Here is a 55,792-nt window from a genome sequence, read left to right as displayed (position 1 = left end):
TGGGGCTTAGAAAATCGATTGAAAAATCCGAACCCTACCAACAAAAACGGCCCGAGGGCCGTTTTTTGTTGGTTCGCCAGCTGGTTCACCCAGCGGGCCCGCCGTGCATCAGGCGAAGTTGGCTTCCGCAAACTTCCAGTTCACCAGGCTTGAGAGGAAGGTCTCGACGAACTTGGGGCGCATGTTGCGGTAGTCGATGTAGTACGCGTGTTCCCACACGTCCACGGTCAGCAGCGCCTTGTCGGCGGTGGTCAGCGGCGTGCCGGCCGCGCCGGTGTTGACGATGTCCACGCTGCCGTCAGCCTTCTTCACCAGCCAGGTCCAGCCCGAACCGAAGTTGCCCACGGCGCTCTTCACAAACGCTTCCTTGAAGGCGGCGTAGCTGCCCCACTTGGCGTTGATGGCCGCAGCCAGCGCGCCGGATGGCTCACCGCCACCTTGGGGAGCCATGCAGTTCCAGAAGAACGTGTGGTTCCAGATCTGGGCCGCGTTGTTGTAGATGCCGCCGCTCGACTTCTTGACGATCTCTTCGAGCGTCATGGCTTCAAACTCAGTGCCCTTTTGCAGGTTGTTCAGGTTCACCACGTACGCGTTGTGGTGCTTGCCGTGGTGGTACTCCAGAGTCTCCTGGCTGTAGTTCGGCGCCAGGGCATCGATGGCGTAGGGCAGCGGGGGAAGGGTATGTTCCATGGTGGTGTTTCCTTGTGGTTTGAAATTCCGGGATGCCATCTGCAACGCTTTCTTTCCTGAGCAATGCAGTCGGACACAGCGCGAAGGGGGCATTGTAGGAACATCAGCAGACCTGTGCAGCGTGAGGCCACCCAGAACCGGCCCGCAGCACCACAAACCGCCGCTGTCCTACAGCCACAGCCCATCCGACGGCATCAAGACATCACAGCAGGCGCGGCTGGGCCACCGTCATATCCACCACGCCGTCGGCCAGTGTTGCGCGCAGGGCATCGCCAGGGTGGGCCTGTCGCACGCTGGTCACGGCCTGGCCCTCGGTGTCGGTCAGCAGGGCATAGCCGCGCTGCAGCACCAGGCGCGGGTCCAGCAGATCCAGCCGCAGGGCCGCACGGTCCAGCCGCTCGGCCTGCTGCACCAGGCGCCGCTGCATTTTTTGAGGCAAATCGGCATCCAGCGCTTTCTGTGATTGCGCAAGTTGCTGCAGTTTTAATAGCACTCCGTGGCGCATGCGCTGGGCCAGGCGCGCCAGCTGCATTTGCTCGCGGGCCACCAGGCCCGACGGGCGGCCCAGCCGCGCCGCGGCCTGGTCCAGCCGCTGGTGCCGTGCGTCGAGCTGGCGCTGCACACCGTCGCTGATGCGTCCAGCCAGCAGCCCCAGCGCACCCAGCCACACATCGCGGGGCTGGGCCACCAGCTCCGCGGCGGCGGTGGGCGTGGGCGCCCGCAGGTCGGCGCAGAAGTCGGCGATGGTGAAGTCGGTTTCGTGCCCCACGCCACACACCAGCGGCACCGGGCTTTGCACGATGGTGCGGGCCAGTTGCTCGTCATTGAAGGCCCAGAGGTCTTCGATGGAACCGCCCCCCCGCACCAGCAGGATCACGTCGATGGGCGGATTTTTGGCAAAATCAGCCCCTGGCGCTTGTCCAGCTTGCGCGAGCAGATACACTTTTGATAGCGCAGCCACCAGCGCAGCAGGCGCTGCAGCCCCCTGCACTTGCGCAGGCACCAGCACCACCGGAATGTGGGGCACGCGCCGGCGCAGCGCGGTGACCACATCGTGCAGGGCCGCCGCCCCGGTGGACGTGACCAGGCCAATGCCACGCGGCTGCAAAGGCAACGGGCGCTTTCGGGCGTTGTCAAAAAGTCCTTCAGCGTCCAGTTGGGCCTTCAGGCGCAGAAACTGCTCAAACAGCGCGCCCTGCCCGGCCCGCTGCATGCTTTCCACAATGAACTGAAGATCGCCGCGCGCTTCGTACACCCCCAGACGCCCCCGCACTTCCACCAATTCGCCATCGCGCGGCGAAAAGTCAAGCAGGCCGGCGGCACGGCGAAACATGGCGCAGCGCAATTGGCCGTTGGCGTCCTTGACCGAAAAGTAGCAATGCCCGCTGGATGCGCGCGAGAAGCCCGTGATCTCGCCGCGCACCGCGACAGGATTGAAGCGCGCTTCCAGAGCATCAGCAATGGCGCGGCACAGCGCGCCAACCTCCCACACACGGGGCGCCACTGCTGGGCCTGGGCGCTCAGACATTAGAAACGGCGGGCGTTTGCGCCCCATTGGAAGCCGGAGTACTCCACAGAATCAGGCCAGCGGAGGGACTCGACATCGGCACGTTACAAATGGGCTGCAAAACACGAGCGCACGTGCAAGTTATTGATTTATATGGTTTTTTCACTGCACAATTTTTCATCAATCTGTTGCAAGCACGGCGGGACGCCACTTTGCGGGGTTGCAGAACCGGGTTGCCCACAAAGTTATCCACAGTTTTTGTGGGTGAGCAGACGGGGCAGTGGCGCGCACAGCAACGTAACGGTTTGTGACGAAGTGGGCCCTGCAAGCTGGGCCATAATCGCCGATTGCTTTCATCTGCGCGGAGAGAGATTTGCTGTCCATCATACAAGCCGCAGGCTGGCCCATCTGGCCCCTGATTGCGTGTTCCATCCTGGGAATGGCGCTGGTTTTCGAACGCTTTGTGGCCCTCAAAACGGCCCGTGTCGCCCCCCCCAAACTGCTCGATGAAGCGATCACGGTCTCATCCAAGGCCGTACCCACCCCCGACGTCGTGAACCAGCTGGCGCAAAACTCCGCCCTGGGCGAGGTGCTGGCCAGTGGCCTGCGCACGCTCAACAGCAACCCCCAGTGCAGCGAGACCGACCTGCGCGCCGCCATGGAAGGCGCCGGGCGCGCCGTGGCCCACCGGCTGGAGAAGTACCTGGCGGCCCTGGCTACCATCGCCTCGGCCGCGCCGCTGCTGGGCCTGTTGGGCACGGTGATCGGCATGATCGAGATCTTCGGCTCCCAATCCGGCAGCGGTGGCGTGGGCCAGGCCATGGGTGGCGGCAATCCGGCCCAGCTGGCACATGGCATTTCGGTGGCGCTGTACAACACGGCGTTCGGACTGATCGTGGCCATTCCGGCGCTGATCTTCTGGCGCTACTTCCGCGCCCGGGTGGATGCCTACCTGCTCACCCTGGAATTGGCGTCGGAACAATTCGTCCGCCACATCCTGCGTCTGCGCAAAGCCAAATAAGCTCCATGAACTTCCGCCCCCGCGCCAAGGAAGAGCCGGAGATCAACCTGATCCCGTTCATCGACGTGCTGCTGGTGATCCTCATCTTTTTGATGCTGACCACCACCTACAGCAAGTTCACCGAGCTGCAGCTCACGCTGCCCGTGGCCGATGCCGAGCAGCAGCGCGACCACCCGAAGGAAGTCATCGTGTCCGTGGCCGCCGACGGGCGCTATGCCGTCAACAAGGCGGGGGTGGACGGCAAGAGCGTGGATGCGATTGCGCAGGCCTTGCGCAGTGCCGCCAGCGCGGGCCCGGGCAGCGTGGTCATCATCAGCGCCGATGCGATGGCGCCGCACCAGTCCGTGGTTTCGGTGATGGAGGCCGCGCGCCGGGTGGGCCTCACGCAGATCACGTTTGCCACGCAGTCGTCGGCCGCGGCGCGCAGCACCAGCCGCTGACACGGCATGGCTGCCCCCGGGCCGCAGCCGCCCTCACCCTCTTCGTCAGCCGCAGCACGCGACACCGTTCTACCCCAGGCCACGGGGTTGCAAAAGACCTGGCAAACGCGCGGACCGGTCGCTTTGGCACTGTGGCCGGTCTCGCTGGTGTACCGAACATTGGTAAGCATCCGACGCGCTCTTTATCGCATGGGCATGCTGAAGGCGGAACACCCCGGCCGCCCCGTCATCGTCGTGGGCAATGTGATTGCCGGAGGCGCTGGCAAAACCCCCGTGGTCATTGCCCTTGTCCAGCACCTGCAAGGCCTGGGCCTGCGCCCCGGCGTGGTTTCGCGCGGTTATGGCCGCAGCACCACCGACTGCCGCGCGGTAGCGCCCGACAGCCCGGCCCGCGAGGTGGGCGATGAACCCGCCCTCATCGCGCGCAGCTGTGGCGTGCCCGTGTTTGTTGCGCCCCACCGCATCACCGCCGCCCGCGCCCTGCGGGCTGCTTCCCCCGACACCGACGTGATCGTGTGCGACGACGGCCTGCAACACCTGGCCTTGTCACGCGACCTGGAGGTCTGCATCTTCAACGAACAGGGCGTGGGCAACGGCTTCCTGCTGCCGGCGGGGCCCCTGCGTGAGCCCTGGCCACGCGCAGTGGATTTTGTGCTGCATGCAGGGGGTCTGCCGCCTGGAAGCGACCCCGCCCATGCCTACGGCCTCAAGCGCCGCCTGGCCCCCTACGCCCTGCGTGCGGACGGCACCCGGGTACCGCTGTCTGACCTGCACGGCCAGCCGCTGCACGCCGTGGCGGCCGTGGCACGCCCCCAAGTGTTCTTTGCCATGCTGCAGTCCGAGGCACTGCAACTGGCACACACGGAGGCCTTGCCAGATCACTACGATTTTGATAGCTGGAACCGCAATTCTGACAAGCGCTACACGCTTGTTTGCACAGAAAAAGATGCCGTCAAGCTCTGGCGGTACCATCCGGACGCACTGGCTGTGCCCCTGCAATTGCAGATTGAACCGGCCTTTTTTGCGGCGCTGGATGTGCGCCTGCAGGCCTTGGGCGTCCGCAGGCATTGACGATTCACCGCCCGGGCCGCCGCTATCATCCCAGCCTGCCTGAACGAACCTCCTGGAAAGCGCTGTCATCATGGATCCCAAACTGCTTGAACTGCTGGTCTGCCCCGTCACCAAAGGCCCGCTGACCTACGACCGCGATGCCCAGGAACTGGTCTCCCGCAGCGCCCGCCTGGCCTATCCGGTGCGGGACGGCATCCCGGTGTTGCTCGAAAACGAAGCCCGCACGCTCACCGACGAGGAACTGGAGCAGTGAGCAGCGCAGGCGCAGCCCCCATCGCTCCAGGCGTTGCGGCGGCGGGCAGCCACTTCACGGTGCTGATCCCGGCCCGCATGGCATCCAGCCGCCTGCCCGACAAACCCCTGGCCGATATCGCAGGCCTGCCCATGGTGGTGCGGGTGGCCCAGCGTGCCGCCCAGAGCGCGGCAGCCCGCGTGGTGGTGGCCGCCGATGACCCCCGCATCCTGCAGGCCTGCGCCGCCCATGGCGTGCAAGCGATACTGACCCGCGCTGACCACCCCAGCGGCAGCGACCGCCTGGCCGAGGCCTGCACACAACTGGGCCTGGACGGGGACGACGTGGTCGTCAACGTGCAAGGCGATGAACCCCTGATGGATCCCGGCCTCATCAACGCCGTCGCGGCCTTGTTGCCTGCCCGCCCCGAGGCCAGCATGGGCACCGCAGCCCACGCCATTGCATCCCTGACCGACTACACCAACCCCAATGTGGTGAAAGTGGTGCTCGACGCGCGCGGCTTGGCGCACTACTTCAGCCGGGCGCCCATCCCTTTTGCGCGTGACCATGTGGGTTCGCCCTGGTGGCAAGGCGCTGTACACGCGGCGGCACCCGGCGTGGCCGCCCTGGATGGGTTTGCGCCATTGCGGCATGTCGGCATCTACAGCTATCGCGCAGGCTTCCTTCGGGAATTTCCGACCCTTGCGCCCGCCCCCACCGAGGCGGTGGAAGCGTTGGAGCAACTGCGCGCGCTGTGGCACGGCCACCGCATTGCGGTGCACCTGGCAGAAACCGCCCCGGGCCCGGGTGTGGACACGCCCGAAGACCTGGAGCGGGTGCGCGGCCTTTTTCGCTGAGGTGGCGCCCGGCTGCGTGTGATGCACCTGCCAGCTCCATGCAGCGGCTCTCCACGCCGCGGCACCCTTGCCAAAACCGATGCAGGGTGTAAGTCAGCGCAAGGAGTCACATGCTATCCTCGCCCGCAACGAGAGCACCGCATCCCGGGCGCACAGAACGGCTTCAGGCGCCCTTCGAACGTCCCCGCCAGCGGCGCCAACCGATTTCTAACCTTCGAGGACTTCCATGAGACTGATTCTGTTGGGCGCGCCTGGCGCCGGAAAGGGCACGCAAGCCACATTCATCTGCCAGAAGTACGGCATCCCGCAAATCTCCACTGGCGACATGCTGCGCGCCGCCGTCAAGGCTGGCACGCCTCTGGGCCTGCAAGCCAAGGCCGTGATGGATTCGGGTGCCCTGGTCAGTGACGACATCATCATCGGTCTTGTGAAGGAACGCATCACGCAGCCCGACTGCGCACAGGGTTTCCTGTTCGACGGTTTTCCGCGCACCATTCCCCAGGCAGACGCCATGAAGGCGGCCGGTGTCAAGCTCGACTACGTGCTCGAAATCGATGTGCCTTTTGACGCCATCATCGAACGCATGAGCGGCCGCCGATCGCACCCTGCCAGCGGCCGCACCTACCATGTCAAGTTCAACCCACCCAAGGTGGAAGGCAAGGACGACGTGACGGGCGAAGAACTGATCCAGCGCGAGGACGACAAGGAAGAAACCGTCAAGAAGCGCCTGCAGGTCTACAGCGACCAAACACGCCCGCTGGTGGACTACTACAGCAACTGGGCCAAGGCCGAGCCTGAGGTTGCACCCAAGTACCGCGCCATCAGCGGCACGGGCAGCGTAGACGAAATCACGGCACGCGCGCTGCAGGCACTCGCCAGCTGACGCATGGGGCACACGCCCCCGAAACCAGCGACGCCCAGGCACCCCGGGCGTCGCTTTTTTTATGCGGCGAAGACAACCGCTTCAGGGCTTCCACCTGGAAACCAGGCCATCCTGGTTATTCAGGCTGGGCTGGAGCGCAATCCGTAGGCCTTGCCATCCACAAACAGATACTCCGCCCGCAGCACCGCATCGCCCTTCTCTTCGCGCAGGGTAAAGCCCACCACCGATACCGCCGCGCCGGTTTTGATCTCCTGCACCTGCCAGGCCTGCATGCGGGTCAGGGGCGCCAGTTCGACCTCCCAGCGGCGGTCCTTGCGGTTGGGCAACACAGCCTTGGCCAGCAGGGCCTTGCCGTCCACGGGGGAGGTCTGGGCCGGCACCACGCGCTGGGCCAGATCCACAGGCAGCTTCAGTTCGGCAGGTATCTCCAGTTCCAGCTCGGCATGCGGGTTTTGCCAGCGCACCTTGAGTACCTTACCCTCCAGATAGATGGGACGCTCAGGATCAAAACTGCTCCAACCGTGGTGGGCGTGCACCCCCAGCGGAACGGCGGAGGCGGCCAGGAGCACGTGGCGGCGTTGCAGGTGGGTCATCGATTCTCCCCTTGTCGTGTCGATCAGAGATAGGCAATCCAGCGGCCACAGACCACCACAGCCAGCCAGATCATGGTGGAACCCAGCATCTGCACCCGGGCCAGACCGTCCAGGCGCGCCAGCGAACCCCGCCCATGGAACCACGCGGCGTTGCAGCCTGCAAGCATTAACAGCAGCATCTTCAAGGTGAATGCGCGGCTGGCGAGCAGTTCGGCAGGCTGCGTGGCAAACATCAAGAGGCCCGACGCAGCCACCAGTCCAAAACCACACAACGCCAGCGACAGGCTGAGCCGCGCAAGGTCCTTGACGGGCAATGCCGCCCCGAGACCAAACACCCGCAGCTCCAGCAAGACCAGATTGCCCAGCAGCAAGGCAATGCCCACGATGTGCACCACCTCCAGCGCCGGGTAGGCCCACGCATGGGTCTTGAGGGCAGCAAAAAACATCGGGGTGGCCTTGTTTCTCAGTGCAGCAGTTCCAGCATCAGCGAGATCCTGGCTTTCAAGGGCGAGAGTCCTCTGGAGTCGGGCAACGCATCCCCCGGCTTGGGCAGCACCTGCCCCTCGGAGCAGCGTGTGGACCGCACCACCCGCACACCCACATCCTGTGCACGCAGCAACGCGGCCTCCAGAGCGTGGTGGATGGTGCCATTGCCCGTACAGGCCACCACCAGCCCCTGGACCCCATCACGCACCAGCGCATCCACCATGGCGCCCGATGCGCCAGCGTGGCTGACGAGCACTTCCACGCGGGGCCAGGCAAAGGAGGATGCTCTATTTTTAATAGCATCAAATGCGGATTTACCAAGCGCTGGCGGCCAATCCTGGACAAGGCGAGGAATCCCCTCCTCCACCCAGCCCAAAGGGCCAGCCTCGCCCGAGTTGAACGCATGCACCCGGTAGGGGTGCACCTTATGAACCTGCCGCGCCCCATGGATTTCCCCAGCGGCCACCACCAGCGTGCCCCGTGCACCGGGTGTAACCGCCACGGCAACGGCATCCAGAAGATTCTGCGGGCCGTCGGGCGTGAGCGCTGTCGCTGGGCGCATGGCGCAGGTCAGCACCACGGGTTTCGCCCGGGTATCCAGCACTTCGTGCAGGAACCAAGCCGTCTCCTCCAGCGTGTCGGTTCCGTGGGTAATGACTACACCACGCACCTCCGGATCTTCCAGGTGGTGTGCGCAGCGCAGCGCCAGCGCATGCCACACCTGGCCATCCATGTCCTTGCTGTCGATCTGGGCCACCTGCTCCGCCACCAGCCCACCCTGCGCCGCCTGTTGCAATCCGGGAACGGCCGCAAGCAGTTGCTCAACGCCCACCTGTGCAGCGGTGTAACCAATGTTGTCGCCAGCCTGCGCGGATGTGCCCGCAATGGTTCCCCCGGTGCCCAAAACTACAATTTTTTGCCCACTCACTTGCGTACTCCGAAAAACTGGTGAAAAATACAGTTACTGGATTAAAAAACAGTTGTCCGTCACTGTAGCCGCCTCCACCGGAAACCACCATGCTCGACAACCCGAAACTCACCGCCCGCCAGCAACAGATTCTGGATCTCATCCAGACGGCCATTGCACGCACTGGTGCGCCTCCCACCCGCGCAGAAATCGCGGCCGAACTGGGGTTCAAGTCGGCCAATGCGGCCGAAGAGCATCTGCAGGCATTGGCACGCAAGGGCGTGATCGAACTGGTCAGCGGCACATCCCGTGGCATCCGTCTGCGCAGCGACACGGTGCGCTCCATCAATGCAGCACGTGGCAGCCAGTTCAACCTACCCATTCCCGGGCTTTCACAGCTGGTTCTGCCTTTGGTGGGACGCGTGGCGGCGGGCTCGCCCATTCTCGCGCAGGAACACGTTGACCAGACCTACAGTGTGGAAAACAGCCTTTTCCATCACAAGCCCGATTACCTGCTCAAAGTGCGCGGCATGTCCATGCGCGATGCCGGCATCATGGATGGCGACCTGCTGGCCGTGCAGTCCACCCGTGAAGCCCGCAACGGCCAGATCATCGTGGCCCGCCTGGGAGACGACGTGACGGTCAAGCGCCTGCGTCGCACCGCCACGGCCATCGAATTGCTGCCCGAAAACCCGGATTACCCGGTCATCGTGGTGCAGCCTGGCGAACCGTTCGAGATCGAAGGTCTCGCGGTCGGACTCATCCGCAACACCATGCTGATGTAGCCACAGCGCTCCATCACATTCATTCCCTAGTTAGCTGCCGCACTGCAGGTGGCGGGCGTTTGGTGTACCGATAAAACAGGTACGCCAGCCCTGCGGTGCCGGTTCGATTTGCAATCCTGCCTATGTCCAACCCCCGACCTTCGGAGTTTTCACATGGGAATTGCCTTGACCACCTTTTCTGCACTCTCCACCCCACTGCGCTCACTGACCCGCTGGCTCCATCACGCAAGCCCTCTCAAAATGCAGTCTGCGGCAGACTCATCCACAGCCCATGCCCATCCCGAAGATGCGGCCCGGGGCAGCGGCCACAGTGAGGCAGGCACCCGCAAGCCCCACCAACGCCCCGCGGGCATCCCGCACCAGCGTCCGCTGCGTGGCAATTGGCCTTTTACGGTCAATCCTCAGACACCGCCCACCGAAGCCCCAACTCGACTGGCAACCACCAGCGGCGGAGTATTCACGTCTTCGCCTGCGACCACCCGCAACCCCTGTGGATCACCGTGGTCGGCAGAAGGCTCTGCCAGCAGGACGGCCAAGGTCCTGCGCCGAGCCCCAGCATCGGGCGGCTCGGGCCGGCTGGTGATCGCTGGCCGCATGGCGGATGTGTGCGCTGAGCTGGACCGAATGGCCGCATCAGAGGCAGCGCTGCAAACCTGTTGAGGCGGCGCCATCTCTCACAACGAGCCATTGATGCCCTCTCATTGCGGGGCCTTCCTTAATGGTTTTAAGCAAAATAGTTCGAGGAGCAGCCACCGCACTCCCCATCGCATCCCGCCGCATGTGGGCGAGTCCGTTGCCCCTGCCAGCATCCGGAACCTATTTTCGACCTCCTTGAGGCCATGGCTGAACAAGAATACGCGCTCGTTCTGGCAGGTGGCTCCAACACTCCGTCACGAAAAGTCCAACACCTTTGATGCGCAAGGAGGCCGCCCGGCGTGATGCAGGCCGCTTCACCAAGGCACAATGTCGGGATGAACATTGTGATTCTCGACGACTACCAGGACGCAGTCCGCAAGCTCCACTGCGCATCCCGGCTCGACGCGTACACCGCCAAGGTCTACACCAATACCGTCAAAGGACTGGGCCAGCTTTCGGTTCGCCTCAAGGACGCTGACATCATCGTTCTGGTGCGGGAGCGCACGCAGATCACCCGGCAACTGGTGGAAAAACTGCCCCGCCTCAAGCTCATCGCGCAAACCGGCAAGATCGGCAACCACATCGATGTGGCGGCCTGTACCGAGCGTGGCATTGCGGTGGCAGAAGGCGTAGGTTCCCCCGTAGCTCCCGCTGAGTTGACATGGGCCCTTGTCATGGCGGCAATGCGCAGGCTGCCACAGTACATCTCCAACCTCAAGCACGGCGCGTGGCAACAATCGGGATTGAAGACAGCTTCCATGCCCGCCAACTTTGGCCTTGGCAACGTGCTGCGTGGCAAAACGCTGGGGATCTGGGGGTATGGCCGCATTGGCCAACTGGTGGCGGGCTATGGGCGTGCATTTGGAATGAACGTCCGCATTTGGGGACGCGAAGCCTCACGCGCCCAGGCCCTGACGGATGGCTACCAGGCTGCCACCACGCGCGAAGAGTTTTTCTCGCAATGCGATGTGATCTCGCTGCACCTTCGCTTGAACGATGAAACACGCAGCATCGTTTCTCTCGAAGATCTCTCGTGCATGAAGCCCACCGCGCTTCTGGTCAACACCTCGCGGGCCGAGCTGATTGAACCCGACGCACTGATCGCAGCCTTGAACCGGGGTCGCCCCGGCATGGCCGCAGTCGATGTGTTCGAGAGCGAGCCCATCCTCCAGGGCCACGCCCTCCTCCGGCTGGAGAACTGCATTTGTACACCCCATATCGGCTATGTGGAGCAAGACAGCTACGAGCTTTACTTTGGTGCAGCATTCGACAACGTGGTGAATTTCATCAAAGGCACCCCCACCAACATCGTGAATCCAGGTGCGTTGCAGGTAAGGCGTTGATACAGAAAAATCCCACTGGGCCATTCCGCCATCGGCAAAAAACGTTTCAGGTGGTTGAGTCGTCTCGGTTGCGCTTTGCGCTTTGGTGATCCCCTCTCGTTCAGTCTGTTCTTCGATGCATTCCCGGTTCGGAGTGCTGCGCCAACAAACTGAATAGCTACAGACAAGTGACACTTCCACAAGCAAAAAGGGCTTCCCGAAGGAAGCCCTTTTGTTTTGGCCCCTGCAAGGCACAGAGTGCCTTGCAGGGTGGGACCACTCCAATTACAGAGGGGTCTTCTTGCCGTCCTTGTAGACGTACAGCGTGATCGAGGGGTTCTTCATTTCGCCGTTAGGTTCGAAGGCGATGGCAGAGGTCACACCCTTGAAGTTCGCCTTGGCCAGTTCGTTCACATACACCTTGGGGTCCACCGAGTTGGCGCGCTTCATGGCGTCAACCAGCAGGAACGTGGCATCGTAGGTGTAAGGGCTGTACACCTGGAACTGGTTCGGGTACTTGGCATCGTACTTGGCCTTCCAGGCGGTACCGCCAGGCATCTTGGCCAGCGAGGAACCGCCTTCGGCACAGATCACGTTAGCCAGGGTCTTGGCACCGGCAGCCAGCTTGGCGATTTCAGACGTGCAGACGCCGTCACCACCAAAGTACTTCACATTGCCCATGCCCAGCTGTTCCATCTGGCGCAGCATAGGACCGGCTTGAGGGTCCATACCACCGTAGAACACGGCATCGGGGTTCTTGGACTTGATCGCGGTCAGGATGGCCATGAAGTCAGTGGCCTTGTCGGTCGTGAACTGCTCGTCCACCACCTTCATGCCCTTGGCAACAGCGGTCTTCTTGAACACGTCTGCCACACCTTGGCCGTAAGCGGTACGGTCATCGATGATGGCAACGGTCTTCAGCTTGAGCGTATCCACTGCGTAGAACGCCAGACCAGCGCCCAGCGCGTTGTCGTTGGCGATGATACGGAACGTGGTCTTGTAGCCAGGCTTGGTCAGGTTGGGGTTGGTTGCAGCGCCCGTCACCATTGGAATGCCGCAGTCGTTGTAGACCTTGGAAGCAGGAATGGTGGTACCGGAGTTGAGGTGGCCGACAACGCCAGCGACCTTGGAGTCGCACAGCTTTTGTGCAGCGGCCGTGCCCTGCTTTGGATCGGCAGCGTCGTCTTCGGCTTGAAGTTCGAACTTGATCTTCTTGCCGCCGATGGTGACACCTTGAGCATTCAGCTCTTCAATGGCCATGCGGGCGCCATTTTCGTTGTCCTTGCCGTAGTGGGCTTGGGCGCCAGAAACCGGAGCCACATGGCCGATCTTGACCACCTGCTCTTGTGCAGAGGCCACACCAGCAACAGCCGCGATAGCAGCAACCACGGTCAGTTTCAACTTCAATTGCATATCAAATCTCCAGTAAAGATAAACGCTGAGAATCTTCTTGTGTCTCAACGCAGGCGAACATATCGCAATTTACGGGCCAGATCATTAGGGAACACGATTAAACGCGAGAGAAACCACAGGGGAATACCCTGTCATCCCTTTGGCACAGAGGGTGCGCCACTGGCCAACTCATCCGCCACCGCCTCGTACACAGCGTGCCGGACCACGGATTCAATCTCTTCACGCAGCCGCGGCAGCACCGATCGTGTCTGCTCCTGCACCACCGTGGCGATTGCTTCGCGCAAACGTTGATCCAGCACAACATCCACCCGCTGCATGACCCGGTGCACCATGTACTCCTCCATGCCTTCAGGCAGGGGCCGCGTCAACACCGGTTTTGCAGCCACGGCGGCGAAGGGAGCCATAAGAGGCGCAGGCGCCGCCACAACCGCCGCAGCGGGTGCCCGTTGAGCCACAGCAGGGGACGCTGCGTGCACAGGCACGGGAGCAGCTGCAGGCCGTGGGGCGACCACAGCAGGCGGACGGGCACTGGGCAATGGCGGACTCAATGGACGGGCCGCCGGCTGCGACGCTGTTGCAAGGGGCCGCGCACTCGACAAGGCGGACGGAGACATGACCGTCGTGCGCAATGGTGCGCCCGTTGCAGGCTGCAGGGGCACGGAGTCCGGCACCTGCACCACTTCGGTGAGGGTGGGAATAAAACGTGGAGGGGTTTTGGAAGGAGGCAGTGCCATCAGCCAGCTTTCAGCACAAGGTCGTGGCGGGTGATGGCGTAGCCGCGCGATGCATAGTGGCGCCAGCGCGCCCGGGCCTCGCCACGATCCACTTCATCCTGTGCACTCACCACCTCCACCAGTCGGTCAAACCGGCCAAATCCTTCGGGCACTTCCGTATGCAGGTTCAGCAGCACTTCGTGGTGCGGGGCAGACCGCGCATCGGCAGTCAGCAACACCGGCGACGCGTGGACCAGTTCTTCATCGGCATCGCCCAGGCAATGGGCCACAAAGTCCTGCGGTGCCAGGGCCCAGAGCATGCGATCCAGCACCGCCAGCGTGTCGGGCGGCGCCGCAATCACCAGCCGGGCCCCGCTGCGCTGCACCTTGCGGGCGAAGCGGCATGCATAGGCCAGCTTGTCCGGCGCATTGAAGTGAAACGCAACCTCGGTCATCGTGCGCTCAGGCAGCCTTGGTGCGCACGGAGCGTTTTGCCGCCGCAGGCTTGGAAACCGGCTTGGCACTGGCCTGCCCCAGAAGATAGTGCACAAGAAGTCCCACGGGCCGCCCCGTGGCTCCCTTGGCGGCACCCCCCTTCCAGGCCGTGCCGGCAATATCCAGGTGCGCCCATGGCAGGTCACCCACATACTTTTGCAGGAACTTTGCGGCAGTAATGGAGCCCCCCGCACGCCCGGCCACATTGCCCATGTCCGCGAAATTGCTCTTGAGACCGTCGGCATAGTCGTCGTCCAGCGGCATGCGCCAGCAAGGGTCTTGCGCAGACTCGCCAGCCTCCTGCAGCGCTGATGCAAGGGGATCATTATTGGCAAACAGCCCACTGCGCACGCCACCCAGCGCAATCACGCAGGCGCCGGTCAACGTGGCAATGTCCACCACGGCGGCAGGCTTGAAGCGGGCGGCGTAGGTGAGCGCGTCGCACAACACCAGGCGGCCTTCGGCGTCGGTGTTCAGGATTTCGATGGTCTGCCCGCTCATGCTGGTGACCACGTCACCCGGCTTGACGGCACGGCCATCGGGCATGTTCTCGCAGGCGGGGATCAGCCCCACCACATTGACAGAGGGCTGCAGCTCGCCCAATGCGCGGAACGTTCCCAGCACGCTGGCAGCACCGCACATGTCGAACTTCATTTCGTCCATCTCCGGGGCAGGCTTGATCGAGATGCCCCCGGTGTCGAAGGTAATGCCCTTGCCCACCAGCACGATCGGCGCCTGCTCCTTGGCCGCGCCGTTGTAGCGCAATTCAATGAATCGCAGGGGTTCCTCGGAACCCCGTGCCACGGCAAGGAAGGCGCCCATGCCCAACCGGGCCACTTCGGCCGGGCCATGCACCTTGCACTGGATACGGGGCAGCTTGGCCAGGGTCTTGGCCGCATCGGCGAGCAGGCTGGGGGTAGCGTGGTTGGCAGGGCGATTGCCCCATTCACGTGCAAACTCCACCCCAGCCACCAGGGCCACACCAGCGTCGAAGTCTTCGCGCACATCCGGTGCGCTATGGACCCCCACCACGCAGCGGCTCAAGCTGCGCGCTTCGACCTTGGTCTTTGTGGTGGTGTAGACATAGCTCACTTCGGCCACAGCTTGTACAGCGGCGCTGACGGATGCGGCTTGCACGACGCCAGCAAAACACAGCACCACCCGCTTGGTTTGCGGCGCCTTGATGGCACCGCCAACCGCCTGCAGCGCCTGGCGCGTGGCGCGGGCAGACCCGTCGCCCAGGCCCACCAGCACCACGCGACGGGCGGCAACGGCAGGCACCTGGTACAGCTGCAGGTGCTTGCCCGCCTTGGTGGCCAGATCTCCGTTCTTGAGCGCCAACGCCGCCAGGGCAGACAGTGCATCCTTGCCAGGCTTGAAGCCCTCAGGCAGCAGAACGACCAACAGGTCGCATTTTTCCGAAGCTGCCGCAGCAAGGTCAAGGGTCTTGAGATCAAAGTTCATAATCGGTGTTTTCCTTTTGAGCGTGCTATGCACTTTGACATGCACGCAAAAGTGCATAGCGCGCTCTTCACCAATGTTATTCGATTCATCCATCCGCAAGGAGCTGGCGCGCAGCTTCGGCGCGACGCTCGTGGTGCTGGTGACCGTGGTCATGACCATGATGCTCATCCGCACCCTGGGACAGGCATCCAAGGGCAGCGTGAGCCCTTCCGATGTGATGCTGGTCATGGGCTTCACCGTCCTTGGGCAGTTGCCCACCATCCTGAGCCTGAGCCTCTTCATCGCCGTGGTTGGCACGCTGTCGCGCATGTACCGCGACAGTGAAATGGTCATCTGGTTTGCCAGTGGCCGTGGCCTCATCAGCCTGCTGCGGCCGCTGCTTCGCTTTGCCTGGCCCGTGATGGTGATCATTGCCGTGCTGTCGCTGCTGGTCTGGCCCTGGGCCAACTCCCAGATCCAGGAACTCAAGACGCGCTATGAACAGCGCAGCGACATCGATCGCATCGCGCCCGGCGAATTCCAGGAATCCTCCAACGGCAGCCGGGTGTTCTTCATTGACAAGGACAGCCCTGACACGCAAGCCGGCAACAACATCTTCATCGCCGCCACCGACGGCGCCCGCGAATCCGTGACCTCTGCACGCAGCGCCCGGCTCGAGACACGGGGCGGCGAACGCATGGCGGTGCTGAGCGAAGGCCAGCGGCTGGAGACCTCACGCGACAAGCCCGGCGTCAAGATCAGCGAGTTCGTCGAATACGGCACCCGCATTGGCTCCGCACCCGCAGGCTCGGCGGAAGAACTCTCCGTCAAGACCCGCGCCACGCACGAGTTGCTGATGCAACCCTTGCCCGCCTACCGTGCCGAGCTGGGCTGGCGCCTGGGGCTGGCGCTGGCCGCCATCAACTTTGTGGTGCTGGGCCTGGCCGTGGCCAGCGTCAACCCGCGCGCTGCACGCAGCACCAGCCTGGTCTTCGCGCTTTTTGCCTTCATCGTGTACTACAACCTCATGACGCTGGGGCAAAGCTGGGTGGGCGCGGGCCGGCTGGGCCTGGTGAGCTTCATGGTGCTGCTGCATGGCGGCATGCTGACGATGTCGCTGCTGATCCTGGCTGCGCGCCACAACCACTGGACCGTGCGGCGACTCTGGCAGCCCAGGCCGACCAGGAGCCCTGCATGAAAACCATCCGCCGCCTGATCCACCGCGAAGCCCTGTTTGCCGTCGCCTTTGTCACCGCCGGATTTCTGGCGCTGTTCTTCTTTTTCGACCTGGTGGACGAACTGCGCTGGGTGGGCCGCACCGGCGCCGAGGGTTACCAGCTCTCGCACGCGTTCCTGTTCGTGGTGCTGAGCATTCCCAGCCACCTGTACGAGCTGCTGCCCATTACCGTGCTTATCGGCACCATCTTCGTGATGGCGCGGCTCGCCCAAAGCTCCGAGTTCACCATCATGCGCACCAGCGGCATGGGCCCCTGGCGCGCGTTGCGCACCCTGGTGGCACTGGGCAGTTTTTTTGTGCTGCTGACCTTCGCGGTCGGCGACTACATTGCACCGCTCACAGACCGCACGGCCCAGCTGGTCAAGGTGCGATACCTGGGGCGCCTGACCACGGGCGCCACCGGTGCCTGGCTCAAGGAACGCCAGGACGATCACTCCTATGCCGTGAACGTGCGCGCCCTTACGCCCAATGGCGGCATGCTGGACGTGCGCATCTTTGAATTCGATGCCAAGGGCCGGCTGGCATCGCAGACGCGTGCTGCGACAGGCCAGTTTGGGTCAGAAGGGGCATGGAACCTGGAGAATGTAAAGCGCAGCCGGTTTGAACAACGCGGCAGCGACGAGGCGCGTGTGGAGCACCTGGACGCCCCCACCCTGCAATGGCCCACCCGCATCAGCGCCGACATGGTGGCCGCCTCGCTGCTCAAGCCGGACCGCATGGCCACCATTGATCTGTTCCAGTACATCCGCCACCTCGACGCCAATGGCCAGTCCGCCCAGCGGTATGAGATAGAGTTCTGGCGCAAGGTGTTTTACCCGCTCAGTTGCCTGGTGATGGTGGTGCTGGCCCTGCCCTTTGCCTACCTGCATTTCCGCTCGGGCGGCATTGCGGGCTATGTGTTTGGCGGGGTCATGGCGGGCATCAGCTTCTTCCTGCTGAACAACGTGTTTGGCTACGCAGGCAATCTGCAGAACTGGTCGCCCTGGCTCACCGCTGCAGCGCCAGGGCTCATCTATTCGGTGCTGTCGCTGGCGGCGTTTGGCTGGCTGGTGCTCCGCCGGTAAAAATTTTTTAAGCCTTTTTGGCCTCTACCGCTTATGCAGCAAGCGCAAGCAGCTATCATTTTGTTCGCACACGGCTCTCGTGATCCACTCTGGCGCGTGCCGCTGGAGGCCGTTGCGGCGCGCATCGCAGCGCAACAGCCCGGTCGGCCGGTCCTTTGCGCCTACCTGGAGCTGTGCGCCCCCTCACTGGCTGACGCCACCCGCCAGCTCGCAGCCCAAGGCGCCACCCAAGTCACGGTGGTGCCCATGTTCCTGGGCACTGGCAAACATGCCCGTGAAGACCTGCCCCTGCTGGTGCAGGAACTGCGTGCCACCCACCCCGACGTTCAGTTCCATGTGCAGACCGCCATCGGCGAAGACCCGCGCATGACCGCCCTGATGGCAGAAATTGCCTGCGAGCCCCCTCAAAATTGACGGTTCTGTCGAAATCCCTTAGATGCTTGCAGCATAATGATGCAACCCTTTAGGCGATATCAGATATGAACTTGCACCAATTTCGCTTCGTTCAAGAGGCCGCACGCCGCAACCTCAACCTGACCGAAGCCGCCAAGGCCCTGCATACGTCGCAGCCGGGCGTCTCCAAAGCCATCATCGAGCTGGAAGAAGAACTGGGCGTGGACATTTTTGCCCGCCACGGCAAACGCCTCAAGCGCATCACCGAGCCCGGCCAGCATGTGCTCAAAAGCATCGAAGTCATCATGCGCGAGGTCGGTAACTTGAAGCGCATTGGCGAACAGTTCAGCGCGCAAGACAGCGGCACCCTCAGCATCGCCACCACCCACACCCAGGCCCGGTATGTGCTGCCCGTGCCCGTAGCCCGGCTGCGCGAGGCCTACCCCAAGGTCAACATCAGCCTGCACCAGGCCACGCCGCACGAGGTGGCACGCATGGTGATCGATGAAGTGGCAGAAATCGGCATGGCCACCGAATCGCTGGCTGACTACCCTGAACTCGTGACCCTGCCCTGCTACGAATGGCAGCACGTGCTGGTAGTGCCCAACGACCACCCGCTGGCGCAAAAGGAACGTATCGGCCTTGATGACCTCGCACATGAGGCGCTCATTACCTACCACCCCTCCTTCACCGGCCGGGGCAAGATCGACCAGGCCTTTGCCGCCCGCAAGCTGCAGCCGCGCATCGTGCTCGAAGCCATCGACTCCGACGTGATCAAGACCTATGTGCGCCTGGGCCTGGGCATCGGCATCGTGGCCGAAATGGCAATGCGCGACGACCCGGTGGGCGACCTGGCCGTGCGCCCCGTGGGGCACCTCTTCGGCCAGAGCGTGGCCCGTGTTGCTTTCAAGCGCAGCGCCTACCTGCGCAACTTCGTCTACAAGTTTGCCGAACTGCTGAGCGACCGCCTGAGCCGCGACCTCATCGCCCGCGCCATGACCGGGCACGTCAACGACTACGAGTTGTGACCGCTCCACCATCCAGCTGATTGCAGAACACCCTGATTTCCACGTTGTTGCGCCATGACCCAAGCTAACGCCGCCTCCATTGCTGCCACCGCACGCACACCCGCCTTCCCCAGCAAACTGCCCAATGTAGGCACCACCATCTTCACGGTGATGTCGGCCCTGGCCACCGAGCACCAGGCCGTCAACCTGGGCCAGGGCTTCCCGGACTTTGAATGCGCCCCCGAGCTGGTGAACGCCGTCACCGCCGCCATGCAGGCCGGCCACAACCAGTACCCGCCCATGCCCGGCATCCCCGCGCTGCGCGAGGCCGTAGCCCACAAGATCGAAGCGCTGCACGACCGGGCCTACCACCCCAACACCGAGATCACCGTCACGGCCGGCGCCACGCAGGCCATCATCACCGCCATCCTGGCCATCGTGCACCCGGGCGACGAGGTGATCGTGCTCGACCCCTGCTACGACAGCTACGTGCCCAACATCGAGCTGGCCGGTGGCAAAGCCGTACGCGTTCCACTCACGCCCGGCACCTTCCGCCCCGACTTCGCCAAGATCAGCGCCGCGATCACGCCGCGCACCCGCGCCATCCTCATCAACAGCCCGCACAACCCCAGCGCCACCATCTGGACGGCCGAGGAAATGCGCCAGCTCGAAGACCTGCTGGCCCCCACCGACATCCTGCTCATCAGCGACGAGGTGTATGAGCACATGGTGTTCGACGGTGCCGAGCACCAGAGCGCCGCGCGCTTTCCGGGGCTGGCCGCGCGCACCTTCATCGTGTCGAGCTTTGGCAAGACCTTCCACGTCACGGGCTGGAAGGTGGGCACCGTGGCCGCGCCCGCAGCACTGACGGCCGAGTTCCGCAAGGTGCACCAGTTCAACGTATTCACGGTGAACACGCCCATGCAGCACGGCCTGGCCGCCTACCTGCAAGACCCCACGCCCTACCTGCAGCTGCCCGCGTTCTACCAAGCCAAGCGCGACCTGTTCCGCCAGGGCCTTGCGGGCTCGCGCTTCAAGCTGCTGCCCAGCACCGGCAGCTACTTCCAGTGCGTGGATATCTCGGCCATCAGCGATTTGAACGAGGCCGATTTCTGCCAGTGGCTTACCCGCGAGGTGGGCGTGGCGGCGATTCCGTTGTCGGCGTTTTATGGTGACGGGTTTGACCAGCGTGTGGTGAGGTTCTGCTTCGCCAAGAAAGACGAAACGCTGCGTGCCGCACTGGAGCGGCTGCGCACGCTGTGATCCACAGGGCCTTTGAAGGCCCTACCGTGTCTGCCTTGCCAGCCACACACCTGCAGCCGCCAGCGCCATCCCCACCAGCGCCCAGCCGCTGAGCGTCTCGCCAAACATCGCCCAGGCGATCAGCGCGGTGGTGGGCGGGGTTAGGTAAAACAGGCTGGCCACGTTCACTGCCCCGCCCCGGCGGATGAGCAGGTTCAGCAGGCTCACGGCGCCCAGCGACAGTACCAACACGAGCCAGCCCAGCGCAAACACAAACTCTCCGGTCCACGATATGGCCATGGATTCGGTGGCGTAGGCGACCACGGCCATGGCGGCGGCACAGGGCAGGTACTGGATCACCGAGCCGGTTCGCAAGTCGAACGAGGGACAAAACCGCTTCTGGTACAGCGTGCCAGCGGTGATGCCCAGCAGCGCGACCACAGCGGGCAACAGCATGCCCCACAAAGCACCCGCAGGCACGGTAGCCACCTTGCCGGCCACTACCAGCGCCACACCCGTAAAGCCCAGGGCCAGGCCCGCCCACTGCGCGGCCCGCACCTTTTCACCGAGCAGGGCACCCGCCACCAAAGCGGTTAGCAGTGGCTGCAGCCCCACCACCAGCGCCGTGATGCCCGACGGCAGCCCGTGGCCGATGGCGATGAACACCCCGCCCAGGTACACGCCGTGCACCAGCAGGCCCGACACCCCGATGTGCAACCAGGCCCTGCCCGATAGCGGCCAGGGTGCACGCGCCACGGCCACTACCGCGAGCATGAGCACGATGACGATGGCAAACCGCAGCGCAAGAAAAGTCAGCGGCTCCACATACGGCAGCCCCAGCTTGGCGCCGATAAAGCCCGTGCTCCAGAGCGCCACAAAAAGCAGAGGGACCAGCGAATCGAGCGGACTGGAAGCGCTGGGACGGAGCGGAGTGGCCTGGGTCATGGAGGAAAGAAGCGAATGCAGGATGGGGATGATCGCAGCTTGCGAGCGTCTGTGCTCCAGGCCGGCATATGCGCTCTCGTGACGCGCGATGGACAGGGGCAGATCTCAGCGCGTGCCGCACCTCGGCAAGGTGCGCAGCCGCAAAGACACCAGGCGCCAGCGCAAAACCAGCAGGCCAGTGGTCAGTTCAGAGAAAAATATGGATAAAAATGGCCTCTAGCGCTTTATTGATAAGCGCTAGTAGCTATAAATTCAATAGCAACTCCCAGCACCCCCTTTCTGTTGGCCCGGCCCTGGTGCCTGCGCGTCTTGATGCGTTCTTGATACCCCGCCCCGCACTCTTGCGCTCATCTTGATACGGTGGTTCCTAGCATCGGTCCATGTCTCAAGGAGGACGATATGGACTGGATTTTTTTGGCGGCGGGAGGCCTGCTCTGGCTGGCCGTCTACGGGCTGACCCAGGGCTGCGCACTGCTGCAGCGCCAAGCGCAAGGGGGGCGGTCATGACCAGCGGCTGGATGATTCTGGCGGCCGTACTGGCTGCGGCCCTCTTGGTGTACCTGGTCGCCGTGCTGCTGCGGCCGGAGGACTTTTCATGAGCACCGGTGCCTGGCTGCAACTGGCAGTTTTTTTGGCCCTGCTGCTGGCGCTGGCGTGGCCGCTGGCACGCACTATCGACGCCGTGATGGCCGGCCGCTTTGCGCTGGTGCGGCGGCTTGAGGGGCCGCTGTTCCGTCTCGCGGGCGTGCGGCCCGATGAAGAAACCGGCTGGCTGCGCTACGCGCTGGGGCTGCTGGTGTTCAACGGCCTGGGCGTGCTGGCGGTGTATGCGCTGCAGCGCTGGCAGGCCGTGCTGCCGCTGAACCCGCAGGGCATGCCTGCAGTGGCACCGGACTCGGCCTTCAACACCGCCATCAGTTTTGTCACCAACACCAACTGGCAAGGCTATGGCGGCGAAAGCACCATGAGCTACCTCACGCAGATGCTGGCGCTGACGGTGCAAAACTTCCTGTCTGCCGCGACAGGCCTGGTCGTCGTCATTGCGCTGGTGCGCGGGTTTGCGCGGCATTCAGCGCAGAGCATCGGCAACGTGTGGGCCGACCTGACCCGTGCCACGCTGTGGGTGCTGCTGCCCCTGTCGCTGGTGCTGGCCGTGGCGTTTGCAGGCCAGGGCGTGATTCAGAACCTGTCGCCTTACACCGAGGTGCAGACGCTGGAGCCTGTGCACTACGACGCCCCCAAGCTCGATGGCGCAGGCCAGCCCGTGCTGGACGCCCAGGGCGTCCCGGTCACCGAGCCCGCTACACAAACCACGCAAACGCTGGCCATGGGCCCCGTGGCCTCGCAATTGGCCATCAAGATGCTGGGCACCAATGGAGGCGGCTTCTTCAACGCCAACTCCGCCCACCCGTTCGAGAACCCGTCGGCGACCAGCAACCTGCTGCAGATGCTGGCGATCTTCCTCATCCCCGCCGCACTGTGCCTGGTGTTTGGCCGCATGGTGGGCGATGAGCGCCAGGGCTGGACGATTCTGGCCACGATGAGCCTGCTCTTCGTGGTCGCAGTAGTAGCAGCCACCGCCTTCGAGCAGCAAGGCAACCCGCTGCTGGCATCGCTGGGTGTGGACCAGGCTGCCAGCGCCCTGCAGGCAGGCGGCAACATGGAAGGCAAAGAGACGCGCTTTGGCATCGCCACCTCGGCGCTATTCGCCGTCATCACCACGGCCGCCAGCTGCGGCGCAGTGATTGCCATGCACGACAGCTTCACCCCGCTGGGCGGCATGGTCCCCCTGGTGCTGATGCAGATGGGCGAGGTGGTGTTTGGCGGCGTGGGCTCGGGCCTGTACGGCATGCTGGTGTTCGCCATCATGGCGGTGTTCATTGCCGGGCTGATGATTGGCCGCACACCCGAGTACCTGGGCAAGAAGATCGAGACGCATGAGATGAAGCTCGTTGCCATCGCCATCCTCGTTACGCCCCTGCTGGTGCTGCTGGGCACGGCCGTGGCGGTGATGAGCGAGGCGGGCCGCGCAGGCCTCTCCAACCCTGGCGCGCACGGCTTCAGCCAGGTGCTGTATGCGCTGTCTTCCGCCGCCAACAACAACGGCAGCGCCTTCGCTGGCCTGTCGGCCAACACCCCCTTCTACAACGTGCTGCTGGCCGTGGCTATGTGGCTGGGCCGCTTCGGCGTGATCGTGCCCGTGCTGGCCATGGCTGGGTCCCTCGCCGCCAAGAAGCGCGCCACCGCCACCGATGGCACCTTGCCCACCCACGGCCCGCTGTTTGTGGCGCTGCTGGCGGGCGTGGTGCTGCTGGTGGGGTTGCTGAACTATGTGCCCGCCCTCGCGCTGGGCCCGGTGGTAGAGCATCTCGTGCTCACACCCCGTTAAGAAATGGCTGGGAGATTGTGATGACTCGCAAGACATTGACCCTGTTCGACCCTGCCCTGGTGCGCCCCGCGCTGCTGGAGGCTTTCAAGAAGCTGGACCCGCGCGTGCAATGGCGCAACCCGGTGATGTTTGTGGTGTACGTGGGCAGCGCCTTCACCACCGCGCTGGCCGCCAGCAAACCCGAGGGCTTCACCGCTGCCGTGGCGCTGTGGCTGTGGTTCACCGTGCTGTTTGCCAACTTTGCCGAGGCCATGGCCGAAGGCCGCAGCAAGGCCCAGGCGGCCTCGCTGCGCGGCCTGAAGAAGCAGACCTGGGCCAAGAAACTCGATGGTCAGTTTGACCGGGCCACCCCACGCACCGCCATGACCTGGCTGCCGCTGGAGGCCGACAACCTGCGCAAGGGCGACGTGGTGTTGATTGAGGCGGGCGACACCATCCCTGCCGACGGCGAGGTGATCGATGGCGTGGCCTCGGTGGACGAGAGCGCCATCACGGGCGAGTCGGCCCCCGTGATCCGCGAATCGGGCGGCGACTTCTCGGCCGTCACCGGCGGCACCCGCGTGCTGTCGGACTGGATCGTGGTGCGCGTGGCCGTGAACCCTGGCGAGACCTTTGTGGACCGCATGATCGCCATGGTGGAAAACGCCAAGCGCCACAAGACGCCCAACGAGATTGCACTGACCATCCTGCTGGTGGCGCTGACCATCGTGTTCCTGGGCGTGGTGGTCACGCTGCTGCCCTTTTCGATGTTCAGCGTGCAGGCCAGCGGCGCGGGCAAGCCTGTGAGCCTGGTGGTGCTGGTGGCCCTGCTGGTGTGCCTGATCCCCACCACCATTGCAGGCTTGCTCAGTGCGATTGGCGTGGCGGGCATGAGCCGCATGATGCAGGCCAATGTGATCGCCACCTCGGGCCGCGCGGTGGAGGCTGCGGGCGATGTGGACGTGCTGCTGCTGGACAAGACAGGCACCATCACCCTGGGCAACCGGCAGGCCAGCCAGTTCGTGTCTGCCCCCGGCGTGACCGATGCCGCATTGGCTGATGCCGCACAGCTCGCATCGCTGGCCGACGAAACGCCCGAGGGCCGCAGCATCGTGGTGCTGGCCAAGCACAAGTTCAACCTGCGCGAGCGCGACCTCTCCAGCCTGCAGGCCGTGTTTGTGCCGTTCACTGCCCAAACGCGCATGAGCGGGGTGGACCTACCCGGCCCGCGCTTGCTGCGCAAGGGTGCAGCCGATGCCATCCGCAAGCATGTGGAGGCACTGGGCGGGCGCTTTCCTACCGCCGTGCAGACGGCGGTGGACGATGTATCGCGCCGCGGCAGCACCCCGCTGGTGGTGGCCGATGGCGCCCACGTGCTGGGCGTGGTGGAGCTCAAAGACGTGGTCAAGGGCGGCATCAAGGAGCGCTTTGCCGAGCTGCGCCGCATGGGCATCAAGACCGTGATGGTGACGGGCGACAACCGCCTGACGGCCGCCGCCATCGCGGCCGAAGCGGGTGTGGACGACTTCCTGGCCGAGGCCACGCCCGAGGCCAAGCTGCAGCTCATCCGCAGCTACCAGGCCGCAGGCCAGCTGGTGGCCATGACCGGCGACGGCACCAACGACGCGCCCGCCCTCGCCCAGGCCGACGTGGCCGTGGCCATGAACACCGGCACCCAGGCCGCCAAGGAGGCCGGCAACATGGTGGACCTGGACAGCAACCCCACCAAGCTCATCGAGATCGTGGAGACCGGCAAGCAGATGCTGATGACGCGCGGCTCACTCACCACGTTCAGCATTGCCAACGACATCGCCAAGTACTTCGCGATCATCCCGGCGGCGTTCGTCACCACCTACCCGCAGCTGTCGGCGCTGAACTTCATGCACCTGGCGAGCCCCTCGTCGGCCATCCTGTCTGCCGTGGTGTTCAACGCGCTGATCATCATCTTCCTGATCCCGCTGGCCTTGAAGGGCGTGGCCTACCGCGCCGTGGGTGCCGCCGCGCTGCTGCGCCGCAACCTGGCTATCTATGGGCTGGGGGGCATGGTGGTGCCGTTCATTGGCATCAAGTTGATTGACATGGTGTTCGCGGCAGCCGGGTTGATCTGAACCAGGACCTCCCCCTGTGTCGCTTCGCGCCTTCCCCCTCCTCTCGCTTCGCTGCGGGGCGGCCCTTGCTCGGTGTCCCCTCGCCTGAGCAGCGCCAGTCTGATGCGCAGCTCCCGGAATTTCATTGAAAGGAAAATCGTATGCCTATCCGTATCCCCCGCGACGACGTGCCCGCCAGCCCAGGCGGCCTGCTGCGCCCTGCCCTCACGCTGTTTGTCGTGCTGTCCATCGTCACCGGCCTGCTCTACCCGCTGGCCGTGACCGGCGTGGCACAAACGGCCTTCCCGCACCAAGCCAACGGCAGCCTCATCACGCAAGGTGGCAAGGCGGTGGGCTCGGAGCTGATCGGCCAGTCGTTCACCGAGCCCGGCCACTTCTGGGGCCGCCCTTCGGCCACGGCACCCATGCCGTACAACGCATCGGCCTCGGGTGGCTCCAACCTGGGCCCCACCAACCCGGCGCTGGCCGAAGCCGTGAAGGCACGCATCGACGCCCTGCGCGCCGCCGACCCCGGCAACACCCGCCCCGTGCCCGTGGACTTGGTCACTACATCGGCCAGCGGGCTGGACCCCCACATCAGCCCGGCAGCCGCCGACTACCAGGCAGAGCGCGTGGCCCGAGCCAGGGGCCTGCCCCTGGCGCAAGTGCAAGCCCTGGTGCAGCAGCACACCAACAACCCCTGGTTGGGCCTGCTGGGCGAGCCGCGTGTGAATGTACTGGCCTTGAACCTCGCACTCGAATCGCTACCAAAACAGTAGCTGTCTGCGCTTAATAGACAAGCGCCAGATGCCGATTTGACTCATATTTGGTGGATACACTGTGCCCATGCAGGATCGCCCCGACCCCGACGCGCTGCTGCAGCGCATCCAGCAAGAGCAGGCCCAGCAGCAGCGCGGGCGACTCAAGGTGTTTTTTGGCGCCTGTGCGGGGGTGGGCAAGACCTTTGCCATGCTGTCTGCCGCCCGGGCAGCGCAAGTGCCGGGCCTGCCCGTCACCATTGGCGTGGTCGAGACGCATGGCCGCGCCGACACCGAGGCGCTGACCGCGCACCTGCCGCGCCTGCCGCTGCGCGCCCGGCCCTACAAAGACCGCACCCTGCCCGAGTTTGACCTGGACGCCGCCCTGGCCTGGGGCGCTGCGCACCCAGAGGGCCTGGTGCTGCTGGACGAACTGGCCCACAGCAATGTGGCTGGGTCGCGCCACCCCAAGCGCTGGCAAGACGCTGAAGAGCTGCTGGCTGCAGGCATCGACGTGTGGTCCACCATGAACGTGCAGCACCTGGAGAGCCTGAACGACATCGTGAGCGGCATCACCGGCATCCGCGTGTGGGAGACGGTGCCCGACCAGTTTTTTGACGCAGCCGATGAGGTGGTGGTGGTCGACCTGCCGCCCGACGAGCTGCTGGCGCGCCTCAAAGCCGGCAAGGTCTACCTGCCCCAGCAGGCCGAGCGTGCTGCCACCCACTTTTTCCGCAAAGGCAACCTGCTGGCCCTGCGTGAGCTGGCCCTGCGCCGCACCGCCGACCGGGTGGACGACGAAATGCGCGCCTACCGCCGCGCCAGCACCACCACGCCAGAGGCCGTGTGGCCCAACCGAGAGGCCCTGCTGGCCTGCGTGAGCACGGGCGACAACGCCGAAAAAGTGGTGCGCAGCTGCGCCCGCCTGGCCGCCCAGCTCGACCTGCCATGGCACGCCGTGCATGTGGAAACGCCCGAGCAGCAAGGCCAGTCGGCCACCCTGCACCCGCAGGTGGAGCGCACGCTGAAGATCGCCCAGCAACTGGGCGCCACCGCCTGCGCCGTGCTGCCTGCCGCGCAGCCCGCCCAGGCCCTGGTGCGCTATGCGCGCGAACACAACCTGGTGCGCGTGGTGATGGGCCGCAGCACGCGCCGCTGGCCGTGGCAAGCCACACTGGCGGAGCAGGTCGGCCAACTCGCGAGCGACCTCGACCTGCTGCAGGTCGGCACGCTGGTGGGCCGAACAGGCAGCACAACCCCGGCAGACAACGCCAAGCCCATCGCTAGCACCACCCCGTCCGCCACGCGCCCGCCCTTCTGGCCCGGCTACATCGCCGCAGCCCTGGCCTGCTGCATTGCCGCCGTCGTGGCCACCCCGCTGGCCAACGTGCTGGAGCTGACCAACATCGTCATGCTGTTTTTGCTGGTGGTGGTGGGTGTGGCGCTGCGTTTTGGTCGCGGCCCGGCCATCATGGCGGCGTTCCTGGGCGTGGGGTTCTTTGATTTCTTCTTTGTGCCGCCCCGCTTCAACTTTGCGGTGAGCGACGCGCAGTACGTCGTCACCTTCGCCGTGATGCTGGTGGTGGCCCTGGTGGTGGGCCAGCTCACCGCCGGGCTCAAGGTGCAGGCCGAGGCCGCCACCGACCGCGAACACCGCGTGCGCAGCCTGTACGACATGGCACGGGACCTGTCTGCCGCCCTGCTGCCCGAACAGGTGGCCGAGATTGGCGCACGTTTCATCACGGGGGAGTTCAGCGCAGGCAGCACGCTGGTGGTGGCCGACGATGACAACCGCCTGCAGGTTCTGCTCGGAGGCACCGCCCCCGTGGACATGGCCGTGGCGCAATGGGCATTTGAGCGCGGCGAGCCCGCAGGCCGGGGCACGGACACCTTGCACTCCAGCCCCACGCTGGTGCTGCCGCTCAAGGCGCCGATGCGCATCCGTGGCGTGCTGGTGGTGGCGATGCCGCAAGGCCAGGTGCCGGGCGTAGAACCGCGCCGCCTGCTGCAGACCTGCGCCTCGCTGCTCGCCATTTCGCTCGAACGCATCCACTACATCGACGTGGCGCAAAAGAGCACCGTACAGATCGAGTCCGAGCGGCTGCGCAACTCGCTGCTCTCGGCCATCTCGCACGACCTGCGCACGCCGCTGGCTTCGCTGGTCGGCCTGGCCGAATCGCTGGCCATGGTGCAACCGCCCCTGCCCGCGCACCAGCAGGAGCTGACCGGCGCCATCCAGCAATCCGCCCAGCGCATGAGCGCACTGGTCAACAACCTGCTGGACATGGCCCGACTGGAGGCTGGGGCCGTACAACTCAACAAAGCCTGGCAGCCGCTGGAAGAAGTGGTGGGCAGTGCCCTGGCCGCCAGTGCCCCCGCCATCGCTGCGCACCGGGTCGAAGTGACTCTGCCCGACGACCTGCCGCTGCTGCAGATCGATGCCGTGCTGATGGAGCGGGTGCTGGTCAACCTGCTGGAAAACGCCGCCAAGTACACCCCCGCAGACACCACCATCCACATCAGCGCGCAGCCCCAAAGCGACGCGGTGGCCCTGACCATCACCGACGAAGGCCCGGGCCTGCCCAAAGGCCGCGAAGAGTTGCTGTTTGAAAAATTCGAACGTGGCGCTCGCGAAAGCGCCACGCCCGGCGTCGGCCTGGGCCTGGCCATCTGCCGCGCCATCGTAGAGGCGCATGGTGGCAGCATCCGGGGCGATACGATCCACAACGCGCAGGGCCAGCCTACAGGTGCGCGCTTTACGCTGCTGCTGCCACGCGGCACGCCGCCCACCGACCTGGGCGATGATGCCTACGCCTGATTCCGTTTCCAAATCATTCGTGTCTAGGCGCGAAGCCGCAGACAGTGCTGTAGCACGGCAAGGCGAAGCAACAACGACACGGATGATTTGGAAACGGAATGACACCCTAGCATCCATGCCATGATCGATCTGCCCACCCACATCCTCATCGTCGAAGACGAAGCCGATATCCGCCGCTTTGTGCGACTGACGCTGGAGACCGAAGGCCACACCGTGCACGAGGCCGCGACCCTGCAGCGCGGCCTGATCGAGGCTGGCACGCGCCGCCCCGACCTGGTGGTGCTGGACCTGGGCCTGCCCGATGGGGATGGCGTCGATTTGATCCGCGACCTGCGCACCTGGTCGGCCATGCCCATCATCGTGCTCTCGGCCCGCAGCGCGGAGGCCAGCAAGATCGCGGCGCTGGACGCGGGGGCTGACGACTACCTGGTCAAGCCCTTTGGTTCGGGCGAACTGATGGCCCGCGTGCGCGCGCAGCTGCGCCGCAGCCAGCGGCTCTCCAGCGCAGAGGCAACACCCGTGATCCAGTTCGGCGACATCACCGTGGACCTGGCCCGCCGCACCGTGGAGCGCCACACGGAAGGGCATGGCAGCGAGGCCCTGCACCTCACGCCCATCGAATACAAGCTGCTCACGCACCTGGCGTCCCAGCCCGACCGCGTGATCACCCACCAGCAACTGCTCAAGGCCGTGTGGGGGCCGGGCCACGCGGAGGACACCCACTACGTGCGCGTGCACCTGGCCAACCTGCGCAAGAAGGTGGAACTCAATGCCTCCATGCCCCGGCACCTGGTGACCGAGGCGGGAATCGGCTATCGGTTTGTGCCGTAGGCCTGAAAGACCTGTTTTCTCTCAGGGTGCGCAGCGCAGGGCCCGCTCGCCAATCGCCTTCAGCCGGTCCTTCAACGCCTGTGGGGCCAGCACCTCAAAATCCAGGTCCAACACCACCAGCCAATACACCAGCGTATCGAGCGAATGGGCGCCGCATTCCAGCACACAGCGCTCGGCATCCAAGGCCTTGAGGACACCGACCGACGGGGGAATGCGGTGCACCGCTTCTGACAACGGCGCATGCAACACAATGCGCGCCTGCTCCGCATAAGGGGCCACCGCCAGCGAGCGTGAAACATACGCCTTCAAATCCCCACCGTCCGGTGACACCCGGGGCGCGAAATGGGCGCCCACCGTGGGCACCCCCACGATGCGGTCTATGCGGAAGGTGCGCCAGTCCTCCCGCACCCGGTCCCACGCCACCAGGTACCAGCGGTGGCCGGTATGGGCCAGGCCCTGGGGTTCCACGCTGCGTTCAGCGCTGCGGCCCCGGCTGTCGCCGTAGGTGAACGCCAGGCGCAGCTGGTCTCGGCAGGCCGATGCGAGTGTGGCCAGCAGCGAGGCATCCACTACCGGCCCGACACGGTCCATGGGCAGGATGGTGGAGCGCAGTGCGTCCACCTGCTGCCGCAGCCGTGCGGGCATGGCCTGCTCCAGCTTGACCAGCGCCCGCAGCGCCGGTTCTTCAATGCCGCCCACCGCACCCGCTGTGGCGGTGCGCAGCGCAATCGACACGGCCAGGGCCTCGCCGTCGTCCAGCAGCAAGGGCGGCAGCGCCTGCCCGGCCCGGAAGGCGTAGCCACCCGCCACACCGCTGCTGGCATGCACGGGGTAGCCCAGCTGGCGCAGGCGGTCGATGTCCCGCCGCAGGGTGCGCGGATGCACCTCCAGGCGCTCGGCCAGTTCCGGCCCCATCCAGTGGTTGCGCGTCTGCAACAAGGAAAGCAGCCGCAACAGGCGGGTGGATGACGTGAGCATGGCGTGACTGTACTGCGCATTGAGGGCCAAAACTGTCCGCAATGATTCTTACAGTGGCACCACCTTTTTTTCCACAACCCCAAGGAGCTTTTTATGTCCATCGTCCTCTACTGGCACCCCATGTCCAGCGCCAGCCCTATCGCCTGCGCCCTTGTCGAACTGGGTGTGCCCCACGAACGCGTGAAGGTCGACATCCGCACCGGCGAACAGCACCGCCCGGAGTACCTGGCCCTCAACCCCAACGGCAAGGTCCCCACCCTGACCGTGGACGGTGCCCCCATGTTCGAGACCCTGGCCATCCACCTGTGGCTGGGCCATCGCTTTGGCATTGAACGCGGGCTGTGGCCCGCAGCGGGCACGCCCGAGGCGCTGCAGGCCCTGTCGTGGTGTGCCTGGTCGTATGTGACCTACGGCGCGGTGCTGGTGCGCCTGCACGTGGCCACACAGGGCGAGGAGTCGCTGCGCAGCGCCGTGCATGCACAGGCGGCCACAGCAGGCCTGAACGATTTGCTGGCGGTGCTGGACGCGCGTCTGGCCAAGCAGCCCTGGATGCTGGGGGCCGACTACTCGCTGGTGGACCTGGTGGTGGGGTCGGTGCTGGGCTACAGCGTGTACTTGGGCGCGCCGGTGAATGCGCACCCGCACGTGAAGGACTGGCTGGCGCGGGTGCAGGCACGCCCTGCGATGCAGATCGAGAGCTGATGCTGCGCCCCGGCCGCGAGGGCGCCGGGGCGCTAGAGCAGCACGATGTCGTACTGCTCCTGCCCCATCGCACTCTCGGCCTGTAGCGAGATCGGCTTGCCTATGAAGTCCGACAGCCCCGCGAGGTGCTGGCTCTCTTCGTCCAGAAACAGCTCCACCACCCGTGCCGACGCCACCACCCGGAATTCGCGCGGGTTGAACTGGCGCGCTTCGCGCAGGATCTCGCGCAGGACGTCGTAGCACACGCTGCGCGCGGTCTTGACGCTGCCCTTGCCCTGGCAGGCCTCGCAGGGTTCGCACAGCATGTGGGCCAGGGATTCGCGGGTGCGCTTGCGCGTCATTTCCACCAGCCCCAGCTGCGAGAAGCCACCCGCCATGGTCTTCACGCGGTCGCGGGCGAGCTGTTTTTTGAACTCCGCCAGCACGGCCTGCTGGTGGTCGTCGCGCACCATGTCGATGAAGTCCACGATGATGATGCCGCCCAGGTTCCGCAGGCGCAGCTGGCGCGCAATGGCTTGCGCGGCCTCGAGGTTGGTCTTGAAGATGGTGTCGTCGAAATTGCGGGCGCCCACATAGCCGCCGGTGTTCACGTCGATGGTGGTGAGCGCCTCGGTCTGGTCCACGATTAGGTAACCGCCCGACTTCAGATCGACGCGGCGCCCCAGGGCCTTGGCCACTTCTTCGTCAATGGAGTACAGGTCAAAAATCGGACGTTCGCCCTTGTAGTGCTGCAGCTTGCCGGCGGCGGCGGGCATGAACTCCACGCCAAACGCCCGCAGCCGCTGGAACTGCTCCATCGAGTCGAGCCGGATGGTCTGCGTGTGGTCGCCCACCAGGTCGCGCAGCACGCGCTGCAGCAGGTCCAGGTCCTGGTGCAGCAGCGACATGGCCGGCAGCTTGAGCGATGCCTCCTTGATGCGCGCCCAGGTCTTGCGCAGGTAGGCGATGTCTTCGGCCAGTTCTTCGTCGGTAGAGTCTTCGCCATTGGTGCGCAGGATGAACCCGCCGCCACCGCCCGTGGATTTGTCGCCCACCAGCGCCTGCAGGCGCGCACGCAGCGCATCGCGCTCTGCGGGCGGAATCTTCTGCGACACGCCCACATGGTCGTCCTGCGGCAAAAACACCAGCAGGCGCCCGGCCACGCTGATCTGTGTGGAAAGGCGCGCGCCCTTGGTGCCAATCGGGTCCTTGATGACCTGCACCATGAGCGACTGGCCTTCGAACACCTGCTTTTCAATCGGCACCTGCGGCTCGTTCTTGCGGGCGAATGCGGGCGGCTCGCCATCGGGCTGGCGCTGCCACACATCGGCCACATGCAAAAAGGCCGCGCGCTCCAGGCCGATGTCGATGAAGGCCGACTGCATGCCGGGCAGCACCCGCGAGACCTTGCCCAGGTAAACATTGCCCACCAGGCCGCGCTCCAGCGTGCGCTCGATGTGCAGCTCCTGCACGGCGCCGTGCTCCACCACGGCCACCCGGGTTTCCTGGGGGGACCAGTTGATCAGGATGTCTTGTTGCATGGCGTTGTTGTTGTCTTTTGTTAGCGTCGCTTAGATGGCAAAGCCCGAAGCGCGCAGCAGTTGCGCAGTCTCGTACATGGGCAGCCCCATGATGCCCGAATAGCTGCCCGCCAGGTGCTCCACATACGCCGCCGCCCGCCCCTGGATGCCATAGGCCCCGGCCTTGCCCAGTGGCTCGCCCGTGGCTACATAGGCGTCGATCTGCGCGGGTGTCATGGGGGCAAAGGTCACGCGTGACACCGACAGTGCCGCCAGCCGTTTGCCGCCCACCTGCAACGCCACGGCAGTGAGCACGCGGTGCTCATGCCCCGCCAGTTCGGCCAGCATGCGCACGGCATGCGGCGCGTCATCGGGCTTGCCGTAGATCGTGCGGCCCAGGGCCACGGTGGTGTCAGAGCACAGGATCGGTGCATCGGGCAAACCCCGCCGCGCGCGCCGGGCCACGGCGGCATCGAGCTTGAGGCCGGTCACACGTTCCACATAGGCCGTGGGCGCTTCACCGGGCAGCACCACCTCAATGGCCTCGGCGTCTTCGGCCTCGTCGCCGTCCACATTGGGCAGCAGCAGTTCGTGGCGCACACCCAGTTGCTCGAGCAACTGGCGCCGGCGCGGGCTTTGGGAAGCAAGGTAGATGAAGTCGGGCATGAACGGATTCTGAATCTAAATCGGCTGAGGGAGCCTCTGCACGCATCGAGCGGCAAGTGTGCGCTGCGGTTCGGGATGGGCTGCTAGGCGCAAAACGCAGCAATAGCCGGTGCTATTGCGAGTATTTGCAACAACGCAGACCGCCCGGGTCCGCAGATGCACACGGCGCGGTGATGCGTTCAGAGGCTCCCTGACGCTTATCCATCAAGCGCTAGCAGCTATAAAAAATATAGTACTTCACCCACACCCCGATCCAGGCCTCATTCGCGGTGGTAGGGGTGCCCGGCGTTCACCGACCAGGCGCGGTACAGCTGCTCGATGAGCAGCACCCGCACCATGGCGTGCGGCAAAGTCAGGTCCGAGAGGCGTATGCGCTCGTGCGCACCCTGGCGAAAGGCCGGGTCCAGCCCGTCAGGGCCGCCGATGACCAGGGCCACATCGTCGCCCCCCAGCTGCCAGCCCTTCAGGCGCTCGGCCAGGGCCTTGGTGGTGAGATTGGTGCCGCGCTCGTCCAGCGCCACCACGCGCGTGCCCCGGGGGATGGCGGCTTCAATGCGCTCGCGCTCGGCGGCATACAGCGTCTCCAGCGTCTTGGAGCCGCGCGGTTCGGTCTTGACGGCTTTGAGTTCGACTTTGAGCTCCGGCGGAAACCGCTTGGCGTAGTCGTCGTACGCCGTCTGCGCCCAGTCGGGCACGCGCTGGCCCACGGCCACGATCAGCAGCTTCATGGAAACTCAGGCGCGGTGCGCGGGTACGGTGGGTCGTCGATGGGCCGAGGCAGCAATCACTTGCGGCCTGGCGCCCTCTTGGTTGCGGGCTTGGCAGCTGCGCCGCCGCGAGTAGCGGCGGGCTTGGCACCGGTCTTGGCGGCAGCAGCGGTCTTGCTGCGGGGGGCCGATGGCTTGACGACCACGGTCTTGATCGGTGCCTTGGTGGCTGCGGGCTTCTTGGCGGCAGTGGTTGGCTTTGCGGGCGCCTTGGCCGGCGCGGCCTTGGCACTGCTGCTTTTTGCGGGGGTCTTGGCTGGGGCCTTGGTGATGGCTTTGGCAGGTGCTTTTGCTGTTGTCTTGGCTGCAGGTTTCGCAGCAGATTTAGCAGGTGCGGCAGCGGACTTGGCAGCTGTTTTAGCTACGGCCTTGACCGTGGCCTTGCCCGACCGGGCCGGCACCGCTGGTGCGGCTGCCTTTTTGGCGGGCGCCTTGCCTGCAGCCTTAGCGTCGGACTTGGCAGCCTTCTGGGCCGACTTCTTTTCGGCCAATTCGGTGGCGGCACTGGAAACCGGCTTGGCGGCGCCCAGCTTCAGACGCACTGGCGTGTCGCCCCACAGCTCTTCCAGACGGTAGTACTGGCGGATGGCGGGCTGCATGATGTGCGCAACGGCGGCGCCACAGTCCACGATGATCCATTCGCCGTTGTCTTCGCCTTCGATGCGCGGCTTGGTGAAGCCCGCTTCTTTCACCGCGTCGCGCACGCTGGCAGCCAAGGCCTTGGTCTGGCGGTTGGAGGTGCCCGATGCCACGATCACCCGTTCAAACAGCGGCGAGAGATGCTCGGTGTTGAAGACCTGGATGTCTTGCGCCTTGACGTCCTCCAGGCCATCGACGATGGCGCGCTGGAGTTTGGTGACGTCTTTTTTGGCGGCGGTTTCCGATTTGGTGGAGGTGGTCATCAGGCGGTGAATAGAGAGGAAATGGAATCAATATAGCGTGCAACGCAGCGCGCAACCAGTAGGGCTGCGCCTTGGGTGTTGCGCTGGTGTTGCGCAGGGGCGCTGCGGCAGTTTGAGGTGTTTTTGGCCTCTTGCGCTGGTGTGAAAAGCGCGGGCAGCTATTGAAATTATAGCTTTTGCGCTTGTCAAGGCTTTCAAACCGCTGCAGCAGCCTCGCCAGCCAGCCAGTCGCGTCGCACTAGAAAGCGTTGCGTGAGGTCGGCTTCAGCAGTGTCCGCAGCATCCGAGCGCTGGTACGACCAAGCCACCAGCGGCGGCATAGACAACAAAATCGACTCGGTGCGCCCCCCCGACTGCAGGCCAAAGTGGGTGCCCCGGTCCCACACCAGGTTGAACTCGACATAGCGGCCCCGGCGGTAGAGCTGAAAGTCGCGCTCACGTTCGCCAAACGGCAGGTTCTGGCGCTTTTCCACGATGGGCAGGTAGGCCTTGAGGAAGGCATCACCCACCGACTGCGTCATGGCCAGGCTCTGGTCGAAACCCAGTTCCGAGAAGTCGTCGTAGAACACCCCGCCCACACCGCGCTGCTCGCTGCGGTGCTTGAGGTAAAAGTATTCGTCGCACCACTGCTTGAAGCGCGGGTACTTGTCGTCGCCAAACGGCGCCAGCGCGTCACGGCAGGTTTGGTGAAAGTGCACCGCATCTTCTTCAAACCCGTAGTACGGCGTGAGGTCCATGCCCCCGCCAAACCAGCAGGTGGGTGTCTGACCCGGGTGGCCTGCCGCGATCATGCGGACGTTCATGTGCACGGTGGGCACGTACGGGTTGCGCGGATGGAAGACCAGCGACACGCCCATGGCCTCGAACGGTGCACCCGCCAGCTCGGGCCGGTGCTGCGTGGCCGAGGGCGGCAGCTGCGGGCCACGCACATGGCTGAAACCGCAGCCCGCGCGCTCGAACACCCGGCCACCTTCCAGGATCTTGGTGATGCCGTCGCCTTGCAGCGGCTCACCAGGGGGTTTGCTCCAGGCATCGGCCAAAAAACGCGCGCCGCCCTCGCCTTCCACGGCTTCGAGCGCATCGGTAATGCGCGTCTGCAGGCCCTGCAAATAGCTGCGTACGGTCGCCACGGTCGTGGCCGGATTCAATCCAGGTGGTTGCATTTCAGTTATCCATTGCCATCGGCGCCATGCGCTGCCGGTAAAACTGGCGCGGCCCAGGCCAGGGACGCCAAGCAAGGGCCGCCCCGCCGCGAGGGCGTCATCCCCCTGTGGGGGAAGGCGCCGCAGGCGACTCAGGGGGGAGCTATTTCACCGCGCGGAAGCCAATGTCGCGGCGGTATTGCGCGCCATCGAACTGGATACCACGCGCCACGTCGTAGGCACGCTGCTGCGCCTGCTTAACGCTGTCGGCCAGCACCGTCACGCACAACACGCGGCCACCGGTCACGCTGACCACACCGTCTTTCAGCTGCGTGCCCGCATGGAACACCACGGCATCGTCCGCCTCGGCTGGCAGGCCGGTGATGGGGTCACCCTTGCGCGGGTTCTCCGGGTAGCCATGGGCGGCCATGACCACGCCCAGTGCGGTGCGGCGGTCCCATTGCAGTTCCATCTGGTCGAGCTTGCCGTCGGCCGCTGCGGCCATCACGTCGCTGAAATCACTTTTCAGGCGCATCAGTATGGGCTGCGTCTCGGGGTCGCCCATGCGGCAGTTGAATTCGAGCGTCTTGGGCTGGCCCTTGGCGTCGATCATGAGGCCGGCATACAGGAAACCGGTGTAGGGAATGCCGTCCTTTTCCATGCCACGGATGGTGGGCAGGATGATCTCGCGCATCGCGCGGGCATGCACATCGGCCGTGACCACCGGTGCTGGCGAATACGCACCCATGCCGCCGGTGTTGGGGCCTTCGTCGCCGTCTTTGAGGCGCTTGTGGTCCTGGCTGGTGGCCAGCGCCAGCACGTTCTTGCCGTCGCACAGCACGATGAAGGAGGCTTCCTCGCCTTCGAGGAATTCCTCGATCACCACGCGCGCGCCGCCTTCGTTGTGCGTCACGCCGTACCTGTTGTCCACCAGCATGAAGTCCACAGCATCATGGGCCTCCTGCAGCGTCATGGCCACGACCACGCCCTTGCCAGCCGCGAGGCCGTCGGCCTTGATGACGATGGGCGCGCCCAGCCGGTCCACGAAGGCGTGGGCCGCAGCGGGGTCGGTGAAGGTGTCGTAGTCGGCCGTGGGGATGCCATGGCGGCGCATGAAGGCCTTGGAGAAGGCCTTGGAGCTTTCGAGCTGTGCGGCGGCCTTGGTGGGCCCGAAGATGCGCAGGCCATTGGCTCGGAACTCATCGACCACGCCGGCGGCCAGCGGCGCCTCGGGGCCCACCACGGTCAGCGCGATCTTCTCGGCCTGCGCCCACACGCGCAGTTCGCGCACGTCGGTGATGGCCACGTTGTCGAGCTTGGGGTTCAGCGCCGTGCCACCGTTGCCGGGCGCCACATACACCTTGGTCACCTTGGGGGACTGGCTCAGTTTCCACGCCATCGCGTGTTCACGGCCGCCGCCACCAATCACAAGTACTTTCATAGGAGCCTTTGGTGAACCCGGCCCGCAGCGCGGGGCTGCTTGGCGGGGTTCGGGGAAATATCAGTCGGAAAACAAGTCAGCGCAAGAAAAAAGCGGCGATCCACAGGCGCAAGGTCACAGGGCAGCGTTGTGGTAGACCTCCTGGGTGTCGTCCAGGTCCTCCAGCACATCCAGCAGCCGCTGCATGCGCGCCGCGTCGTCGCCCGTCAGTTCGATGGTGTTTTCAGGCCGCATGGTCACGCCCGCCACTTCGGGCGTGAGGCCTGCGGCTTCCAGGGCATTCTTCACGGCTTCGAAGTCGGCCGGGGCGGTCAACACCTCCACTGCGCCGTCGTCGTCGGTCACCACGTCTTCAGCGCCGGCCTCCAGCGCCACTTCCATCACCTTGTCTTCACTCGTGCCTGGGGCAAAAATCAGCTGGCCACAGTGCTTGAACTGGAACACCACCGAGCCTTCGGTGCCCATGTTGCCACCGTGTTTGCTGAACGCGTGTCGTACTTCGGCCACGGTGCGCACGCGGTTGTCGGTCATGGTATCGATCATGATGGCTGCGCCACCAATGCCATAGCCTTCGTAGCGGATTTCTTCGTAGGTCAGGCCTTCGGCGTTGCCCGTGGCCTTGTCGATGTTGTATTTGATGCGGTCGGCGGGCATGTTGGCCGCCTTGGCCTTATCCACCGCCAGGCGCAGGCGGGGGTTGGCAGACAGGTCGCCGCCACCAGAACGGGCGGCCACGGTGATTTCGCGAATGATGCGGGTCCAGATCTTGCCGCGTTTTTCATCCTGCCGCCCCTTGCGGTGCTGGATATTCGCCCATTTGCTGTGTCCTGCCACGGGAAGTCCTTCTGTACTTGGTGTATTGATTTAATCTACTCAGTGGATTTTACTTTTTGCTGAACCCAGGGAACCTCTGCACGCTTCGCGCGGAAAGTGGGCGCCGCGGATCGGGATGGGCTGCCAGGCACAAAGCGCAGCAATAGCCACAGCTATTGCGAGCATTTGTAACGCAGCAGGCCGCCCGAGACCGCAGATGCACACGGCGCGCGACGCGTGCAGAGGCTCCCTCACCCCGAGGAAACCCGAAATGGCCGAACCCCTGCTGATTGCCAAGCACGACACCATCGAATGCCACCTGCTTCCAGGCCTGGCCAACCGCCACGGGCTCATCACCGGTGCAACCGGCACCGGCAAGACCGTGACCCTGCAGACCCTGGCCGAGAACTTCTCGCGCATTGGCGTGCCGGTGTTCATGGCCGATGTGAAGGGCGACCTCACGGGCGCCAGCCAGCCGGGCAAGATCGGCGACAAGCTGGCTGCCGTGCTCAAAGAGCGTGGCCTGGACCTGCCCGCCCCCCTGGCCTGCCCCACCACACTGTGGGACGTGTTTGGCGAACAGGGCCACCCGGTGCGCGCCACGGTGTCCGACATGGGCCCGCTGCTGCTGGGCCGCATGCTCAACCTGAACGAGACCCAGCTGGGTGTGCTCAACCTGGTGTTCAAGATCGCCGACGACAACGGCATGCTGCTGCTGGACCTCAAAGACCTGCGCGCCATGCTGCAGTACGTGGGCGACAACGCCAAAGAGTTCACCACCGAGTACGGCAACGTGAGCGCCGCCAGCGTGGGCGCCATCCAGCGCGGGCTGCTGCAGATCGAGCAGCAGGGCGGCACGCAGTTCTTCGGCGAGCCCATGCTCAACATCCAGGACTTCATGCAGACGGTGGACGGTCATGGCGTGGTCAACATCCTGGCGGCCGACAAGCTCATGAATTCGCCGCGCCTGTACGCCACGTTCTTGCTGTGGATGCTGTCGGAGCTGTTCGAGCAACTGCCCGAGATTGGCGATCCCGAGCAGCCCAAACTGGTGTTCTTCTTCGACGAGGCCCACCTGTTGTTCAACGAGGCGCCCAAGGTGCTGGTGGAGCGCATCGAACTCGTGGTGCGCCTGGTGCGCTCCAAGGGCGTCGGGGTTTACTTCGTGACGCAGAACCCGCTCGATATCCCCGATAGCGTGCTGGCCCAGCTGGGCAACCGTGTGCAGCATGCGCTGCGGGCCTTCACCCCGCGCGACCAGAAGGCCGTCAAAGCGACGGCAACCACCATGCGGCAAAAGCCGGGCCTCGATATCGAAACCGCCATCACCGAGCTGGCCGTGGGCGAGGCGCTGGTGAGCTTTCTGGATGCCAAGGGCCGTCCGAGCATCACCGAGCGCGTCTTCGTGCTGCCGCCCGGCAGCCAGCTCGGCCCCATCACACCGCAACAGCGCCAGGTGCTGGTGGCCAACTCGCTGGTCGCGGGCGTGTATGAAAAGGTGGTGGACCGCGAATCGGCCTACGAAAAGCTCAAGGGCCGCGCGGCCGAAGCCAGTGCGCAAGCGCCGGCTAGTGGCAAAGGAGCACCCACCGACACGGAAGACAGCGGCGGCGGCCTGATGGGCGGGCTCAACGACGTGCTGTTTGGCACCACCGGCCCGCGTGGTGGCAAACGCGACGGCCTGGCCCAGACCATGGCCAAGTCGGCGGTGCGCACCATGGGCACCACCATCGGCAAGGAAATCCTGCGCGGGGTGCTGGGCAGCATCTTCGGCGGCAGCAAGCGGCGTTGAACCCGGCAGGGGCGCAGATTCCCGCCCCTGCCTTGCATCCCCAGCGCGGCCCCATCGCCGGACCGTCAGCTATTGGTGGTGCCGCTGGCAATCCACGCGTGACAATCTGAAGACATCGTCCAAAGTGTCATCAATCAGTCACATTACTGCCGTGAAATCGCCACATAACAACAAAAGGAGGGACGATGAAACGCATCGAAAACATTCTGCTGTGGTGGGGAAGCAAGGTTGTGCTGCTGGCGATTGGCGTGTGGGTGGCCGCCATCGTCGGGATCTTTGCGGGTGCCTGGCGCTTGCGCTGGCCCTGGATCCTGTATTTTTTTGCCACGGTCGTCGTCACGGCCCTGGTGATCCAGTGGACCCGCGCGGTGCGCCAGCGCACCATCCGCGAAGCCCCCCTGCCCCGCTTTCTGCAGCGCAAGCTGCGTGAAACCTACCCGCACCTGAGCACGCGCGATTGCGAGCTGGTCGAACGCGGCCTGCGCCAGTTCTTCATGGCCTGCCTGCGCGGCAACAAGCAGTTTGTGGCCATGCCCTCCAAGGCGGTCGATGTGCTGTGGCATGAGTTCATCCTGCACACCCAGGCCTACAAAGCCTGGTGCCACAACGCCCTGGGCTTCTTCTTGCACCACACCCCGGCCGAGGCGCTGGGCAAAAAGGCGCGCCACAACGACGGCCTGCGCCGCTGCTGGTACTGGGTGTGCAAGGAGGAATCCATCGACCCCAAGGCCCCCAGCCGCCTGCCCCTGCTGTTTGCGCTGGATGCCAAGTTCGCCATTGCGGGCGGCTTCACCTACGTGCCCGACTGTTCCGACATCGCCCGCAAGAGCGACGCGGGTGGTAGCGGTGGCGACAGCTACTGCGGCACCAGCTTCTCGGACGGCAGCTACAGCGGCAGCTCGGGCGACTTCGGCGGCGCCGAGAGTTCGGATGGCGGTGGTGGCGACGGCGGCGGAGATGGAGGGGGCGATGGCGGCGGCTGCGGTGGGGGCGGCGGCGATTGAGCGACATCCGCTCCGGCGGAATACCGCGTAGCCACGGCGACCCCGGTAGTTACTCCTTTTTTTATAGCTTGAAGCGCTTACCAGACAAGCGCCAGCGGCCAAAAATACCCAAAGTCACCCAGGCGACGACCCCGGGTGGGCCAGCGGGTCTACAGTGACAGCCCATGAACACCACCCCCACCTGCTTCACCCTCAGCATCACCCACCATGTCGCCCACCTGGTGCTGAACCGCCCCGAGGCCATGAACACCATGCACCCCACCTTCTGGCGAGAGCTGGACGAGGTGCTGGCCCAGCTGAACAAATCGGGCGAGGCGCGGGCGCTGGTTATCAGCAGCACCGGCAAACATTTCAGCGCGGGCATGGCGCTGGAGACCTTCGGCGGTGCCATCACCATGGACGACCAGAGCCCCGAGGGCCGCGCCGCCATCTTTGACCTGCTGACCGACATGCAGGCCACCTTCACTCGCATCGAAAGCCTGCGCATCCCCGTCATCATGGCCATCCAGGGCGGCTGCATTGGCGGCGCGGTGGACATGGTCACCGCCGCCTGCGTGCGCTACGCCACGGCCGACGCGTTCTTCTGCATCCAGGAGATCAACATCGGCATGGTGGCCGACGTGGGCACGCTGCAGCGCCTGCCCAAGCTCATCCCGCTGGGTGTGGTCAAGGAGCTGGCCTACACCGGCCGCCGCCTGAGCGCCGCCAGGGCCCTGGGCTACGGCCTGGTCAACGAAGTGTTCGAGACCCAAGAAGCGATGCTCGCCGCTGCCTTGCAATGCGCACAAGAGATCGCCAGCAAGCCGCCCGTGGCCATCTGGGGCACCAAACAGGCCGTGAACTACGCGCGCGACCATTCGGTGGAAGACAGCCTGCGCCAGATGGGCTGGCTGCAGGGCGCCATCTGGAGCAACCAGCATGTGCGCGAGTCCGTCACGGCCATGAAACAAAAGCGCGCGGGCGACTTCCCGGCGCTCACGCCGCTGCAGCGGTTCAGCGAGCTGGGCTAAGAACGTGTTCACGATCTCGCAGGGGTCGCATTGGAGCGCAATCGGGATGAGTGGATGCTTCGGATGCGCCGCATGGGCTCATGCCCATGCAAGCAGCCGGGGCTTCCAATCGCCCGATTTCGCTCCAACCCTTCGGGCAGCGGTCTTGGCGGGCGGTCTGCGGCGTTGCGGCGCTTGCCAATAGCCGAGCTATTGGCTGCGCACCGCGCCTAGCATCCCATCCCGCCAAGGCCGCTGCGCGACTCCTGGGAGATCGTGAACACGTTCTAAGGGGCTCGGCCCGCGAGGCGGGCCTGGGCATGGCAGGGCACCTGCGCTGATGCGCGCGCGCCAAACCATCAAAATTCATAGCTACCCACGCTTTCAGGACAAGCGCTGGCGGCCATTTTTACTCAAAACTCCATGCTGACGGGCTATCATGTAGCCGCCCAGGGGTGGGCCGTCGCCGCCCCGCTTTCGCCCTGATGGAGGATGCCGCCATGACACTGCCCAGTGTGACCCCGCCTACCTACGACGACGTGGCTGCCGCCGCGCACCGGCTCAAGGGCATGGCGCACCACACGCCGGTGCTGCGCTCCACCACCGCCGACGAACTGCTCGGCGCGCAGCTGTTCTTCAAATGCGAGAACCTGCAGCGCACTGGCGCCTTCAAGTTCCGGGGCGCCTTCAACACCCTGGCACAGTTCACCGATGAGCAGCGCGAGCGCGGCGTGCTGGCCTTTTCGGCCGGCAACCACGCACAGGCCATCGCGCTGTCGGCCCGCATGCTGGACATGCCCGCCGTCATCGTCATGCCTGCCGATGCGCCCGCCTCCAAGATGGCGGCCACACGGGCCTATGGCGCCCAGGTCGTCACCTACGACCGCTACACCGAAGACCGCGAAGCCATCAGCCGCCACCTGGCGCTGGAGCGCGGCATGACGCTGGTGCCGCCGTTCGACCACCCGCACGTCATTGCAGGCCAGGGCACCGCCGCCAAGGAACTGTTTGAAGAAGTGCCCGACCTGGACTACCTGTTCGTCTGCGTGGGCGGCGGCGGCCTGCTGGCCGGAAGCCTGCTGGCCGCGCAGGCCCTGGCGCCCCAGTGCCGCGTGGTGGGCGTCGAGCCCGAAACCGGCAACGACGCCCAGCAGTCGCTGCGCGCCGGGCACATCGTCCGCATCCCCACACCCCACACCATCGCCGACGGCGCGCAAACCCAGGCCCTGGGCGAACTCACCTACCCCATCATCCGCGACCATGCCGAAGACATCGTCAGCGTGAGCGACGAACAGCTGATGCAATCCCTGCGCTTCTTCGCCGAGCGCATGAAGATCGTGGTGGAACCCACCGGCGCCCTGGCCTATGCAGGCGCGCAAGCCTTCTCGGGCGCGGACAACGGCGGCAAGTTGCTGCACGGCGAACGCGTGGGCATCCTCATCAGCGGGGGCAACGTCGATCTGGCGCGCTATGCGCGGTTTCTGGCAGATTAGGACCTGACCCTGCTGTTTTTGCCTGCTGCTTTGCCATCCAAGGGGCCAGGCGATGGCCCTTGTATGTCGCAGCTTTCTCCGGGGTCGATTTGTTGGGTTATCCCCACATCGTCACCTTCCAAAGGAGCATGCAGTGCCGTCCTGCAGTGCAGGCCTTCCTGACAGGCGGCCCAGTCAACCTATCCCGGCCTCTCGCCCCCCAAAAAAGGCCATGCGAGCCGTTTTTCCCGGGGAGGCACGCGAATTGATGCTGCAGCAACACAGGGAAAACTTCAGCGAGACGACCTGCGCGTACAACAGTTAGACACAATCTTTAGCCACAGCGTTACCGAGTGGCAACACTCCTTCAACGGCTCCCCACGTGAAATGGCGCGACCCACCGAGTCACCACGGAGTCCGCCATGCCCCCACCAACCGCCCGCGACCTGTGTGCAACCACACTGTGCCGCCTGATCGCCACCACCCTCGCACTCGGCCTGGCCGCGTGCGGTGGCGCTGACAATGACGGCAGCTTTGCCACCGCGGCCGCCCCCCTCGCTCATAAGCAAGCGCAGACAGAAGCCCCCCCAGGGTGCACCCCCACCGCCCCAGCAACACGCACGCTCAGCCCCGACAAAGACCATGACACCCTGTGCTGGGGAAATGTGGGTTGGAACGAGCCCACCCTGGACGGTGCAGCGCTGCAGCAAAACCTGGATTTCTACCCCGCAACCGGCTCGGCCTCAGCGACAACCGCGCCGCTCATCGTGTGGGCCCACCCCAACGGCCGCACAAAGGCACTTGATGCCACCCTGCGGGACACACTGCTAAAACCAGCGCTGCTCGGGGGCTACGCATTTGCGTCCTTGGAATTCCGCCATCCCGTAGTCAACGCACCCACGCAGCCCAACAGCCCTGTCCCCCACACTGATATTGCCCAGGCCTTGAACTACCTCGTGGCCCATGCATCGGCGCTGCAAGTCGACCCACGCAACATCTTTCTGGTGGGCCAGTCACGCGGCACGCTCGGTGTATGGACGGCCTTGCAACCGCACCTCACCTCCCCCCGCGTGCGCGCAGTGTTTGGGGTCAACGCGCAAACGAGTTACGACGGCAACGACTTCGCGCAGTGGTTTCTCGTCGAACCCGCACGGGACGACTTTCTGCGCGCGTTCAACCGCAAGAACCCCAACGCCGACCGCTACGGCAGCGCCGTGCGCGACGTCACCCGCAATGCCCCGGCTGTGCATCTGCGCTATGACAGCCCCGTGGTAGGCCGGCAGCTCACCCTGGCTGAGATGCAGCAGCAAGACGCCCTGCACTACCCCGACTTTGGCCCTGCGCTATGCAAGGCCTACACGCAAGCCCAGGCCAAGGCCTGCAGTTACGACGCTGACTCTCGCTACCACGACCGTCCCGACCTCGCCTACGAAGGTTACGTGCGCTTTTTTGATCGCCACCGAGCACCTTAAGCCGCGTCCCCACCAAGAAAAATACAAATTCAAGCCAGGGAGGAGACCAGCCACCACGACGACACCAAACCACACACCCCCTCACCTATCCATCATTCAATGAACCCATTCATTCCATGAAACTCACCCATCACGCCCTGTGGGGCATCCTTCTCGCGAGTCTGCTGCAAGGCTGCGGCGGTGGCTCCGCCAGTACCAGCACCACGCAGTCCACCACCAACACCATCCACGCCAGCACCATTGGCGAAGACGACGGCAACGGCCTTGCCCCGCTGGATACGTCCCTGGTGCGAACACGCCACGCTGGTGGCGCAGCCATCAATCTGGTGGCATTCACCTCCGACAGCAGCGACATGCCCACCATCGACCTGGCCAAGCGCATGCAAAAGTGGAGCCCTACCAGCAAGACCGGCGCATGGGGCTCTGCTCCCTATGAGCGCCTTGACCTGGATGTCAACGGCTGGGTACAAAGCCTGCCAGCCAACCCCGACGAGGCGGGCTACGCCAGTGTCAGCTCTGCCATCCTGGACAACAAAAGCGCCAAGTCCCGCCTGACAGGTATCTACCATGTCTACTACGAAGGAGAGGGCGACTTCTACATTGCAGGTGCTTCGGCCAGGGACTTCAAGAAGGTGGAACCAGGCCACGCCACCTTCAACATGCTGGACGACGCCGGGCTGAGTGAAAACCTGTTCATCAACATCTCCAAGGTCACCCCCGGCAACCATCTGCGCAATATCCGCATCCTCGCACCAGGAGGAATCTGTGGAAACAACCGATTCAAATGGGTTGCGGACAGCAGTGCCTGCGTGGGCACAAGCTACAAGTCACTGGTGGAGCTGTCGCAGACCCAAATATGGTTTCCCAATTTCCTGGGCGACCTCAGCGGCTACCGTGCCTTGCGTTTCATGGACTGGTTCAAGACCAACAGCTCCCCCCTTGCGACATGGGAAACGCGACCACTCAAAGCCCACTACACCTGGAACACGGACTACGGCGTTCCTGTGGGCATGGCCGTGAACCTGGCCAATACCCTGCAAGCCGATGCCTGGCTCAACATCCCCTTCCACGCCAGCGACGACTATGCGCGGCGCCTCGCCCAGCTCGTGAAGCAGAGCCTCAACCCGGCCGCCAAATTCATCGTGGAATACGGCAATGAACCGTGGAACAACGGCTACGGCTTCTCGCAAAACTACCAGTGGCTCGCGGGTCAGGGCAGCGAAAAATTCAACGGTGAAGGCAGCGTGCACGACCGCGTCATCAACTACTACGCACTGCGCTCCAGCCAGCTGTGCCAGATCATCAAGCAAGAGTTTGGTGCGCAGTCGTCCCGCGTGCAATGCGTGGTCAATCAGCAGATCTCCGTGATAGACCCCGACCTGCCCCTGCTGCGCTGCCCCCTGGCCGTGAAACACGGGCACATTGCAGGCGGCTGTGCCAGCGCCATCGACGCTGTGGCCGTGGCCCCCTATGTGGGCGGCTATCTGGGCGACGGTGAGCACATTGCGGCCGTGGAGACATGGACGCATGAATCCGACGGCGGACTCAGCACCCTCTTCAAGGAACTGCGCGCCAAAGACGCAAATGGCAACTCCATTGCCGACACCCCGCTCAAGTCCCCCGAAATCCCGCATGGCGCCATAGACCAGGTGACCAGCTGGATCAACGGACAAAAGGCTATCGTCTCCGACAAGAATTTCAAAAAACCCCTGTTCGCCTACGAAGGGGGGCAACACCTTGCCGTGGTCACCACGGCCAACGCAGCCGTCACTCAGCTGTTTACCAACGCCAACCGCGACGCACGCATGGGCGATGTGTACCGCGATCTGATGGGCGTGTGGACCAATGCCAACGGCACCGCCCCAGGGCAGGTCTTCACCTACTTCAACAACGTCTACAAGCCCGGCTCCGACGGCGCATGGGGCCTGCGCGAAGCTGCGTTTGACAACGCAGCCAGCAACCCCAAATGGGTTGCCGTTCAGCCCTACCGCGAAAACATTGCCTGCTGGTGGGCCCAGTGCGCCCCATGACGCTGCATTACTCGTAACGCACGCCCCAGAACGCACACCCTCGACATCCGCGAGGGTGTGCGCAAGCACCATGCACCGAGAGCGCCGCGCCAGTAACGCCGCCCGGCCCACCACATGGCCATGGGAGTGCAACAGCAAGTGGCACGGTCGGGGCTCCCTTCGCACAGGAATAGACAGGGAAACGGGCCCTGGAATACTTTCCGAGGCCCCTGCGGCCCCCTCCCCTCAAGGGGGCGACACCGGTGGCCTGGCAAAGCCAGCTCCACAGCTCCCCGAAGCCTCAAGGCCTGTTTCTACGGACCGGGGAAGAAGGGAGGTCAAAATACGGTCAACACCCTTCATTCATCCCGTAGACCAGAGGCCGCGCCATGAGCACCGCTCCCCAAAGCAATGTCACCGTCATCACCCACCCCCTCGTGCAGCACAAGCTCACGCTGATGCGCCGAAAGGACGCCAGCACCAACAGCTTTCGCCGCCTGCTGGGCGAGCTCTCGACCCTGATGGCTTACGAAGTGACGCGCGACATGCCGCTGCAGGACTTCGAGATCGAAACCCCGCTGGAGACCATGACCGGCAAGGTCATCGACGGCAAGAAGCTGGTGCTGGTCTCCATCCTGCGCGCGGGCAACGGCTTTCTGGACGGCATGCTCAACGTGGTGCCAGGCGCCCGCGTCGGCCACATCGGCCTGTACCGCGACCCGGCCACACTGCAGCCCGTGGAGTACTACTTCAAGATGCCGTCCGAAATGGACGAGCGCGACATCATCGTGGTAGACCCCATGCTGGCCACCGGCAACTCGGCCGCCGCCTGCGTGGACCGCTTGAAGAAGCTCAACCCCCGCTCCATCAAGTTCGTCTGCCTGCTCGCCGCGCCCAAGGGCATTGCCACGCTGCAAAAGGCCCACCCCGACGTACCGATCTTCACCGCCGCCATCGACCGCGAGCTCAACGACCACGGCTATATCCTGCCGGGCCTGGGGGATGCGGGGGACCGGATTTTTGGCACCAAATAAGCGCATGGCACTGTTGCATGCCCCAGCCACCATCGTGCCTTTGGGCGCTGTGGTGGCCCTTTTTTTGATGGAGACAACCGCAGCGCCGCGATTTTTTTACCACTTGGTGGCTTTCCTCTGGCAGACTTGCCTGCGGCCCGCTCCCCTGGCGCTGCGCACGACTGGCGCACAAATTGCATGAGGACCGGACCTCTCCTCCTCATTCGATTGCCTGAAGGACCCCCACCATGACCACTCGCCGCATCTTCACCGGACGCCTGCTCTGCACCTCCATGGCCTTGTCTGCCGCCATGGCGATGGCACCCTCTTTGGCCACAGCACAGTCCAAGATCAAGGTTGCGGCGATCTACACGGTGCCTTTTGAACAGCAATGGGTCAGCCGCATCCACAAGGCGCTCAAGGCGGCCGAAGTACGCGGCGAGATCGAATACAAGGCCAGTGAAAACGTCAGCAACGCCGACTACGAACGCGTGATGCGCGAGTACGCCACGGGCGGCAACCAGCTCATCGTGGGCGAGGCCTTTGCTGTGGAAGCCGCCGCCCGCAAGGTGGCCAAGGACTTCCCCAAGACATCGTTCCTGCTCGGCTCCTCGGGCAAGCCGCAGGCGCCCAACTTCAGCGTGTTCGACAACTACATCCAGGAGCCTGCTTACCTCAGCGGCATGATCGCGGGCGGCATGACCAAGACGAACAAGATCGGCATGGTGGGCGGTTTCCCCATTCCTGAGGTCAACCGCCTGATGCACGCCTTCATGGCGGGTGCCAAGGAAACGAATCCCAAGGTCGAGTTCACCATCACCTTCATCAACAGCTGGTTTGACCCGCCCAAGGCCAAGGAGGCGACGTTTGCCATGATCGACAAGGGCGCCGACGTGCTCTACGCCGAGCGTTTTGGTGTGAGCGATGCGGCCAAGGAAAAGGGCAAACTCGCCATTGGCAACGTGATCAACACGCAGGACAAGTACCCCGACACCGTCGTCGCCTCGGCCCTGTGGCATATGGAGCCCAGCATCGACCGTGCGCTCAAGCTGGTCAAGGAAGGCAAGTTCACCCCCGAGGACTACGGCCCGTATTCGATGATGAAGCACAAGGGCTCGGAACTCGCCCCACTGGGCACGTTCGAGAAGAAGATCCCCGCCGACATCGTCGCCAAGGTCAAGGTCAAGGAATCTGACATCCTGGCGGGCAAGTTCACCGTGAAGGTGGATGACAGCCAGCCCAAGTCCACGGCCAAGTAGACACCGCACCCTCGCGGGCGCAGCCCGCTTCGTGTCTAAGAACCTGTTCTAAAGGCCACCCCTGCAACGCGGTGGCCTGTTTGCTTGTATCTCCTCACACCCTTCTGTCTGAACCACAAGGCACCACACCATGCACACGCCCCGTACCACCAAGCCTACTCTGACAACCCGGTGCACCCGCCTGCTGGGCGCCCTGGCCCTGGCCGCCGTGGTCGCGGGCTGTGCCGCCACCTCGCCTGGCAAAACAGCCGTGCGGCTGGATGACACACCGCGCATCGCCGTCATCTCGGCCTTTGCGCCCGAACTGACGGTGCTGCTGCCCAAGGTGCAACAACCCGCCAAGCACAGCGTCAACGGCGTGGAGTTCACCACCGGCACGCTCGAAGGCAAGCCCGTGGTCGTGTTTCTGTCGGGCATCAGCATGACCAACGCAGCCATGAACACGCAGCTGGTGCTGGACCGCTTCCATGTGAGCCACATTGTCTTTTCCGGCATCGCCGGTGGCGTGAACCCCAGCCTGCACATTGGCGACGTGACCGTGCCCGCGCAGTGGGGCCAGTACATGGAATGGCTGATGGCGCGTGAAGACAAGCCCGGGCAGTACAGCGCCCCAGCGTGGATGAAAAGCGAGCTGACGATGCCCGCCTTCGGCATGATGCACCCGCGCCCCGTCGAAGTGCGGTCGGCAGCCAAGCCCGGCATCACCAAACAGTTCTGGTTTGAAGCCGACCCGAAGATGCTGGCCACCGCACGCAGCCTTCAGAACGTAGGCCTGGAGCATTGCCTGGCGAGCACCTGCCTGAAGCAACGCCCGCAACTCGTGGTGGGCGGCAGCGGCGTGTCGGGCCAGGCATTTGTGGACAACAAGGCCTTCCGCGAATACGCGTTCAAGACCTTCGAGGCCAACGTGCTCGACATGGAAACCGCCGCTACCGCCATGGTGGCGCACAGCAATGGCGTGCCGTACATCGCTTTTCGCTCGCTGAGTGACCTGGCGGGTGGTGGTGACGGCGAGAATGAAATGGGCACCTTCATGGGCCTGGCAGCTGCCAATTCGGCGAAGGTGCTGCAGGCGTTTCTGGCGGCCTGGAAGTGAGTTCACTTCAACCGCACTGTTCGCTGCGCGCCCTGAGCCCCTTCCCCCTCGTGAGGAAGGGGTTGGGTAGAGGGGGAAGCTGGAAACCGGCGCTGTGCTTGATGCGTAAGCCGCGCCCCTCTCCCCCCGCCCTCTCCCGCGAGGGGAGAGGGGGCGACAGCCAACTGCAGTTAGCGCGCGGCACCGTGGAGGACTGACATGGCACCCGTACTGCGCCTCACAAACATCACCAAGCGCTTTGGCAAGCTGGTCGCCAACGACGGCATCAGCTTGACCCTGGCGCGTGGCGAGGTGCTGGCCCTGCTGGGCGAGAACGGCGCAGGCAAGTCCACGCTGATGTCCATCCTGTTCGGGCACTACGTAGCCGACGAAGGACACATCGAAGTCTTCGGCCAACCCCTGCCGCCCGGCCAGCCGCGCGCAGCGCTGGCGGCGGGCATTGGCATGGTGCACCAGCACTTCACACTGGCCGACAACCTCACGGTGCTGGACAACGTGCTGCTGGGTACCGAGCCGCTGTGGCAGCCGTTCTCGCGCCGCAGCAGCGCACGGGCCAAGCTGCTGGCCGTGGCGCAGCAGTTTGGTTTGCCCGTGGATGCCGATGCCCGCGTGGGCGGCCTCTCGGTGGGCGAACGCCAGCGGGTCGAAATCCTGAAAGCGCTGTACCGGGGCGCGCGCATCCTCATCCTCGACGAACCCACTGCGGTGCTCACCCCGCAGGAGAGCGAGGCCTTGTTCGACACCCTGGCGCAGATGGTGGCGCAGGGCCTGTCCATCATCTTCATCAGCCACAAGCTGGGCGAAGTGCTGCGCGTGTCGCACCGCGTGGCCGTGCTACGCCAGGGCAAGCTGGTGGCCGAGGCGCCCGCGCAGGGCACCACCCAAGGGCAACTGGCGCAGTGGATGGTGGGCCATGCCATCGAAGCCCCTGCGCGGCGCCCGGCCCGGGTGGTGGGTGCTGCCGTCTGCAGCCTGCACAACGTGAGCACCGCACCCACCGGCCGTGACCGGTTGCAGAACGTGTCGCTCACCCTCCACGCAGGCGAAATCGTGGCCATCGCGGGCGTCAGCGGCAATGGCCAGGTCGCGCTGGCCGATGTGCTGTGTGGCGTGCGCGCCGCCACTGCGGGCCAGGCCACGCTGCGCGGCGCGCCCTTGCAAGCCCGGCCCGCGTGGTTGGTGAACCAGGGCGTGGCCCGCATCCCTGAAGACCGGCACGCTGTGGGCGTGGTGGGCGATTTGCCGGTGTGGGAAAACGCCGTGTCGGAACGCCTGCGCAGCCACTGGTTTGCGCACCCATGGTTCAAGGCCTTCTGGGTCAAGCGCCGTGCAGCCCGACAACACGCGCAGCACGTGGCCGAGACCTTTGATGTGCGTGGCGGCGGGCTCGACACGCCAGCCCGGTCGCTTTCGGGCGGCAACATGCAAAAGCTCATCCTTGGCCGGGCACTGCTGCCGCCTGAGGATGAGGCGGGCCACAGTGCTACTGCGCCCCAACTCATCGTCGCGCACCAGCCCACTTGGGGGCTGGATATCGGTGCCGTGATGTTTGTGCAGCAGCAGCTCATCAACGCGCGCGACGGCGGCGCGGCCGTGCTGCTGATTTCGGATGACCTCGATGAAGTATTGGCCCTGGGCGACCGCGTGGCGGTGATGCACGATGGGCAGCTGAGCGAGGCGCGGCCTGCGGATACTTGGACGCGCGAGGCGGTTGGGCTGGCGATGGCAGGCGCCATGCACTGACCCAACGTACAAGAACAAAATCACCATGCGACTCGAAAAACGCAATCACACCTCTCCCGCAGCCTATGTGCTGGCACCGGTGGGCGCCGTGGTTTTCACGCTGCTCATCAGCGGCCTGCTGGTGATGTGGGCCGGAGCGCCGGTGGGGCAGACCTATGCGCTGCTGCTGCAAGGTGCATTTGGCTCGGTGTTTGCGCTGACCGAAACACTGACCCGCGCCACGCCGCTGATCCTAACGGGACTGGCGGCGGCCGTGGCGTTCCGCGCGCGGCTGTTCAATATTGGGGCGGAGGGGCAGCTTTACGCCGGTGCTCTGGCTGCCGTGGCCGTGGGCGGCATGCATGGCGGCACGGGATTGGAATGGTCGCCTTACCTACTCTTCCCGCTCATGATGCTGGCGGCAGCGCTGGCCGGGGCGGCCTTGCTGCTGGGCCCGGCACTGATGAAGGCGCGGCTGGGGGTGGACGAGGTGGTCACCACGCTGCTGCTCAACTTCATCATGCTGCTGCTCGTCTCGGCCCTGCTCGACGGGCCGATGAAAGACCCGCTCTCCATGGGCTGGCCGCAGAGTGTGGCACTGCAAAGCGACATGGAACTGGGCAAGTTGGTACCCCAGACGCGCCTGCACACGGGCCTGCTGTGGGCCATCTCTCTGGCCGTGATGCTGTGGGCGCTGCTGGCACGCACAGTGCCGGGTTTTGACATCCGCGCCGCCGGTGCCAATGCGCGGGCTGCCGCGTTTGCCGGTGTGCCCATCACCCGCACCGTCGTGCTGGTGGCCCTGCTCTCGGGCGGGCTGGCGGGGCTGGCGGGTGCCATCGAGGTGGCGGGCCGCACCAGCTATGTGACGCTGGACATGTCGCCGGGCTACGGCTACAGCGGCATCGTGATTGCCATGCTGGCGGGGCTGCACCCGTTGGGCGTGATCGCAGCGGGCACCTTTGTGGCGGGCGTGCTGGTGGGGGCCGACAGCATGAGCCGCGCGGTGGGCGTGCCCACCTACATTGCGGATGTGATCGTGGCGACCTCGTTGATTGCGGTGCTGGTGGCTGGCTTGCTCACGCAGTACCGCATTCGCTGGAAGTGACACCGCCATGAACAATCACTCAAACCAAAATTTCAAGCAAAATTGGCCTCTAGCGCTTATCCATAAAGCGCCAGCAGCTATCAAAACAGAAGTAAATCACTCAGAGGCGAGCGCATGACCGAACTGCTCGACATCCTCGCCAACCCCGCCTTCTGGATCGCCACCCTGCGCGTGGCCACGCCGCTCATCCTGGGCACGCTGGGCGTGCTGCTGTGCGAACGCGCGGGCGTGCTCAATCTGGGCATTGAAGGGATCATGGTCGCGGGCGCCTTCACCGGCTGGCTGGCGGTGTACGCAGGCTACGGGCTGTGGACGGGGGTGCTGGTGGCGGCGCTGACCGGGGCGGTGTTCGGGCTGCTGCACGCGTGGCTCACGGTGGGGCTGGCGCTGTCGCAGCATGTGTCAGGCCTGGGGATCACGCTGCTGGCCACAGCGGTCAGTTACTACGGCTACCGCGTGAGTTTTCCGAAGGTGAACACGCCGCCCACCATCGAACCGTTTGCGCCCATGGAGTGGCTGGGCATTCCTATCCTGTCTGCGCAGACGCCGCTCACGCTGTTGGCCCTGTTGCTGGTGCCGCTGCTGGCCTGGGTGTTGATGCGCACACCGCTGGGTCTGGCCGTGCGCATGGTGGGCGAGAACCCGCAGGCGGCCGAGGGCCAGGGCATCTCGGTGGCGGCCACGCGCACGGGCGCCATCGTGGCGGGCTCGGCGCTGATGGGCGTCGCAGGGTCGTTCCTCACGCTGTCGGCGTTCAACGCGTTCTTCTTCAACATGGTGAACGGGCGCGGCTGGATCTGCGTGGCGCTGGTGGTGTTTGCCTCGTGGCGGCCGGGCAAGGCGCTGCTGGGGGCCCTGCTCTTCGCGTTCTTCGATGCGCTCCAGCTGCGGCTGCAGCAGGCGGGCGACGCGTGGCTGCCGTACCAGGTGTATTTGATGCTGCCGTACCTGCTCTCCATCCTGGCGCTGGTGTTGGTGGCGCGCAAGGCGGCGTATCCGCAGGCGCTGATGAAGCCCTATCGCAAGGGGGAGCGATGAAGCGCGCACTCAACCCCGTCGCGCGCTGGCTGGTGGGTGCGCTGCTGGCCTGTGCCGGCCAGGCCCACGCGCTGGGCATGGATCTGCCGTATCAATCCTTCGCCACTGCGCCCGATGTGGACTGGATCAAGGTCTGCGGCCAATGGCCCGCGCCCGTGCAGGCTGGCGAAGGCGGTGGCATGTACCGCATCGTGCACGCCACGCGCCATGCGCAGTCTTTTCTGTACCTGCAATGGATCGTGCGCGACAGCAGTGACAGCGCCTCGGAGGTACATACCGAAGGCTTTGATGCCATCAACAACGACCATGCCGAAATCACGCTAAGCCAGATGAACTGCCAGCCAACACGCCGGGGCATCCGCTTTACCGCGCGGGCGGAATCAGGGCACGACAACAGCGTGTTTCGCATCACCATCGATGCCGGGCACAAGCCGGGCGAGCTGCGCTTTCGCACCAGCCAGAGGCGCTGATGCGTTGGACGCGTATTTCAGGCGGCGGGTGCCCCCATGGGCGTGCACAGCTCCACCAGCGCGCCATTGAGGTCCGCCACATAGGCCACGGTCTGGCCCCAGGGCATCTGCTCGGGGGCCTGTACCAGCCGAGCACCAGCGTCCACCGCACGCTGCAAGGCGGCGGCTACATCGGCGGTGGTGAAGGCGATCTC

The 55,792-nt window shown here is 64.7% G+C and carries 52 protein-coding genes (1 of these 52 only partly in view); 33 read left to right on the top strand and 19 right to left on the bottom strand.

What is annotated here, in order from left to right; all coding sequences use genetic code 11:
- Positions 1–108 precede the first annotated feature (108 nt).
- Positions 109–690, bottom strand: a complete 582-nt coding sequence (locus ARADN35_RS0102980) for a superoxide dismutase (RefSeq protein WP_010458819.1) — start codon at positions 688–690, stop codon at positions 109–111.
- Positions 691–892: 202 nt separating this feature from the next.
- Entirely contained in the window at positions 893–2,218 is a 1,326-nt protein-coding gene (xseA, locus tag ARADN35_RS0102975) for an exodeoxyribonuclease VII large subunit (RefSeq protein WP_029413056.1), read from the bottom strand.
- A 352-nt stretch (positions 2,219–2,570) separates the two neighbouring features.
- On the opposite strand from xseA, the gene ARADN35_RS0102970 reads away from it, so the two are divergent.
- From ARADN35_RS0102970 to adk, 6 genes are all read left to right on the top strand, one after another.
- On the top strand, positions 2,571–3,218 hold the full coding sequence (locus tag ARADN35_RS0102970) for a MotA/TolQ/ExbB proton channel family protein (RefSeq protein ID WP_010458816.1): 648 nt from the start codon (positions 2,571–2,573) through the stop codon (positions 3,216–3,218).
- 5 nt (positions 3,219–3,223) lie between these two features.
- Entirely contained in the window at positions 3,224–3,658 is a 435-nt protein-coding gene (locus ARADN35_RS0102965) for an ExbD/TolR family protein (protein WP_010458814.1), read from the top strand.
- Positions 3,659–3,664: 6 nt separating this feature from the next.
- Positions 3,665–4,729, top strand: a complete 1,065-nt coding sequence (gene lpxK, locus ARADN35_RS25710) for a tetraacyldisaccharide 4'-kinase (protein ID WP_081474553.1) — start codon at positions 3,665–3,667, stop codon at positions 4,727–4,729.
- 70 nt (positions 4,730–4,799) lie between these two features.
- A complete protein-coding gene (locus ARADN35_RS0102955) occupies positions 4,800–4,982 on the top strand; it encodes a Trm112 family protein (protein ID WP_010458810.1) in 183 nt (60 codons plus the stop codon).
- A complete protein-coding gene (gene kdsB / locus ARADN35_RS0102950; protein WP_010458808.1) occupies positions 4,979–5,818 on the top strand; it encodes a 3-deoxy-manno-octulosonate cytidylyltransferase in 840 nt (279 codons plus the stop codon). Before ARADN35_RS0102955 ends, kdsB begins: the two co-directional genes overlap by 4 nt.
- A gap of 226 nt (positions 5,819–6,044) precedes the next feature.
- Positions 6,045–6,701 (top strand): adenylate kinase, encoded by a 657-nt coding sequence (adk, locus tag ARADN35_RS0102945; protein ID WP_010458805.1) that lies wholly within the window; start codon positions 6,045–6,047, stop codon positions 6,699–6,701.
- Positions 6,702–6,820: 119 nt separating this feature from the next.
- On the opposite strand, the gene ARADN35_RS0102940 is transcribed toward adk, so the two are convergent.
- Genes ARADN35_RS0102940 through ARADN35_RS0102930 form a run of 3 tightly spaced genes read right to left on the bottom strand, consistent with a single transcriptional unit; the run spans position 6,821 to position 8,684 of the window.
- A complete protein-coding gene (locus ARADN35_RS0102940) occupies positions 6,821–7,294 on the bottom strand; it encodes a DUF6152 family protein (protein WP_010458803.1) in 474 nt (157 codons plus the stop codon).
- A 23-nt stretch (positions 7,295–7,317) separates the two neighbouring features.
- Positions 7,318–7,740, bottom strand: coding sequence for a hypothetical protein (locus ARADN35_RS0102935; protein WP_010458801.1), 423 nt, complete (start codon positions 7,738–7,740; stop codon positions 7,318–7,320).
- Between the two features lie 17 nt (positions 7,741–7,757).
- Complete coding sequence (locus tag ARADN35_RS0102930) at positions 7,758–8,684, bottom strand: asparaginase (RefSeq protein ID WP_010458799.1); 927 nt, start codon at positions 8,682–8,684, stop codon at positions 7,758–7,760.
- 113 nt (positions 8,685–8,797) lie between these two features.
- Between ARADN35_RS0102930 and lexA the strand changes: the two genes are divergently transcribed.
- Both lexA and ARADN35_RS0102920 read left to right on the top strand, forming a co-directional pair.
- Positions 8,798–9,472, top strand: coding sequence for a transcriptional repressor LexA (gene lexA / locus ARADN35_RS0102925; protein WP_010458797.1), 675 nt, complete (start codon positions 8,798–8,800; stop codon positions 9,470–9,472).
- Positions 9,473–10,443: 971 nt separating this feature from the next.
- Positions 10,444–11,451 (top strand): D-2-hydroxyacid dehydrogenase family protein, encoded by a 1,008-nt coding sequence (locus ARADN35_RS0102920; protein ID WP_010458796.1) that lies wholly within the window; start codon positions 10,444–10,446, stop codon positions 11,449–11,451.
- A gap of 264 nt (positions 11,452–11,715) precedes the next feature.
- On the opposite strand, the gene ARADN35_RS0102915 is transcribed toward ARADN35_RS0102920, so the two are convergent.
- The 4 genes from ARADN35_RS0102915 to ARADN35_RS0102900 all read right to left on the bottom strand — a co-directional run bounded on the left by ARADN35_RS0102915 (position 11,716) and on the right by ARADN35_RS0102900 (position 15,515).
- Positions 11,716–12,843, bottom strand: a complete 1,128-nt coding sequence (locus ARADN35_RS0102915) for a branched-chain amino acid ABC transporter substrate-binding protein (RefSeq protein WP_010458793.1) — start codon at positions 12,841–12,843, stop codon at positions 11,716–11,718.
- A gap of 131 nt (positions 12,844–12,974) precedes the next feature.
- Positions 12,975–13,247, bottom strand: coding sequence for a hypothetical protein (locus ARADN35_RS28455; RefSeq protein ID WP_225585251.1), 273 nt, complete (start codon positions 13,245–13,247; stop codon positions 12,975–12,977).
- Positions 13,248–13,576: 329 nt separating this feature from the next.
- Positions 13,577–14,011, bottom strand: a complete 435-nt coding sequence (locus ARADN35_RS0102905; protein WP_010458792.1) for a DNA polymerase III subunit chi — start codon at positions 14,009–14,011, stop codon at positions 13,577–13,579.
- Between the two features lie 7 nt (positions 14,012–14,018).
- Positions 14,019–15,515 carry a leucyl aminopeptidase gene (locus ARADN35_RS0102900; RefSeq protein ID WP_010458790.1) on the bottom strand — a complete coding sequence of 499 codons (1,497 nt, stop codon included), beginning with the start codon at positions 15,513–15,515 and terminating at the stop codon, positions 14,019–14,021.
- 73 nt (positions 15,516–15,588) lie between these two features.
- On the opposite strand from ARADN35_RS0102900, the gene lptF reads away from it, so the two are divergent.
- The 5 genes from lptF (at position 15,589) to ARADN35_RS0102875 (ending at position 20,458) form a co-directional block, all read left to right on the top strand.
- Positions 15,589–16,692: an LPS export ABC transporter permease LptF gene (gene lptF, locus ARADN35_RS0102895; RefSeq protein ID WP_010458789.1), complete on the top strand. Its 1,104-nt coding sequence runs from the start codon at positions 15,589–15,591 to the stop codon at positions 16,690–16,692.
- Positions 16,689–17,795 (top strand): LPS export ABC transporter permease LptG, encoded by a 1,107-nt coding sequence (gene lptG / locus ARADN35_RS0102890; protein WP_010458787.1) that lies wholly within the window; start codon positions 16,689–16,691, stop codon positions 17,793–17,795. The genes lptF and lptG overlap by 4 nt, the downstream gene beginning before the upstream one ends.
- A 33-nt stretch (positions 17,796–17,828) precedes the next feature.
- On the top strand, positions 17,829–18,209 hold the full coding sequence (locus tag ARADN35_RS0102885; protein WP_029413043.1) for a sirohydrochlorin chelatase: 381 nt from the start codon (positions 17,829–17,831) through the stop codon (positions 18,207–18,209).
- A 65-nt stretch (positions 18,210–18,274) separates the two neighbouring features.
- Positions 18,275–19,216, top strand: a complete 942-nt coding sequence (locus ARADN35_RS0102880) for a CysB family HTH-type transcriptional regulator (RefSeq protein WP_010458783.1) — start codon at positions 18,275–18,277, stop codon at positions 19,214–19,216.
- 54 nt (positions 19,217–19,270) lie between these two features.
- A complete protein-coding gene (locus ARADN35_RS0102875; RefSeq protein ID WP_010458781.1) occupies positions 19,271–20,458 on the top strand; it encodes a pyridoxal phosphate-dependent aminotransferase in 1,188 nt (395 codons plus the stop codon).
- A 21-nt stretch (positions 20,459–20,479) separates the two neighbouring features.
- Here ARADN35_RS0102875 and ARADN35_RS0102870 read toward each other — a convergent pair whose 3' ends face one another.
- Complete coding sequence (locus tag ARADN35_RS0102870; RefSeq protein WP_010458778.1) at positions 20,480–21,382, bottom strand: DMT family transporter; 903 nt, start codon at positions 21,380–21,382, stop codon at positions 20,480–20,482.
- Between the two features lie 503 nt (positions 21,383–21,885).
- On the opposite strand from ARADN35_RS0102870, the gene kdpF reads away from it, so the two are divergent.
- From kdpF to ARADN35_RS0102835, 6 genes are all read left to right on the top strand, one after another.
- Complete coding sequence (gene kdpF / locus ARADN35_RS0102860; protein ID WP_010458774.1) at positions 21,886–21,981, top strand: K(+)-transporting ATPase subunit F; 96 nt, start codon at positions 21,886–21,888, stop codon at positions 21,979–21,981.
- Positions 21,978–23,771 (top strand): potassium-transporting ATPase subunit KdpA, encoded by a 1,794-nt coding sequence (gene kdpA / locus ARADN35_RS0102855; protein ID WP_010458772.1) that lies wholly within the window; start codon positions 21,978–21,980, stop codon positions 23,769–23,771. Before kdpF ends, kdpA begins: the two co-directional genes overlap by 4 nt.
- Positions 23,772–23,791: 20 nt before the next feature.
- Complete coding sequence (kdpB, locus tag ARADN35_RS0102850) at positions 23,792–25,858, top strand: potassium-transporting ATPase subunit KdpB (RefSeq protein WP_010458770.1); 2,067 nt, start codon at positions 23,792–23,794, stop codon at positions 25,856–25,858.
- A gap of 140 nt (positions 25,859–25,998) precedes the next feature.
- Positions 25,999–26,616, top strand: a complete 618-nt coding sequence (gene kdpC / locus ARADN35_RS0102845; protein ID WP_010458768.1) for a potassium-transporting ATPase subunit KdpC — start codon at positions 25,999–26,001, stop codon at positions 26,614–26,616.
- Between the two features lie 67 nt (positions 26,617–26,683).
- On the top strand, positions 26,684–29,413 hold the full coding sequence (locus ARADN35_RS0102840) for a DUF4118 domain-containing protein (protein ID WP_010458765.1): 2,730 nt from the start codon (positions 26,684–26,686) through the stop codon (positions 29,411–29,413).
- A 120-nt stretch (positions 29,414–29,533) separates the two neighbouring features.
- Positions 29,534–30,244, top strand: coding sequence for a response regulator (locus ARADN35_RS0102835; RefSeq protein ID WP_010458763.1), 711 nt, complete (start codon positions 29,534–29,536; stop codon positions 30,242–30,244).
- A 21-nt stretch (positions 30,245–30,265) separates the two neighbouring features.
- Here the strand turns inward: ARADN35_RS0102835 and ARADN35_RS0102830 are convergent, their stop codons facing one another.
- Entirely contained in the window at positions 30,266–31,222 is a 957-nt protein-coding gene (locus tag ARADN35_RS0102830; RefSeq protein ID WP_035198153.1) for a helix-turn-helix transcriptional regulator, read from the bottom strand.
- Positions 31,223–31,315: 93 nt separating this feature from the next.
- Between ARADN35_RS0102830 and ARADN35_RS0102825 the strand changes: the two genes are divergently transcribed.
- On the top strand, positions 31,316–31,924 hold the full coding sequence (locus ARADN35_RS0102825) for a glutathione S-transferase family protein (RefSeq protein ID WP_010458759.1): 609 nt from the start codon (positions 31,316–31,318) through the stop codon (positions 31,922–31,924).
- Positions 31,925–31,956: 32 nt separating this feature from the next.
- Here ARADN35_RS0102825 and rng read toward each other — a convergent pair whose 3' ends face one another.
- The 7 genes from rng to ARADN35_RS0102790 all read right to left on the bottom strand — a co-directional run bounded on the left by rng (position 31,957) and on the right by ARADN35_RS0102790 (position 39,175).
- Positions 31,957–33,444, bottom strand: a complete 1,488-nt coding sequence (gene rng, locus ARADN35_RS0102820) for a ribonuclease G (RefSeq protein WP_010458757.1) — start codon at positions 33,442–33,444, stop codon at positions 31,957–31,959.
- A 30-nt stretch (positions 33,445–33,474) separates the two neighbouring features.
- Positions 33,475–34,089 (bottom strand): Maf family protein, encoded by a 615-nt coding sequence (locus ARADN35_RS0102815; protein WP_010458755.1) that lies wholly within the window; start codon positions 34,087–34,089, stop codon positions 33,475–33,477.
- Positions 34,090–34,349: 260 nt separating this feature from the next.
- The gene (gene rlmH / locus ARADN35_RS0102810) at positions 34,350–34,817 is read right to left on the bottom strand and encodes a 23S rRNA (pseudouridine(1915)-N(3))-methyltransferase RlmH (protein ID WP_010458753.1); all 468 of its coding nucleotides are present in this window, start codon (positions 34,815–34,817) and stop codon (positions 34,350–34,352) included.
- Positions 34,818–34,873: 56 nt separating this feature from the next.
- The gene (rsfS, locus tag ARADN35_RS0102805) at positions 34,874–35,758 is read right to left on the bottom strand and encodes a ribosome silencing factor (protein WP_010458751.1); all 885 of its coding nucleotides are present in this window, start codon (positions 35,756–35,758) and stop codon (positions 34,874–34,876) included.
- Positions 35,759–35,952: 194 nt separating this feature from the next.
- The gene (hemF, locus tag ARADN35_RS0102800; protein WP_050812425.1) at positions 35,953–36,921 is read right to left on the bottom strand and encodes an oxygen-dependent coproporphyrinogen oxidase; all 969 of its coding nucleotides are present in this window, start codon (positions 36,919–36,921) and stop codon (positions 35,953–35,955) included.
- A 142-nt stretch (positions 36,922–37,063) separates the two neighbouring features.
- Positions 37,064–38,341, bottom strand: coding sequence for a phosphoribosylamine--glycine ligase (gene purD / locus ARADN35_RS0102795; protein ID WP_010458747.1), 1,278 nt, complete (start codon positions 38,339–38,341; stop codon positions 37,064–37,066).
- 114 nt (positions 38,342–38,455) lie between these two features.
- Positions 38,456–39,175, bottom strand: coding sequence for a YebC/PmpR family DNA-binding transcriptional regulator (locus tag ARADN35_RS0102790; protein WP_010458745.1), 720 nt, complete (start codon positions 39,173–39,175; stop codon positions 38,456–38,458).
- Positions 39,176–39,425: 250 nt separating this feature from the next.
- Here ARADN35_RS0102790 and ARADN35_RS0102785 point away from each other — a divergent pair, with 250 nt between their 5' ends.
- The 13 genes from ARADN35_RS0102785 (at position 39,426) to ARADN35_RS0102720 (ending at position 55,598) form a co-directional block, all read left to right on the top strand.
- Complete coding sequence (locus tag ARADN35_RS0102785) at positions 39,426–40,946, top strand: helicase HerA-like C-terminal domain-containing protein (protein WP_010458743.1); 1,521 nt, start codon at positions 39,426–39,428, stop codon at positions 40,944–40,946.
- Positions 40,947–41,131: 185 nt separating this feature from the next.
- Positions 41,132–41,950: a glycine-rich domain-containing protein gene (locus ARADN35_RS28245; RefSeq protein WP_010458741.1), complete on the top strand. Its 819-nt coding sequence runs from the start codon at positions 41,132–41,134 to the stop codon at positions 41,948–41,950.
- Between the two features lie 164 nt (positions 41,951–42,114).
- Positions 42,115–42,960, top strand: coding sequence for an enoyl-CoA hydratase-related protein (locus ARADN35_RS0102775; RefSeq protein WP_010458740.1), 846 nt, complete (start codon positions 42,115–42,117; stop codon positions 42,958–42,960).
- Positions 42,961–43,439: 479 nt separating this feature from the next.
- Entirely contained in the window at positions 43,440–44,432 is a 993-nt protein-coding gene (locus ARADN35_RS0102770; RefSeq protein ID WP_010458738.1) for a threo-3-hydroxy-L-aspartate ammonia-lyase, read from the top strand.
- Positions 44,433–44,833: 401 nt separating this feature from the next.
- Entirely contained in the window at positions 44,834–45,883 is a 1,050-nt protein-coding gene (locus ARADN35_RS0102765) for an alpha/beta hydrolase (protein WP_010458736.1), read from the top strand.
- A 116-nt stretch (positions 45,884–45,999) separates the two neighbouring features.
- Positions 46,000–47,913, top strand: coding sequence for a hypothetical protein (locus ARADN35_RS0102760; RefSeq protein ID WP_010458734.1), 1,914 nt, complete (start codon positions 46,000–46,002; stop codon positions 47,911–47,913).
- Between the two features lie 368 nt (positions 47,914–48,281).
- A complete protein-coding gene (gene upp, locus ARADN35_RS0102755; RefSeq protein WP_010458732.1) occupies positions 48,282–48,926 on the top strand; it encodes a uracil phosphoribosyltransferase in 645 nt (214 codons plus the stop codon).
- 227 nt (positions 48,927–49,153) lie between these two features.
- On the top strand, positions 49,154–50,164 hold the full coding sequence (locus ARADN35_RS0102745; protein WP_010458727.1) for a BMP family protein: 1,011 nt from the start codon (positions 49,154–49,156) through the stop codon (positions 50,162–50,164).
- A 130-nt stretch (positions 50,165–50,294) separates the two neighbouring features.
- Positions 50,295–51,260 (top strand): 5'-methylthioadenosine/S-adenosylhomocysteine nucleosidase, encoded by a 966-nt coding sequence (locus tag ARADN35_RS0102740; RefSeq protein WP_010458725.1) that lies wholly within the window; start codon positions 50,295–50,297, stop codon positions 51,258–51,260.
- Positions 51,261–51,458: 198 nt separating this feature from the next.
- Entirely contained in the window at positions 51,459–53,003 is a 1,545-nt protein-coding gene (locus tag ARADN35_RS0102735) for an ABC transporter ATP-binding protein (RefSeq protein WP_010458724.1), read from the top strand.
- A gap of 25 nt (positions 53,004–53,028) precedes the next feature.
- Positions 53,029–54,090 carry an ABC transporter permease gene (locus tag ARADN35_RS0102730; RefSeq protein WP_010458722.1) on the top strand — a complete coding sequence of 354 codons (1,062 nt, stop codon included), beginning with the start codon at positions 53,029–53,031 and terminating at the stop codon, positions 54,088–54,090.
- Between the two features lie 114 nt (positions 54,091–54,204).
- The gene (locus ARADN35_RS0102725; protein ID WP_010458720.1) at positions 54,205–55,128 is read left to right on the top strand and encodes an ABC transporter permease; all 924 of its coding nucleotides are present in this window, start codon (positions 54,205–54,207) and stop codon (positions 55,126–55,128) included.
- Positions 55,125–55,598 carry a hypothetical protein gene (locus ARADN35_RS0102720; RefSeq protein WP_010458718.1) on the top strand — a complete coding sequence of 158 codons (474 nt, stop codon included), beginning with the start codon at positions 55,125–55,127 and terminating at the stop codon, positions 55,596–55,598. The genes ARADN35_RS0102725 and ARADN35_RS0102720 overlap by 4 nt, the downstream gene beginning before the upstream one ends.
- Positions 55,599–55,615: 17 nt before the next feature.
- Here the strand turns inward: ARADN35_RS0102720 and ARADN35_RS0102715 are convergent, their stop codons facing one another.
- Positions 55,616–55,792 carry the 3' portion of a VOC family protein gene (locus ARADN35_RS0102715; RefSeq protein ID WP_029413028.1) on the bottom strand. 216 nt of this gene lie beyond the right edge of the window, so the window shows 177 of its 393 coding nt (coding positions 217–393); the start codon falls outside the window, past its right edge; the stop codon is at positions 55,616–55,618.

It is taken from the genome of Acidovorax radicis N35, assembly GCF_000204195.1.
Taxonomy (GTDB): domain Bacteria; phylum Pseudomonadota; class Gammaproteobacteria; order Burkholderiales; family Burkholderiaceae_C; genus Acidovorax; species Acidovorax radicis.
Note: the sequence above shows the minus strand (reverse complement) of the source record. Positions and strands in the feature narration are given on the sequence as shown.

Coding starts and splice junctions, on each gene's coding strand:
- ARADN35_RS0102740 (WP_010458725.1), top strand. CDS start 50,295: ATGCACACGCCCCGTACCACCAAGCCTACTCTGACAACCCGGTGCACC.
- ARADN35_RS0102765 (WP_010458736.1), top strand. CDS start 44,834: ATGCCCCCACCAACCGCCCGCGACCTGTGTGCAACCACACTGTGCCGC.
- ARADN35_RS0102745 (WP_010458727.1), top strand. CDS start 49,154: ATGACCACTCGCCGCATCTTCACCGGACGCCTGCTCTGCACCTCCATG.
- rlmH (WP_010458753.1), bottom strand. CDS start 34,817: ATGAAGCTGCTGATCGTGGCCGTGGGCCAGCGCGTGCCCGACTGGGCG.
- lptF (WP_010458789.1), top strand. CDS start 15,589: ATGTTATTCGATTCATCCATCCGCAAGGAGCTGGCGCGCAGCTTCGGC.
- ARADN35_RS0102935 (WP_010458801.1), bottom strand. CDS start 7,740: ATGTTTTTTGCTGCCCTCAAGACCCATGCGTGGGCCTACCCGGCGCTG.
- ARADN35_RS0102955 (WP_010458810.1), top strand. CDS start 4,800: ATGGATCCCAAACTGCTTGAACTGCTGGTCTGCCCCGTCACCAAAGGC.
- xseA (WP_029413056.1), bottom strand. CDS start 2,218: ATGTCTGAGCGCCCAGGCCCAGCAGTGGCGCCCCGTGTGTGGGAGGTT.
- rsfS (WP_010458751.1), bottom strand. CDS start 35,758: ATGACCACCTCCACCAAATCGGAAACCGCCGCCAAAAAAGACGTCACC.
- ARADN35_RS0102830 (WP_035198153.1), bottom strand. CDS start 31,222: ATGCTCACGTCATCCACCCGCCTGTTGCGGCTGCTTTCCTTGTTGCAG.
- ARADN35_RS0102980 (WP_010458819.1), bottom strand. CDS start 690: ATGGAACATACCCTTCCCCCGCTGCCCTACGCCATCGATGCCCTGGCG.
- ARADN35_RS0102725 (WP_010458720.1), top strand. CDS start 54,205: ATGACCGAACTGCTCGACATCCTCGCCAACCCCGCCTTCTGGATCGCC.
- ARADN35_RS0102875 (WP_010458781.1), top strand. CDS start 19,271: ATGACCCAAGCTAACGCCGCCTCCATTGCTGCCACCGCACGCACACCC.
- ARADN35_RS0102900 (WP_010458790.1), bottom strand. CDS start 15,515: ATGAACTTTGATCTCAAGACCCTTGACCTTGCTGCGGCAGCTTCGGAA.
- purD (WP_010458747.1), bottom strand. CDS start 38,341: ATGAAAGTACTTGTGATTGGTGGCGGCGGCCGTGAACACGCGATGGCG.
- ARADN35_RS0102720 (WP_010458718.1), top strand. CDS start 55,125: ATGAAGCGCGCACTCAACCCCGTCGCGCGCTGGCTGGTGGGTGCGCTG.
- ARADN35_RS0102760 (WP_010458734.1), top strand. CDS start 46,000: ATGAAACTCACCCATCACGCCCTGTGGGGCATCCTTCTCGCGAGTCTG.
- ARADN35_RS0102920 (WP_010458796.1), top strand. CDS start 10,444: ATGAACATTGTGATTCTCGACGACTACCAGGACGCAGTCCGCAAGCTC.
- ARADN35_RS0102735 (WP_010458724.1), top strand. CDS start 51,459: ATGGCACCCGTACTGCGCCTCACAAACATCACCAAGCGCTTTGGCAAG.
- ARADN35_RS0102880 (WP_010458783.1), top strand. CDS start 18,275: ATGAACTTGCACCAATTTCGCTTCGTTCAAGAGGCCGCACGCCGCAAC.
- lpxK (WP_081474553.1), top strand. CDS start 3,665: ATGGCTGCCCCCGGGCCGCAGCCGCCCTCACCCTCTTCGTCAGCCGCA.
- upp (WP_010458732.1), top strand. CDS start 48,282: ATGAGCACCGCTCCCCAAAGCAATGTCACCGTCATCACCCACCCCCTC.
- ARADN35_RS0102775 (WP_010458740.1), top strand. CDS start 42,115: ATGAACACCACCCCCACCTGCTTCACCCTCAGCATCACCCACCATGTC.
- ARADN35_RS0102870 (WP_010458778.1), bottom strand. CDS start 21,382: ATGACCCAGGCCACTCCGCTCCGTCCCAGCGCTTCCAGTCCGCTCGAT.
- ARADN35_RS0102730 (WP_010458722.1), top strand. CDS start 53,029: ATGCGACTCGAAAAACGCAATCACACCTCTCCCGCAGCCTATGTGCTG.
- ARADN35_RS0102940 (WP_010458803.1), bottom strand. CDS start 7,294: ATGACCCACCTGCAACGCCGCCACGTGCTCCTGGCCGCCTCCGCCGTT.
- kdpC (WP_010458768.1), top strand. CDS start 25,999: ATGCCTATCCGTATCCCCCGCGACGACGTGCCCGCCAGCCCAGGCGGC.
- ARADN35_RS0102965 (WP_010458814.1), top strand. CDS start 3,224: ATGAACTTCCGCCCCCGCGCCAAGGAAGAGCCGGAGATCAACCTGATC.
- kdpF (WP_010458774.1), top strand. CDS start 21,886: ATGACCAGCGGCTGGATGATTCTGGCGGCCGTACTGGCTGCGGCCCTC.
- ARADN35_RS0102770 (WP_010458738.1), top strand. CDS start 43,440: ATGACACTGCCCAGTGTGACCCCGCCTACCTACGACGACGTGGCTGCC.
- lexA (WP_010458797.1), top strand. CDS start 8,798: ATGCTCGACAACCCGAAACTCACCGCCCGCCAGCAACAGATTCTGGAT.
- hemF (WP_050812425.1), bottom strand. CDS start 36,921: ATGCAACCACCTGGATTGAATCCGGCCACGACCGTGGCGACCGTACGC.
- ARADN35_RS28455 (WP_225585251.1), bottom strand. CDS start 13,247: ATGGCTCCCTTCGCCGCCGTGGCTGCAAAACCGGTGTTGACGCGGCCC.
- ARADN35_RS0102915 (WP_010458793.1), bottom strand. CDS start 12,843: ATGCAATTGAAGTTGAAACTGACCGTGGTTGCTGCTATCGCGGCTGTT.
- kdpB (WP_010458770.1), top strand. CDS start 23,792: ATGACTCGCAAGACATTGACCCTGTTCGACCCTGCCCTGGTGCGCCCC.
- lptG (WP_010458787.1), top strand. CDS start 16,689: ATGAAAACCATCCGCCGCCTGATCCACCGCGAAGCCCTGTTTGCCGTC.
- ARADN35_RS0102835 (WP_010458763.1), top strand. CDS start 29,534: ATGATCGATCTGCCCACCCACATCCTCATCGTCGAAGACGAAGCCGAT.
- ARADN35_RS0102825 (WP_010458759.1), top strand. CDS start 31,316: ATGTCCATCGTCCTCTACTGGCACCCCATGTCCAGCGCCAGCCCTATC.
- ARADN35_RS28245 (WP_010458741.1), top strand. CDS start 41,132: ATGAAACGCATCGAAAACATTCTGCTGTGGTGGGGAAGCAAGGTTGTG.
- ARADN35_RS0102905 (WP_010458792.1), bottom strand. CDS start 14,011: ATGACCGAGGTTGCGTTTCACTTCAATGCGCCGGACAAGCTGGCCTAT.
- ARADN35_RS0102840 (WP_010458765.1), top strand. CDS start 26,684: ATGCAGGATCGCCCCGACCCCGACGCGCTGCTGCAGCGCATCCAGCAA.
- ARADN35_RS0102785 (WP_010458743.1), top strand. CDS start 39,426: ATGGCCGAACCCCTGCTGATTGCCAAGCACGACACCATCGAATGCCAC.
- ARADN35_RS0102815 (WP_010458755.1), bottom strand. CDS start 34,089: ATGCCCGACTTCATCTACCTTGCTTCCCAAAGCCCGCGCCGGCGCCAG.
- ARADN35_RS0102885 (WP_029413043.1), top strand. CDS start 17,829: ATGCAGCAAGCGCAAGCAGCTATCATTTTGTTCGCACACGGCTCTCGT.
- kdpA (WP_010458772.1), top strand. CDS start 21,978: ATGAGCACCGGTGCCTGGCTGCAACTGGCAGTTTTTTTGGCCCTGCTG.
- rng (WP_010458757.1), bottom strand. CDS start 33,444: ATGCAACAAGACATCCTGATCAACTGGTCCCCCCAGGAAACCCGGGTG.
- adk (WP_010458805.1), top strand. CDS start 6,045: ATGAGACTGATTCTGTTGGGCGCGCCTGGCGCCGGAAAGGGCACGCAA.